Raw genomic sequence first — 57671 nt, forward strand, 5'->3', positions numbered from 1 at the left:
ATGCATCACTAACAATATATAATTCATTATTTTAATATCGATAAAGCGAGCTATTGAAGTATTCCATTAATTTATCTTATAAACATTCTAATTTTTTAATTCTATAAAGAATCATTATTTATTTTCTCTTATGTATTATTATGAAATAATACACCAAAATTATGCTAATCATTCTTGCACCAATCGTTTGACGGAATCAAAGTACATAACTATACTTATTAAGTCTTAAAAAAAGTACGGGAATCATGCTTAATAATAGAAGAAGGTGACATTCATGGATTTTGCGATTACCTATCTGTCTTTTTATTTAATCCAAGTCGAAGGAAAAGGCGATCAGGCTGATAAGCGTTTTAAACATTTCCAAACTCTTGATACTGAAGAATACGAAGAAAGTCCTCTAAAGGATTTTTTGGATGGGGAATTGATGAAGATTTCCAAACGGAAAGTAGACCGTCATCCAAAAACTGAACAAATACCGACGAAAATCGGTTCTTTTATTGTCGAAGAAGGACATGCACTTGATTCCAACCCTAATTACAATGTATTTAACCGTGTTCGATATGCAAAAACAAAACAAGAATTCCAAGAGGAAAATGAACAATTCACGCGGTCTTATATTGATACAAGTGCCGTCCGTGGCGGTGTCTTCATAATCGCTTCGGCAAAATTAACGAAATATCTTGATGAACCATTCGTTTTCTTATTAAAATGTGATTTCGAGCCGAAAGTTGCGTCCATTTCTGATGAACGGACCTTGATTAGGCATGTTGAAATGGCAATCACCACTAAAAATATGAAATCCATTCAATACCCCTACATGCCCGAAGAAGGAATGGTCGAAGAAGCCGAACTAAAAATCCACCAGGCCTCACATGCCCGCTACTTCGAGGACTTCTTGAAATTCGTCGAGTATGGCGAATCGATGCCGGAAATCATGAAAAACCAGGTCATCCACATGGTCCATGAACATGTATCCGCACAATTCGAAGAAAACAGTGACGAACTGCAGAAATTCGAACAGGATCTGGAAATCTGGGAAACAAGCGATAAACGGGAAATTCAGGAACGCCTTGAAACCCATCAGGTCGTCGAAGCCACAGCCCAGATTGTCGAGCATACACCTGAAGCCGAACTGCGGATGAAGCTTGGCAGTACATCCATCAAAGGACTGTTAGCCGATTTCGGCGACAGTATCCATTTAGGAAAGATTAATGGAAAGTATGTATTGATGATAGAATCCGATACGATAGAGTTCGATAAAGGCGTTTCGCCGATTGAATTTCATAGGCCGGATGATTTGCAAATTCTAATTGAAAAAATAATAAATAAAAGTTAAGAAATAGTCCGAGTTTTGTGAGCAAAAATGTGAGCAGTATGTAATCAATTTTAGACCTTAAAATACTATTAATATTCTTAAATCTAACTACTAACTTTTGTTAGTAGTTTCTCCAGTTTGTTTATTTTTCTAAAATTAGTTCAAACTGAAGAAAACCACCAATAGCAATTACTGGTGGTCTTTTGTATAAACAGGAAATTTATTGTAGAAGATATTATTATCACTAGCTTTTCTTTCTTTATTATTCCCCTTAACTGAGCTGAGGTATATTCCTTAGCTTTTTTCATTCCTCTTCAAGCAAAGGTTTATCGTTAAGTTTACCCTTTTTTAATAGTTCATAATATAGGTGAGTGAATGCTTTAGCCATTAATTCCATATTAGGCTCATTAGCATAAGTAATTTTACAAGGCGGTCTATCTTCTTTTTTAATTCTAAGCAACCTAATTGACGCATTTTCTTTATAATTTCTGATCTATCCTTATCAGGAAATAGAGCTACTAATTCCTCGATTGTAGATAATATTGTTTTTTCTTCAAGTAATTTTTCTTAATCTTTGTAAAGGTCTATGGAAGTTAAATATTTTCAAACTTTAACGAACATAAATACTGGCTGTTGTGAGGTAAATAGAAAGTTTCCTTATTATTTAAGTGATTTTTTACAATATTCGGCATAATATAAGTACTATTTGATTTATACAAAAAGCTCGGTTAGTCAAAAAGCCGAGCTTTTGTTATCTATTTTTTTCATTTTTTAAAGCATTCATAATAACATTCGTAAATATTTTTCGAAGTTAACTCCTTCTACTTTAGGAATTTGCTCCAAGGAGGAATCATTGATAGCCTCTGTCAGGAATGCAACTGCTAGCTGTACGGATTTTTCTAGGTTCTCTCCACGCATCATGCTTCCCATAATCACAGATGCAAATAAATCACCAGTACCTGAATAGCTTTCACCGTTATACTGCGTCGCACTATAAAAGGTTCTATTTCCGTCCAAATACATATTTCCGATAAACTGCTCCTCTGAAACTGCTGACGGTGGATTCATTCCAGTGATGATAACCTGAGCTCCCGTTTCTTGCTGCAACATATTCCCTGCTTCTTCTATCGCTTTAATATAGTCCTCTTCGTTTGAATAGCTATGCAGCTTTTCATAAGACAATCCGGTTAATAAACAGCACTCTGTAACATTTGGTGTAATGACATCTGCACGCTTCACCAGTTCTCTCATAAGTACCAGTAATTCATCGGTAAAAAGTTTATAGACTTCTCCTATATCCCCCATTACTGGATCAACAAGTAAAATGGTTTCTTTTGTATAAAATTTATCTAAAAAATGGAAAATATTATTAATTTGCTCTTCACCAGTAACGAAGCCGGTATAGATTCCATCAAAGGTTACATTAAGCTTGCTCCATTCTTCTATGAAGTATTTCATTTTGGATGTAAAATCTTCACAAAAAAAACTTGGATATCCGGTTTGCGCAGTCAATATGGCCGTTGGTAAAGGGCATGCCTGCACGCCCATGACCGAAAGAACCGGAATTGCAGCTGTTAATGAACATTTTCCAAAAGATGATAAATCCTGTAGTACAGCAACTTTTTTCATAATAACCTCCATATGGCCTATCCACTATAAACTTTATTTATCTTATCATAAATCAGCTAAAAACAGTCCTCTCTCTTTTCAATACGTATAATATCTGTATTTTTTATCAACTGACCTCATAGTTTTTTAATAAATTGACACTTTTATAGACACCAGTCTTTTGCTAAAATTATAGGAAAATTCTAGTTAGGAAGGTTTACAGATATGCAAAATACACAAAGTTATTCAAGGTCAAGTCAAAAAACTATGGATTTAATTATTACCGCAATGTTGATTGCACTTGTGTTCGTATCTACTTTCTTTTTGAATATTAAACTGCCCATTGCCGCAAATGGAGGGTTAGTTCATCTAGGAACAGCTATGCTTTTTATTGCATCTATTTTATTTGGTCCTAAAAAAGCAGCTCTTGCTGGTGCGATAGGAATGGGGTTATTTGATATAGTTGGAGGGTGGACATTGTGGGCACCTATCACCATTGTGGCGCGTGGTTTGCAAGGATATATAGTTGGTAAAATCGCTTGGTCAAAGGGTCGCAACGGTACTAGCACTGCTTTCAATGTAATAGCAACAATCGTCTCCATTCCATTTATGATAGCTGTTTATTATATTGGTGAAGGGATTCTATACGGTAATTGGATTGCACCTTTAGCTTCGATACCTGGAGATCTCGTTCAAAATATATTAGGAATTATCGTTGCCGTTCCAGTTTGTGTGGCTTTGAAAAAGGTTCCCTATTTTAAGTAAATTCGCTATAAAGGTAAACGTCAAGTAGCCCCCAAATACTACATGGATGGTGTATTTTGGGGCTATGTTTTGTTTGCTTCCCTTTTTATCGGTACTCTGCATGCAGAGGGTAAACTAGATGACCACGACAAGACTTTATCTATTTCTTTTTTTCATTCTTAAGTCTTTTAACGTGAGCTCTCATTTTATCTAATTCCTTTTGTTTCCCTTCTTCATCATTTGCCAATGCAGAAAATAAAGCTATCGTGCCTAATTATCTAATTCCTTTTGTTTCCCTTCTTCATCAATAGCCTATAAAGCTATTGTGCCTAATTTGTCGAATTCTACATCTCCAGATCCACCTTTAGTAAAACTAAAGTATAGTTCCGTAAACGCCTAAGCCATTAATTCGTAGTTAGGTTCATTTACAAAATAGCCATTTCCTCGCAGTTCTTTTCTTGGTTTACTCTTTTTCACATTAGAATAGTCCTTTCAATTAAACTATTTATTCTTTTCCTTATACAAAAACAGCCTACTTTCTTCTTTGGCTATACACTCGAAAAGCTTCCTTCTAAAATATTCATTAATATCGATATTATCCGCTGAAATAACTTCTACATCGGTCATATCGACATCATTAAGATTAATTTTCTTTGACTTTTTATCCAATCAATATCACTCTCCTGTCCTACATAATAATCTCCAAACAAAATATCTTTATTCACATTTCACTAAATTATCTATGAAAATAGTAACGAGTAAAATTATAGTAAATAAAAAATCACCAATCGTATAGACTGGTGATTTCTATTCATTTTGTATATTTAGCTAAGATTACATTCACTTCTTTTTTCAAGTATTCATCTACTGTAAATTCATTTAGGAATCTTCTACTCTTAATCCACAGTTTTCTTTTTGGTTTTGCTTTAGTCATTTTTTCACTCCATTACTTCTACCGCTACAAGATCTTCAAACTTCACCTTAATAATATATCCCTTCTCATTTTCCAGCTCCAAATGTATCATGTTTGTAAACTGATCTAGTCTATGTATCATCCCAACGTGCTGGCAGGTAATTCAGGTATAAATCATCGTGATGGAGCGGTAAAAAACAGAACCCAATTCAAAGCTCCAAATGGTAACTATGTTAAACGAGATGCATCTACAGGACGTTTTATGGATCAAAAGACTTCTGGTTGGAAATTTAAAGGAGTTCGTACAGAAAAGTAGGGAATTATTTTATCTCATTCTCACAAATTAAAAAAGCACTTTCCCTATTGGTTAAGTGCTCTTTTTGAATTTATTTATCCTTATCTTCATCTTTATCTTGCTCATCCTGATCAGTTTTCTTATTTAATTTATCATCAACTGAATCTGTATCAGAAATTGCACTTTCACCAAACCAAATCCCAATTCTTTCTTTTGCATTTAGCTTAACGTCCTCATCGATAAACATTGAAACAGTAATCAATGCTCCAAATAACCCTGAAAAATCATCAGTATATCCACCTGGGACTAGGTCAGGAATTAAATCAATCGGAAGTATGAAATATCCCAATGCACCAACAATTACTGTTTTTGCCCAAACAGGAGTAGTTGGCTTTTGAAGTGTGTAAAACAATAACAAAGCTACATAAACAACTTTAACCCCTGCTTTTTTGCCGAATTTTTTAATCTTCTTCCAAAATGAATCTTCAGAAAAATTATCTGAGTATTTAGTTGTATCTATTAAAATCTCCCCCTATTCACCATCGATATTTTACCATAATAACAGGAATATCACCCTAATTTCATCCAACCTTCTGCCATTCATTAAATCTTTACATAATTAATATATTTATTGAACTTATCTATTTTATAATAAAATTACAATTTAATAATTCATCATCATATGGAGGGTACAAACATGGAAATAAATGAAAGGCAACCATTTGAGTCTTTATTATCTCCTCGTCAACTTACTGAGCTAAAAATCTTATCTACTAAAACAAACATAGCTTTCCATGAATTATTAACAATGCCATCAATAGTCTCACTTCTAGAGAAACTGGACAACACTACCGGACTGAATGATGAGCTTAATAATAAAGAAATGATATTAAGAAATAAAGTTTTCATTAATAAGAATAAAGAAGTATTAAATAAGAATCAAAAAGCACTCGACCATTTAGGTTAAGTGCTTTTCTATGCATGAAGTACACCAAATAAAAAAACATCCGAATACTTGTCTTCTCGGTTCTTATAATGAAAGCTAGCCTTTTCTAAATAATCAATTGCATTATCGAGCTCATTTATTCTTAACACTACAAATATCACCTCATAAGTATTTTATTACCGATGAGGTATTAGGTAAATTTTATCTTGTCTTAATATCTTAAATGCTATTTTCTATGTATTAAATATGTATTCTGTCGTGGTTTTCTATGTAATATTTAATCTATGAAATTTCTTGTTATTAATTAATTAGCAGATTCAATTTCAATTGATCTAGTATAAAATGATTAACTTTTAGGATGTCATTATTTTGTTATTCTACAATCAAAAAACAATCACCTTATCATAAGGTGATTGTTTTTTGATCTTATTCATTCGATAGTTAGTCGATAGGCCTTCACAATGATACCATCATCAGCAGGTTGGAAGTCGAATTGCGGCAATCGTACAAAGCCCATACGTTCATACAATCGCATAGCAGTTTTCATAAAATCTGCAGTATGTAAGCCGATGTACTGTGAACCGTTTACTTTTGTTCGACGAATACATTCTTTGATTAATGCCTCAGCAACACCTTTGTGTCGTGCCTGTGGTGTGACTGCAAGCATTCTTATCTCAGGATAATCTAACATGTCAACAAGTCCTTTGTAGGCATCTGATTTCGCAGGAAACAAAGCAACACTTCCTACCACTTCCCCATCTAATTCAGCAACTAGAAGTTCAACATCCCTCTGTTCATCGGCATCTGACGATATAGCTTTTTTCAGAGCATCCCAATGCCCTTCAGGAATGCTTTGAGCATGTTCTTCGTAAGCCTTCAGTCTCTGTTCACGAATCATTTCTCCTTCATTAAATAAAGCCTTACGAATTTTCACCATTTAATCCACCACTCCTCTTATTCAGCTACACCTTTAGAGTATACTCTCTATGTTTATTAATCCAAAAGAATATAAATGCCATTTAGTGTAATAAGGATAAATTATAGAAACTCATATTTGTAAGATTTGCATAAAGAAAGGACCTTTTAATACTTTAACATGTTATTAAACAAGTTTTTATCCATATCGAGTTATATTACGGTAGTTAAAAACAAAGCTAAAAAAGAGAGGTAATACTCATAGAAGTATTACTTCAGGAGTATTATGTTTTATTCCATACTCAGATACAAATATAATCCTAGTTAAACCTAGCTTACCTTCATTGTTTTGCTCTTACTCTTGTTACCTGATTTGTCTTGAGCGTATACCTTTAATGACGAACCCTTCTTTTGTGCCTTAATTTTCGCTTTAAAATATCCTCGACTATCCACTATTCCTTGCCCAATCTTCTTACTTCCATTGTAAATATAAATAGATGCTCCTTTTTCGCCTTTACCAGTTACCGTTACTGTCTTACTTGTAATATTATTGACTGTTGGGACAGAAGGTGCAGTTTTGTCTATCACCTTAATAGTTTTACTTGCACTCTTATTACCAGCTGTATCTACTGCATTAACAGAGATGCTTGTATCTGCTTTTTGTTTCGTAATCTTAATCGTATATTGACCATTTTTTGCAGTTGCTTCGCCAATTTTCTTGCTTCCCACTATTGCATAAACTTTTGCACCTGATTCCGCTTTACCTCTAATAACAGTAGCATTATCATATACAGCATTAACTGTTGGAATGCTTGGTGCAGTTTTGTCTATAACTTTAACTGATTTACTTGCACTCTTATTTCCTGAAGAATCTGTAGCATAAACAGAAATGCTTGATTCTGCCTTCTGCTTGGTAATTTTAATACTATATGCACCATTTTTTGCAGTTGCTTCGCCAATTTTCTTGCTTCCCACCATTGCATAAACTTTTGCATTTGATTCAGCTTTGCCACTAATAGCAGTAGCATTATCATATACAGCATTAACTGTCGGAACGCTAGGAGCTGTTACATCTTTTACTGTAACTTCCTTCACTTCACTGATATTTCCAGCTTCATCTGTTGCTGTAACCGTTAACTTCGTTCCTGCCTTTTGTTTCTCTATCGTTACTGTATATTTGCCTTCGGTATCAACAGTCGCTGTTCCTAATACCGCTGTTCCTGCCTTAACGGTAATCGTTGAACCTGCTTCAGCCGTTCCAGAAACACTCGTTGAACTTTCCGTTACCTCATTCACACTTGGAACAGATGGAGCTGTTACATCTTTAACCGTTACTTTAGTGGATTCACTTACATTGCCAGCCTCGTCCGTCGCTTTTATGTCTAACTCCGTACCAGCCTTTTGCTTCGTTATTCGAACCTCAAAGGTCCCATTAGAATCGACTGGAGCTGAATCAATCAAAGATTCTCCTTGAAAGATTGATACTGTTGTGCCAATCTCCGCCCATCCAGTCACTCTGGTTGACTGATCGGTTACATCGTTGACTACAGGTTTTGAAGGAGGGGTAATGTCTCCTACAGTGACTTCTACTTTTTCACTCTTATTTCCATCATTATCGGAGATGGTTACATATAGTTTAGTACCCGCTATCTGTTTTGGTATCTTGATAGAGAAATAGGCGAAACCAGAATAACCAGTATCTGAACCTATCTCGTCTCCACTTTGGTTACTCACAGTTACTTTCGCATTTTCTATCTCAAAGGGAATATATCCCCCCACGCTGTCGGAAGTGTCGTAAACACTAAAGACATTAGGAACAGGGATGTCCTTAATTTTTAACGCTTTTTTTGCATTGACACGTCCAAACCCGAAATTGAAATCTTTACCATCATTGCCAATGTCATCGGCTGTTTCATATAGCCTACTGGCAACCTGATCATTAGTAAGGGATGGTTCGTTGGCCAACAAAAGCGCTGCGACTCCCGCCACGACAGGAGAAGCCATCGAAGTTCCGCTCATCGATCCATATGAATCATTTGGGACAGTTGAATAAATGCTACTGCCAGGTGCTGTAAGGTCTATATCTGAACCATAGTTTGAAAAATAAGATCGTGTATCAGATGAAGTCGTAGAACCTACTGATATAACATTGGTGAAGGATGATGGATAGTGTGGACTAGTTGTAGCATCATTCCCTGCTGCAGCCACTATAACAACACCATTTTGATAAGCATATTGAACGGCATTATCGAAAGAGGAAGAGTAATAGTAGCTTCCTAGACTCATATTAATGATATCCGTTCCTGCCGCTACAGCTTGATAGATGCCTTGAATTACATCAGATGTATAAGCATATTCACCAGCAAATACATCGATCGGCATTATGCTCGTACTAGGGGCTACTCCCGCTCCGCCCAAATAATTATTAATCGAGCTTCCAATTATTCCAGCTACATGGGTTCCATGCTCTCCTTCAGACAAATTATTGTAAGTACGAGAAACCGCATCATAGGGAGAAACAAGTTGATTGACAAGGTCCGGATGATTAAGATCGATTCCATTATCCAACACAGCTACAACGACATTGGGAGTTCCTCGCGTCTTATCCCATGCTCTTTCTGTTTCTATGTTTTTATGATGGTATTGAAAATATCTAAAATATGGATCGTTTGGTGTATATTCCAGTTTCAGTAACCTATCAGGTTCGACGCTTTCAACATCTTTCCTTTTCTCCAATTCATCAATAAACGTATCCACGTTTTTATCTTTTGGTACCTTCATGGTTATAAGTGGGTCAAGCTCACCAGGTTGATTTTTTAACGTTTTAATTCCCTTCAAATTACTTTCCACATCTTCTTTAAGCGTCACTATGACTTGATCGATTTCATTTGTTTTTTCAGTAGAAAGCTTATTTTCCTTTGCATATGTATGAACACCAATTATAAAGAACGTCGATAGACCTACTAGCAGAGCAAACAGGGACAGGGTGACTTTTTTCATTTTTGAATCCTCCTCTTTAATAGTGTTTGATTTGCAAACAATTTTAGTAGTTCTTTAGTTCCACAGAAGTATTTGCAACAGACGATAGCTCTATTATTATACGTTTTCCTCACATCTATTTCTATCCTTTTTTAGAAAATTATTCATAATAAGTAATTATAAAGATTCATGCAAAAAGAACTAGCTAAATCAAACATCCTAGTGCTTCTATTCATAATTTTGATTTTATGTATTGATTTTAAATAAACTTAAATTGCACCGTTATAAATCAGCTGAAAATTGTCTCCCTTATATATACAAAAAGCCGAGGACTTAACCCTCGACTCTTACATTGTGTTTAGTGTTTTACAACCTTAGTAGTTGCCTTTGAACTGGTATTCCCTGCCTTATCCTTTGCAGTTATAGAAAGTGTAGTCCCTTTTTTCTGTGCTTTAATCTTGACTGAGTAGCTGCCCTTAGACGTTGCTTTTGCTGAACCGAGGGATTTACTTCCTGCCTTAACAGTTACAGTTGAGTTTGCTTCTGCATTTCCTTTTACTACTTTATCGTTATCATCGACTTTATATACTGTTGGCTTCTTTGGTGCGACAACGTCCACAACAGTTACCGATGCACTTGAAATCACATTCCCTGCACTATCTTTAGCTGTGATCGTCAATTTAGTTCCTGCTTTTTGAACAGCTATTTTAATAGAGAATGTTCCTTTAGTTGTTGCCTTTGCAGAACCTAACACTTTGCTTCCATTTTTAACAGTAACCGTAGAACTAGCCTCTGCTTTTCCAGTTAATACTTTGTCATTATTGTCAACATTATTAACTGTTGGCTTTGATGGTTTTACATTGGAAATTTCACTAACGCATCCAATTGTATCGGTCGACATGTTATTGCATATTGGATGCAATATGACCCAATTTTCACCATCCGTTATCAATATTAATTGTAAACAAGCCTCCTTATTTATTGCGGGAGGCTTGTTTACGTATTAAAGAAGAATAACCACCACATTTATACGGTCTAATTCTTTTTATCAGAATTGGATCCAATAGAACCCTAAATAAAATATTGATTTTAAAATAAAAAATAAGCCTACTCGATAGGCTCGTTTTTTTACTGCTTATTCAAAGTTTAATTTAACAAATTGAGCTTCTTCTTCAGGAGTAAGAACTCCGGTTGCTTTACCTACATTTCCATTTTGTTCTCCCCAAAGGTAATTGTGTTCTTCCACAATATCGTCGAAGTTTCCTTCTTTCCATTTTCCTACGATTCTCAGCAATTCACTTTTATAGTCGATAATTTCACTATCATCAATGAAATTATAGAGTGCATTGATGTTTTCAGAATTCATTTCAAGGTTGTACCATTTTTCTTCAGAAACTACTTTTTGATGAGTCATACTATGCATTGTTTTCATAACGTCTTCTCTTATTGAAGCTGGTCCAAGTCCTAGTTCATATAGAACTTCTTCATTTTCTAAAGCTGGTTCTTCCGTATATTCTTCGTCAGTTGTCTCAAAATCCACCTCTTCGTCCGTTGTTTCCAAAACAGGAGATGTATCTTCTTGCGTTTCTTCATAATTTTTAGCATTCTGATGGATTGTTATTATTACTGAGATAGCTGCGGCAGCTACTATAAGTCCAAACATTGACCATCTAAATTTATTCATGATAAGTTCCTCCGAGTCATCGATTATCACTCATTTCAGTTACATCCTTTTATGGATAAGCTAACCATTATTATATTAACATAAACTTTTAACAAATAATCTTATACTATTAAGTAACCATATAGATAGATATTAAATTTTTATCTTATAATAAAAAATTGAGCATAAGTTAAGTTATTAATCCTCAAAATCATCTAAATCTAAATGGATTAGATGGGATTAATAATCTCTCTGTATTGGCCATTAAACTACTCCCTATATAATTCTATATAAAATTTATTGGAAACCAATACAGAGCATCATGAGACTTCTAAGGATTATATAAATCTTACCAGTTAATCAATAGAACATTGGAACCTTTTAATCTTTCTTCAAATATCTCATAAGGATCAATTTGTCCATCTCCCTTTCAAATTTTAATTGGGAAAAAACACAAATTAAATAGTGTTTATGTATTTTTATCATTAAAAGTAAAAAAATGATAATTTTATATAAAAAATCACCAATCATATTGACTGGTGATTTCTAACTCTGTCATTCTAATCCTTTATAGTTTTGAGTTTCCTCCAGTAGATTGATAAATTTCTTCGATTGTCTGTCCCTTCGCCCGTGCCAGGATTTCAATTCTTACCATTAACTGTTTTTCTGAGAATTTCTCAATATCAGAATGGTATTCCTTTTTTTTTTGCCCGTCTCCAATAACGCCCTCTGCATTGAAGGAGATAGTAAGTGGTGCCAATTCCTCAAGCTTCTTAACCACCCTGTCAAAAAGATGAGGATGTTCACAAATAAAGCGCTGAAGAAGAAATGTTCCATATGCAATATGCCTTGATTCATCTTTCTTTAAGTGGTCAATGCCGTCTATTAGTCCGGGCATTTTACCGATCGTTTTCAGTTCATCGTAAAATGATTTATATCCAGTTTCCGCCAATACTCCTTCTGCAAACATATTGTATACTGTAGCTGCGTCAGCTATTACCTCAGGGGTTTGTTCATGCCATAGCCGTTCCATTGTTTCGGGGAGAATTTCAAAAAATTACTTGCGATAGGATTCAGAATGCAAATGAGAAAGTGAGTTTTGTAACTAGTATACCGTTTAATAGGATATACCTTGAATAAAGTTTAAATTAGGAACTTCCTCAATCGGGCGATAAAAATATAGCAAAAAGCTCGTCAACAAAAAAACAATCCCCAGGATCATCTAAAGACCTTATATTATGCCTGAAGTTCACACAATTAATGGCTGAATTCTTTGTGATCTTGATTGGATGAGTCCGTTAAAAATCTCTTCAGAAACCTATCTGAAGAGATTTAACGTTTATTTAATCCCTGCCGATCTATTCTACTAACAGAATACCGTCGGCAATTGGGCGTTCACCTGCTGCATCTGATGGTCTTGTGACTCGGTCATCTCCAACTGTCATGGTCGTCGATCCGCCGCCGTCGAGATTGATGGCATCTACGGCTCCTAATGACTTCATGACTTTCGCGCTTTCTTTAAAATTAGCTCCCACACTCCATCCGGGTGCGCGTCCATCGATGGTGACAAATAATAGATGGCCATTCTCTTTGATTCCTGCAAGCGTTCTAGGATTACGACGTTCCCCAAAACGATAATAAAACCCAGGATCTTCTTCCCAGTGAAAGCCTTCCTCTACGGCATGAATGGAAATTTCTCCGTTTTCCAATAATCGAGGACCCCCATTTATCATGCTGGTGGTTCGGTTCAATTTTAATAGCTTTCCATCTCCGGTGATTTCACTCTTCACCTGAACCTTCATCCCTAGTCGGGCATGGTCACGAAGCCACTCTGCCGCCTCCCCAGTTCCCGCAAGAACAAAACCATTCCCCGGAATGACTCCTCCACGTTGGTTACGAACTTCCGCCACTTCTCCGGCATGATTTACGACCACTTCCATACCGTCACCCAATTCTGTACTTTCTCCAAATACGGACGTATATTGGATAAGCTCACTTTCATCTTTACAAGTAAAATCATGTTTCGCCCGTTCTGTTGTCGTATCTCCTCCAACACCGCCACAATTGCGAATTAATCCTGGCTTCCGATTTAATCCATCCACTTCCCTGACCGCACCATCAGATGACGTAGCCTGAATTGACGTGGAAACGGACGCAATGTTTGCCTTCTCTTCAACAGAAGATAAAATCAGGGCAGAGCGGCCATTTATCGCCTCACTGACAAGTTGACCTTTGCTGGCGAATATACCAGCAAGATCGCCTGGTGTTCCATCCTTCTCTCCTACAACAAAGTATCCTGCATTAACTCCGGCAATGGCATCATTTCTGTCAGCAATTTGGGTCAATGTTTCTTTCCCTGTCACTGCATCATTTGCCAATTCAGGCTCCACATGCCCTTGAAATCGATCCTGATCCACTTCAAGGACATTCACTACCCATGGGCCTGTTGTTTTCTCTCCGTCTTCACCCGTATAAACAGTCCGTAGACCCGAATATCCCTTTTCCGATAACTTGTTTCTCATTTCAGCTGTATCCGCTTCCCGCTGATATTGGCCGATGCGGACAATGTATCCTAGTGGACCTTTTCCCCCATCATCCATGGCCCGATCCGGTTCTCTTATGATACGAGCATGTTTGAAACCATCTCTCTTTAAATTTCCCAACAATATCTTTGCCTGCTTCTTTGTTTTTACAAATGCCACATCCACTGTAAAATAGTCTTTCGGAGATGCTTCACCACGATGGATTTTGGTATACGTCACTCCTGGTGCTGGATTCATGGAAGTTCTTTGCTCAATCAAATTAGATGCTCCTAACGGAAGCACATGATTCTTCACTTGTAATGGAGCATTCAATTCTGCTTGAACTGGAGTTTCTGGAATGGCATTTACAATCATCACAGATGCTAGACTAATAGTGGCGATAGGCAAAATCGGCTTTTTCCATAATTTTTTCATTTTTTACCTCCAATAAAGTTATGTCCTGCTTTAACTTTATTGGAGGAATATGATGGGAAATTAAAAAGACTATTATATTTCAGTCAATTTTAAGTGAACAAAAATGAGCATAAATACTCGATTAATATTACAATTCATATTTGTGAAAGGACAACTTTTAGAATATCCTCCCTTTAATAACGTAAATAAAAATGTTTCCTTTGAAGAAAAATGCAATAGATGTCCAAACTGGATTTATTTTTGGTACGATAAGGGTCTTTCGGTTTATTCCATTTTGGTAGTGATGTCTATAGTGAGTTACATGTATTCCTGTCAAAAAATATTTATACAATTCTATGGTTTTAAAAGAAAGTTGCCCCGTTTATATAAAAAATAACGAGAACAACTCATAGTTTTGATTATTTTTTGAGATACATCCATTCATCTACTTCTTGCCTCCTTAGCGAAAGATTCGATCGAGTAATGTTTTCTTATTCTCTGGAGGTACAGGAAGAAAGAAACGATTCTTACTTGTTACATTAAGATAAGGCGTTAATAAGTCAGTCTTCTCCTCTACAGAAGTTGCGGTATTAAGCTGTTCTTCAATTTCCGCAAAATGGTTCGCCATCGAGCCTTTTGGTGTATAGACAAAACGTCCATCCGGGAAATTTTGTGATTCAGCTGTTTCTTTTTCAGTATATGCATGTACAGATGGTCGTGCCCAAAAAACATTTTTCCGCACCACACGTGCAGGACTTCCTGCAGCTGCTACATTTGATGGGATAGATTTTGCCACGAGTGACTTTGCCCCTAAAATTGAACCTGTCCCTACTTCTACTCCTTTTAGAATCAGGACGTCCTGCCCAATCCAAATGTGGTCACCTAAGTACACACTCTTTGTTGGATTTATCCGTTTTTGAGTTGTTATATCGTAGATCAAATGTGGATCTGCCAAACGAACGACTACACCACTTGAAAACATATTATCATCACCGATGAATAGATTCTTTTGCTCAGAGAGAATAAATTTCGCTAAACCATTAAATGAATAGTTGCGACCAAGGAAAAATGCATTATCATTCCAAACACTGACGCTCATTGTTGCACCGCGTTTTGATTTCCCAATGATTATGAGCGAGTTGTTGCCATTAAAATTTAGTGTTGCATTTTTAAATTTGGCTCCGTGTTCAATAATTAACCGATTTCCTTTACCCCAAAATTTGATTTTACTATTCACAAACGAAATCTCATCTTCGGTATTTCCTATAAAGTGTATTTCATTATTTGTTTCCGGTTTATGCAAGATGTTAGAAATGATTTCCATGCTGTCTATACCCGCTTTCAAAGTGTTAAAAACGCTTTCATTTTACATCATTTTTAGGTCACTACAAAGACCGCATAAGAAAACCTGAGGATATGTAAAGTGAAGCCTTCGAATTTCCTAAAATGGGTAAATGAATTAAAGTCTGTAAATCCAAAGGAACAATTGCTCATAGATAGTCGTGAAGTTGCAGAAATGGTTGGGAAACGACATGACTACTTAATTTGAGATATTAAAGGATACGTAAAGGTTTTTTTAGAGGTGTCCGTCAGCAACTAACCTTTTTCGCTTCCGCTAAGTTTTCACAGCTGCTTTTGTTTCCTCACCTTAATATCTATCATCAGCTTGATTTTAAACGAGATTGGGGTATTCACTTTTAATTACAGCTATTATACAAAAAAAGCCCTCATTTTAAGGACTTTTTTGCTAAGCTAATTGCATGTAAGCATTATACTCCATTACATTTTATATATTTCATCCAAATAATTTTGCGAAGGTATTTTCACCGGCAATCCCGTCTGCAGATAATCCATTGGCCCTTTGAAATGCCTTCACCGCTATTTCCGTTCCGCTTCCAAAGATACCATCTATGCCATGTGGATCATGTCCTTCCAAATAAAGTGCAGCTTGAAGGATATAAGTGATATTCCCTTCCGCCCCTTTCCTGACATTGGGTGAAGCCGCTTTTGTTTGGGGTCCCCATATTCCATCAACCTTAATCTTTGCACCATATTGTTTATTCAATTCTGTTTGAAAACCCTTGATCAGCGCTTTTTTAGTATTGGGACCATAATAACCATCAACATCTATTTTTGCATTATACTTGCTATTTAATGTCCTTTGAATGGACTTGATAGTTTGATTGCCGCTGTCCTTTGCAGGCGTATCTTTTACAATGACTTCCGATCCGACTTGTGTTGCTGGTGGAGTGGTTCCATTCACTTTTGATATCAGTCTAGGCTTTGTTCCCGCTTTTAACTGAGAATAAGTTAGTCCGCCCGTCATATAAAAGTGCGGATAATCTTTAAAGCTTGACCAATCCCCGCCCCATGCAAAGCCCAAGGATTTACCAATAGCCGCTACTCGTTTCCATTTTGCATCAACAGTCCATATGGCATTCTTTCCATCATCGCTGACTATGAAGTAATCAATGGCTAGTCCATAGTTATGGTAAGATTGACCTGGCATTGCGTTGGTCACTCTTGGTTTCGATAAATCACTATAGTTTTTTCCATTGTAGATATAACCTAGGCGACCTTGACCATATAGCTTCGCTTGTTCTTCCATAGACCGATAACCTGCGCTGATTTGGACAAAAATCCCTTCTTTGTATGCCCGTTTAACCATTTCCAATGCTGATTCTTTTACGACTGGATGAATGCCGCTGCCCATATTCTTTTCCGAACGATCCAATAAAGTTTCTAATTTAACTGTCAATTTAATCACCTCCTAATATGTTATGGTGCTAATTAGGAAATGCTTGTACACCTACCTTGACGTTACAAATCGTTCTTAAATAAAAAAAAGCACAACCCTAAATGGGGCTGTGCTTTTGATCGATTATAAAGGCATATTTTGATCTTCTTTTTCTTTCCCGATTACCCTTATCAACTCATCCAGCTTTTCATTTCTTTCTTGATCTAATCTTGTCTTTGCATTGATGAATTTTATAATCTTAATTATGAAATAAACACTTAATACAAGAAGTCCCAAATAAAACAAAATCGGTATGATTGCAAAAAGCCCTATTAAACTACTGGCTTGGTCCATAAATAATTCCTCCCAAATGTAAAATATAGTATTATTATACAGAAAAAACAAAGAAGGCGTCCGATTTTGATTTATTATTTACATAATTATTTTGCTTAAAAAAACTGAAGCTAGCCACATTTTAATGATCTCCATTTTCCGAAGGCTAATGATAAAGGAACGTTGTCGGCCTTTTCCGGTTATAAGAAGTTCGTGTGAAACTCCACGAAGTGTATCCCATTCAAGTTCATTTTAAAACGAGTGCTTTTGATTATTCATTTTTATTAACAAATCTTACATGATGGTTTGAGGAGATAATGTGGTTCCTCGTACTCACCGACGAGAAAATCTAAGACTATGAAAACCGATCATTACTTACCAGGGTAAAAAGTTGACAGAACTTAAAGGTAAATTGATGCTAAGACAATTTTCAGTTCCAGTAAATCTTGGTGATGTTAAAGATAAGTTCCACCGATTTTGTGCTAAAGTGTAATTCTTTAATTCGAATAAGGTTAGTGTTAACATATAGTGTGTATCTTCTAATGAAGGAGCTAATCATGAATCCCAATATTTTATTGCGCAATAATGTAAAGTTTAAAGGAAGTGGTACACGACCAATGATATTTGCCCCAGGTTTTGGTTGTGATCAAAATGTCTGGCAATCAGTTGCAAAAGACTTCGAAGATGAATACCAAATTATCCTATTTGACTATGTTGGGTCAGGTAATTCAGATATACAGGCATATAACGTGGAAAGATACAGTACTCTTGAAGGGTATGCACAAGATGTACTTGATGTTTGTTCCGCATTAGACCTAAAGGATGCTATATTTGTTGGACACTCTGTTGGGTGTGTGATTGGCATGCTGGCATCAATTAAACATCCTGAATATTTTTCTAAACTTGTTCTGGTTGGTCCTTCTCCTTGCTACCTGAATCTGCCTAATGATTATTACGGGGGATTCGAAGAAGAACAACTTTTAGGATTGATTGATATGATGGACAAAAATTATATAGGCTGGGCAACCGCCTTTGCTGGAACGGTAATGAATAATCCAGATCGACCAGAGCTTAAACGGGACCTAGAGAATCGTTTTTGTTCTACTGATCCTATTATCGCTCGACAATTTGCGGAGGTCACCTTTTTTGCTGATAACCGTAAAGACTTACCAAAAGTAAAAGTACCATCACTCATTTTGCAATGTTCAGAAGATGTTATTGCTCCCTCAGCAGTAGGTGATTATATCCATAAGCATCTTCCTGATAGTACATTGAAATTGATTAAAGCAACAGGACACTGTCCACATTTGAGTCATCCTGAAGAAACGATATACCTAATTCGCCAGTATTTGGATGAATTTCCGACAAACGATTTATAGAAAGAGATGGGTGTGAATTTTTGTGAATGAACAACTAAATGAGGCACCCTGCGGATATTTAACTTTATCAGAAGAAGATACTATTTTATCCGTTAACCAAACCTTACTTAAACTATTGGGGTATAATATCGATGAATTGAAGGGACATCCCATTAATTTTATCCTTTCGGCTTCTGCTATACTCTTTCATCAGCTTTATCTGGTTCCTCTAATTAAGATAGAAAATCACATTGAGGAAATATATATATCCTTAAAGTCTGAAGACGGTGAAGAATTACCTGTGTTACTAAATGCTGTTCAAAGAGAGCGAGATGGAAGAACTATTATTGAGTGTGTAGTGATTCCAATGCGAAAAAGAAACGAATTAGAAAATGAGCTTCTTAAAGCGAAAAAAGAGGCAGTGACAGCTCTAAATGCTAGGAATAAGGCTTATTGCGATTTAGAGACTGCTCATGAAACGATGAAAATGCAAAAGGATGAACTTATCCAATTAAACGAAAAAAACGAAAAATACAAAGTAGATACAGAAAGAGAATTGAACCTTGCTAAAAAAATCCAGGAGACGCTATTAACGGTTCCTATTAGTAATGAACATCTTGAAATTCAAGCGTATTATAAAGGCTCCAATCAATTATCAGGTGATCTATATGGATTCTACCAAATTGACGCCCAACGGTATGGGCTTATCCTACTTGATGTGATGGGTCACGGGCTTTCTTCAGCTCTCATAACCATGTCACTACATTCCATATTTCAGAGATTAATTTTAAAAGGTTCTGAAGTGAAAACGGTGATGAAAGAATTAGATGATCACCTACATTCTTTATTCAAAAACACAAGTGAAACTTGGCATTACTGCACAGCCGTCTACCTTTTAATCGATACTGATAAGAGAGAAATTCATTATATTAATGCAGGCCATCCTTCTGTTCTTTTACAGGATAAAAACGGAAAACAATATCCGTTGCGTTCTAATCGGCCTCCACTCGGTATGTTTGAAGAAATTATTTTTAAAACAAACTCCCTTACATACAATAAGGACAGTAAGCTCTGCCTTTATACAGATGGAGTTGAAGAACCTCTAGGTTCAGACCGTTTATGCTCCTTATTAAAGACCTATTCGGCTGCCCCTTTATCTACACTAAAAGAGGAAATTATACAATCGCTTAGAAATGAAGAGGACACTGACCAACGTAAAGATGACCAAAGTCTTATTTTGGTTAATCTAAAATAAGACTTTGGGGTTGGGGCTGCGCTATCCGTTACAAAAACTAATACAGGTTGCAGTTCAATTTCTTGGGAGTTCCTGTAGTAGATACTAATTTAGTTAGTTCGAAAACCTCATTGTGTGGATACGCCTTTTTATTTAGGGATTAACTTTAGTTCAATAAACTTTTATCATTCTATATCCCTTGCAAAATTTCACATCACTATAGAGATCCTTAATGGATCAGTTTAGTAATGGGCATAAAACAAATGAGGAGCTATCTATTTTAGGGTAGCCCCTATTTTTTATGCAAAATAATTATCAAAAACCAATCCAAAAATCAACCAGCTACCAGCACACGCTTCTCCAACCGATTTAACCAGCTATTTTCATTCATTTGTTCCATCCACTTCCAATCTTATCCATTATATAATGAAGCGATTAAAGAGGAAGGGGGCATGGCAAATGAACGAAGGTAGAGATCTATTCGTTTCTTCACTCGCTTCTCCATTTATACTTGCGGCTCACTGACTAATAAAAATAATGAAGTCATTCAGCAAAGCAGGCAAATCCTTAAGAAAGACTAGCTTAAAAACACTCAGCCATCACGGTTGAGTGTTTTTAAGCTTTTATATTTCAGAGCATTACTCACCATCAATTCCATGTCCAAATAAAAAAGGCGGTCACTAGGACCGCCCCTGTTTAACAACTGTTTTACAGCTGCTTCATTCTTTTGTAATTAATAAAAACGATGCTTGTTTTTTTTGCACTTCTTACATTTACAACGCTTTCCAGGAAACCATACTGTACTCGGGTTGTTATTCTCATAACATTTCTCTTCAAAACAACAATATATCTGCATCCTAACACCCTCCTTACTATTGTATATGCCTGTACTGATTATAGGTGTGGACAAGTTAATTAAAGTTTAGAGTGAATCCGAAAACAATTTTTTCATTGATTCTAGCCAATTTCCAATGTATGTGGAAGCAAAACCGAAATCTCCCCAAGTTTTATGACTAGGAATAACAATTTTTGAATCTTTGTATACATACATTAAATTCATCATCGTTATTGGCCAAGCTTTCATGATAGCTTCATCAGTTATCCCCGAATTCTTTTGTTTCATATTTCCAACATTTAAAGTTGATGCCATCGAATCCAGTGAAGGATCAGGCATAGGATAATTGAATTCTTTTGCCAATCATGATGTAAAACCCTTTTTTAACTTTTTCATTACTGCTTTCTTTCAATACTATATTTATAGAATGATATATACCTCCAAATTTCAGTTCAAATAAGTATGATTTTACAACGATTAGACCATAATATAGTTATGTAAACAAGGATTAATCAAATAAAATAGATTAATAAAAATTTAAGGAAGTCTTCAACAAGGATTTAACGACGCAGGCAGAAAATGATGACTGGGAACACAGCAATTTTTTAGTACACTGTTTTAGTCATCTGGCGAAAGTTATTGACAATGATTATCATTACTATTAATATATTGATGTAGCAATTGAAAATGAATATCATTATTAATTAGATATTTTTTTGATATGTTTTTAATCTACTCTATTATTAATAAGGAGAAAAATCAGAATGAACAAGCTATTCATCCCCTTCCTACTCTTGTTCGTACTTATTCTTAGTGCTTGCGGGAACAAAGAGACAGCGAACGAAAATCATGCATCCAAGGCTAAAAAAGAAACAGTTACATATCAATCAGAAACTGGCCCTATTGAGATTCCTAAAAACCCAAAAAGAATAATAGCTCTCTCTAATGGACCTAATGTATTGGCTTTAGAAGGCAATGTCGTTGGGATAGACCAATGGACTAATATGAATCCACTTTTTAAAGAAAGACTAAAGGGTGTGGAAGTCGTATCAGAAGATAACCTCGAGAAAATCATTGAACTGGAACCGGACTTAATCATTGCGGGATCCGAGATGAAAAATATTGGAAAGCTAAATGAAATTGCTCCAACTGTAGTATTCACTTGGGGAAAATTAGATTATTTATCACAGCAAATAGAAATCGGAAAACTCTTAAACAAAGAAAAGGAAGCAAAAGAATGGGTTAATGATTTCGAAACGCGTGCAGAATCAGCAGGAAAAGCGATACGTGCAAAAATTGGTGAAGATGCAACCGTTTCTGTGATTGAAAATGATGCTAAAGAGTTTTATGTATTTGGAAATAATTATGCACGCGGAACAGAAATATTGTATCAAGCAATGGATTTGAAAATGCCTGAAAAAGTAAAAGAAAAGGCACTTAAATCCGGCATTTATGTCCTCTCATCTGAAGTGCTTCCTGAATATACTGGAGATTATATTATCTTTAGTAAAAACCCGGACGTAGTTAATTCATTTGTGGAGACCGAAACGTGGAAAAATATACCTGCAGTTAAAAACGATCGTATATTTGAAATAAATAGTAAAGCATCCACCTACAGTGATCCAATCACTCTAGAACATCTTCTGGAATTTTTCGAAAAATCATTTCTTAACAAATAGTATGTAACGAAAGGAATTCTTTAAATGAGGATTCCTTTCTTTAATGTGTTTTACACTTGAATTTCTTCTTTAAAAAAACAAAAAGCAGCTGTTGCATAAAAGGCAAACAGTGTTAAATCTAAATCTAGCTGATATTCATATCAACAATGAAAAGACCTTAACTTTTACGTTGAGGTCTTTCGAACAGGCTTTTCTTGCCCTACATCATTCTTTCTTAAGGTATTCTTCTAAAATACTCTTATCATAATCAGATTCAGGTAAAAGGCCCAAACGTGTATATTCCCAAATAACCCTTCTTTCGTGATCATCTGCATCTGATAGATCTTCATAATCATAGTCAACTTTAAATTTCCCTGTACTTTCTAAAGTGAAAGTTAAATTGGTCCATTGTTCTTGATTATTATTTTTAAATTCATCTGATAATAGTTTTAATTCATCTAATAATTGATACCATAATTTATCGTATTCTTCTTCATTAAAACTATATATTTCAGGTATATCATGACTATAAATAGGCACTTCACTTTTAGGAGTATAATAAAAAAAGAATGCAGTACCGGTACCTTCAGCAATTTCACCGTACATTAATACCTTTGACCATTCCTCTGGTATAGTTTCATTAATAGTTTGAGCTATTTTCTGATAATAATCATTTAGTTTTGATTCGTTCAATTTTTTATCCCCCTACTCTATTTTCAAATGTTCTTAACTTTCTCAGGTTCACCTAATAAGATTGTTAAGTAAAAAACCTTCTCCCTTAGGAAGAAGGTCTATTTTATGTTTTTAGAAAAATGGTAAGCTATCCCTTTTTATATAATTATAGTTTTCAATATTATCGTTTAATGAGTAGTTTTCCAATAAGTATTTTTTTACATTATTTAGACTTTCAATCTTAAAATAACTAGATTCAATCGCATTTTCACCTAATATTCTTAACGTTTTATCATCAATCACTTCAATCACTTGAGGAACAAAGTCTCTTTTTTCCTTTTTATATGCTTGATAAGTTGTAAAAGAAACTGCATCTAAAACTGAATACCATGCATATTGTTTTTGTACATCCTTTTCTTTATTTGCAAACTCAGCTACATCTACATAATCTTCGCTATCTATGTAGTTACACAAATCATCCGCATTGATTTTTTCACCTTCTAGCCATTTCCAACAGGAATCTAGAGCTTCTCTACCAGTTTTATATCCGAGTTCATTCTTACTAATTATATTATACATATTTTCAGCTATTACCAATCCTACTGCAACCTTAGCCACTGCATTGAGATTATTGATAAAATCCATAACTATCATTCCCTACTTATTTTCTTTTTTTAACCACATTTTCTGGCAACCCATTTATTACCTCAAAGGATAATGTATCTCTTGAATATGGTAAACTTGGATTTATTTCAGTCGATACTTTAATTTTTAAATTAGGATACATATCAGTCATTTGCTTAAATATTCCTCTTTCATCATTTGGAACAGGATCAAACAAACCTTTTGTACATTTATTACAAATTCCGTTTGGATTAGACTGATGGATATATAGTGTTCCCTTCATATCTTCTGGTTTAAGTCGTGCTTTTTTAACAGCATCCTCAAATTCAGCTATTATACCTTCTTCTGCATGATCCATGAACTGGGCATGTCCTCTTATTGCTCTATTATAAGGAGTTTTAATTTCACGACCAGGATATAGTTCATCCAAACTTGGTAAACCTGCTTCTTTTCAACTTTGGGAGAGCCACCCTCAAATACTATACCTTCTAAACCTTTTATATCTGTTTTTCCAATAGCAATTGTTTGAGTTTCAGGAACACCTAGTTTTTTTCCAATACTTTCCAAATCCTCTTTCCCAACGTTAATACCCGATTTACTTCCAGTTCTATTTACACCGTAACCACCATCACTCTTTACCGCAAACTTCTGTACGATATCCTTAATAGTCGTTTTATCAAAAGTGACATGCTTGTAGTTGTTTCCATACGCCGTGGCTAACTCTTCGACCTTGATACGAAGAGGTACTTCCACATTGCCGATTTGCCGGCCGAATGCTTTTGCGTACTGAACCTGCTTTTGCACAAATTCCTTGCTGTAAGGGACGAACTTTGTACCACTCGCTACTTTTTCCTAAGCAACCTCGCCTTGAAGTAAATCTGTATGATTTTAAGTCCTTACGGCCTATTATCGGAGGAGCCCGATATGGCGTAAGATAATACATTTTCATATTTCAACAATGAAAAGACAAAAGACCTTAACTTTTGAGTTAAGGTCATACAAAAGAACAAGCTCTTCTTGTCCTCCAATATTCATTCTTAAGGTATTCTTCTAAAATATTCTTATCATATTCAGATGCAGGTAAAAGACCCAAGCAGGTATATTCCCAAATACCCCTTCTTTCGTAATTATCTCCATCTGAAAGATTTTCATAACCATAGTCAACCATAAATTAGATTTTTATTAACAGGTATGTTTATTTAGTAGTATTCTTAGTTTTTTTATATTCTTCAATTATCGTGAAATCCCGTTTTCTATTCGCGTTTGGCATTATGCCTAATTTTTCATATTCCCAAATTACTTGTTGCTCATAGCTATCATCATTTTCTAAATTTCTATAATTATAATCAATATTAAATTTTCCATTTGATGTCAATTCTAATGTTAAATTAGTCCACTGTTCTTGTTTTTGATTTTTAAATTCATCCCATAATTCTCTTAGATATTCATATAATTGGTGTAATTGTCTATTAACTTCGTCCTCATTAACATTATCCATATCTTCAATATCTAAACTATAAATAGGTATTTCTTTATTATGAGGAAAATAGTAGAAATAGGTTCGATTACTCCACTCTGTTACTTCAGAATATAATAATACTTTATCCCAAGATTCAGGAATTATAAAATTTAATTGTCGTCCTACATTTTGATATAGTTGCTCCATTTTTTCTTTATTCATTTATTTACCTCCATATATGTTTTCCAAGACTTCCACAGCTTTTTTACCATCAATTTTATACTTTATTTCAAATCTACTTGGTCGTAAAGACTGCCCTTCATATATTGGTTTTATATCTACCGAAACTTGTTGACCTTCTCTTAAAGCTTTTGCCCAAGCATATTCAAGTTTTTTATAAGCACTTACATTAACATTACCATTCATCGCAACTATATTATCGATAAGAGGAGAACCGTTAAATTGAGTACCGATTAAATGTCCTCCATGATCCCCTTTAGTACTAGGAGCTATAATTCTCTCATCCCCTCCAGCAGCTAACTGGTGTTTGGTATCACGAACACCCATTTCCAACGTTAACTCTCCTGAAGCCTTCTCAATTCTTCCTAAATCGTCTGTTTGATATCTATATCCATTTGTTTCATATTTAACATTTGGCTTTAATTTAAACTCATCTAAAAAATGACTACCGTCTTTAATTATATCACCAACACTCTTACTACCTTTACCCGTACCCTTAGGAATACTCTCCCCTGAAACAGCCTCTACTTTGCTATCCTTCACCATAAATTTCTGATAGGCTTCCTTAATTGTCTGCTTTTCCATCATAACTTGGCGAATGGTTGGTCCTCCTGTGAGGGATACTTGATCCATACTTATCCGTTTAGGGATTTCTTTTTTACCGATTGCTTTACCTATATTTTTTAACGTGGTTTTTCCTGATCTCGCTATGTCTGTTATTGTAGCTTGAGCCTTCTTAACCTGCCTTTGCGCAAATTCCTTGCTGTAAGGGACGAACTTTGTACCACTCGCCACTTTATCAACGACCTTAGCCGCACCTGCCACACCGCCGATTCCAAGTGCCATCAACAGCCCGTTCTGGCGCTGTTCCTCGGTCAGTTGATGGCCGAACATGTCTTTGCCTGTGACTGCTTCGCCAAGGCCGTTGGCTGCGAGGAGTCCGTATATCCCGTATTCGGTTTTCTGGAGGAGGCTAAAGCCTTTTGTCGTTTTATAGGCATCGAGCGCGTGGTTCGCTGCGTTGAGTCCTTTGGCCGTTTTGTAGATGGCGCTGCCGCCCTTGATGGCCCGGCCGGCCCAGCCGACGACGGGGATGAATCCAGCGGCTGCCATGGCGCCGGCGGCGATTCGTTCGGCATCGGACAGCTTGCGGCCCGTTACTGGATCGACTCCTGTTGAGGCCCTGATTGAATCATAATATCCCGTGAATTCCCCTGTAAAGGTTTTTGTCGTATCCCAGGCTTTTTCGTACCATGGGCGGTTTTCGAGTTCTTCCATTTCTTGTTCGATTTTCAGGGCTTCGGCTTGCTGCTTTTTGAAGGTTTGATAGTCTTTCATCTGACCGGCGACTTCATCCTTCACTTGATAGACGTCACTATTTTTGAATGCCGTTTGGTTGAAGGTCATCGGCGAAACGTTGCCGTCCTGTTTGGTGGCATCAAGCAAGGCACGGAAAAGGCCAACGGCCACGTTCTCCTGCCCGATGGACACATCATATTCTTCGACCAATTGCCGGTCGACATTCTCGACCTTTGTCACGGTGTCATCCAGCCTGTGCCCGGCCAGCGTGATTTTTTCATTAAAGTCTTTTTGGTCGAACCTATCAAGAGGCAGAATATCGTCAATGCTGTCGAGGACCCTTTGGAGATCGTTTGCTTGTTGATCGACAAGCGACTTCGCTTGGTTGATGCCGTTCGAGACTTCGCCATCTAAAAAGGGAACCGCGACTACCGTATTTCCGGAGAGGTCCGCCTCTTCCAGGGTGGCCGGTATGCCTTCCAAAAAACTGATTTGGGTCGTGAATAGTTCCATCCAGGCATCCGCCACCTCGATTTGTGCTTCATAGAAGCTTTTGATGGCGGCAGCACCGGCTCCTTGAAACTCGTTATCCAGACCGACGATGCCCTGAAATTCTTTCTTCAGGGCTGTGACTTCCTTCTTTAGTTCTTCATATTGCTTAGCGCGCGACTTGGTTACGGCCGTCAATGTCTCGGCTTCATATATTTTCATCGCGTAGGATACCCATGTGAAGACGCTTGGGCGATGGCTTCATCCTGTTCTTTTAATAAGTCAATGTTGGCACGGGTATCTTCCACATTTTTCTGTACGATTTTGATATATTGCTCGAAGACCTTCTCCAGGTTCGTTTCCCGGTCGATCCATTTCGAGGTGAATTCCAATTTATTGTTACCTAACTCGCCTGCCGGCAAATTTCCAAGCGTGACTGTACCAAGTGCCGTCTTCACCTGATCGACTTGCTTCGTTACGGCAGGATGATTCAGTTTGATTGTCGTCATTAAAACAACCGCCTTTTTAAATCTGAAATTTTACTTTCCAGCTGCTCAAATGCCTCTTCGCCTTTGCTCAAAAGGGAATCGGCTTCATGGGCTATATTCCCCGCTATGCTCAGAAGCGTATTCTCGGCATTCAGCTTTGTAATCATTGCCTCGATTTTCCATTGGTAATCATCATAATCGTCATGAATGATACTGAACATCACATTATAGGCATCATGACGGGCATCCTGAAAATGATCCGAACGGTTCCCTGTCCAGCTGTCACCAAGCTCAGGGTCTTTTATTTTCCTAATCTCGTTCAGACACATGCTCTGTTCTTTTATAATATCGTTTTTCGCATTTTCTAATCGTTCAATTTTCACTTGTAAATCAGCTTTTTTACTGGAGATAGCAGAGTGTATATTACTCAGAATATCTGCATATACCATGAAACTCACCTCAGAAACAGTATAATTCTACACAAAATGTCATATTTTCCTATTTAATATTATAAGGATTATAGTCCAAGAGTTAAATAGGGAGAAATATGCTATTTTGTCAGTTGAAAGAGAAGATTGGCATAAAAAAGTTCCTACATACCATATTCTTTATACCCGTCATTTTACCAATTTTAAACAAGTTAACAGAATGTCATCTTATTAGATTCTCTATAAAAATTTCAATACTTTATTCAAATTGCCCTTGATTGTATCTGCGCAGCAAGCCATCCCGAACAAATTCCCTGCAAGAGGAAGATAAATGTGAACGCTCGGGATGTATCAAATCACCAAAAGGCAAATCACCGACAAATTTAACTTCCCCTTCAAAATCCTGTCCGGATTCAGCATCAAAACCGAGGACCTTCACAAAGCAAGTTTTGTGTCCGGTTTTCATAAAATCAATTACGGTTAACTCATGATTATGTATATCATTCATCCTTTTTTCCTCCAAACAGAAATCATGAAGTAAAGATATTTTTTACTAGCATTAAATAAAGGAACCGATTAAAACAATCATTGCTTAGATAGCTAAGGTGTTAAAACATTGGAAATAGGCATCCTACTTTCCATGATTCGCTTATACTTCATTTTTCTATGTACTTTGTTCAATCTACCCTTATTTAGCTGACGTGCATGTAATGACTTCTTCATTCATTTATGTTTTTTTCGTTTCCCAGCATGTTTATGATTTCACATTACTTCCATCGAAGGTCAGTCTGGCACCCCCCCACTTCTATATAGATTTATAACCTGCTATAATCTAAGGAATGGAGGTGTGAAAAATGAAAGAAATCATCCAGATATTAGCTGAAATCGTCAATAATCTTCACGATTTCATCCTATTCTTTGTGAGTGACACATTAAATTCAAATGCAACGGACAAAGATTTGCATTTTTGGATAATGGGAATCATCGGTATCATCATATTTTTGTTCGTGTTATTTTTATCTAATTTAATTTCCCGGATGCGTTTTGGGATAACGATACTCTCTTTCCTTTATACCTTTACAGTCATGGTTGTTTTAGTATTCGCCATTGAAATACAGCAAGCCCTTACCAGCAGGGGGAATATGGAGTTTCAAGATGCGGCGATAGGACTTTGGGGGTTCATCGTATTTTTCATGGTTTTTGCAGTACTATCATCCATTTTCCTTTTGGTGAAGAATTTTTTCAAGCAATCAAAATAAAGGTAACGATAGGTCACCTTGCTTAAAACATTCCAAATGGCCTTTAATAACTTGAAATTCGGATTTTTGTATTGGCGGGAATGATAAAATCTCTGTAGCATCAACTTAAACCGGAAGGAAGGTTACAGAGAAGAAAATTTGATTCGGGGTAAATAAGCATATTATCAATTACTTCGGATCACTTTCATTGAATAAATCAATGCTAAACAGATTGAAAGAATCGTCGTCATTAATACGTTGCTGGTCATTTCCAGATATATCAGGACTATTTTCCCTGCGACGGCGATTTACATCCCTTAATTCCGCTTCCAGAAATTCTGCTTGTTCGTGGGAAAGCTTGATCGTAATTTCATTATTTTGATCATCTGCCGCTTTCAAGAGGACATAACTATCCGCCGCATTACGTAAAGTCACATTGCTTACTGTTAAGTTCATGTTCGCGAGTTCATATCTTGCCTTCATAAAGTAAAAGGAACCTCCATCGGAAAATACCGGTTAAAATAATGTTTATTAAATATACTTTACTTCAAGATATCTAAATATACAAATTCTTTGTTTGAAAAAGCTTTGATACCTAATACGCCGCGTCTTGATACAGATACAGTTGAAGTATCTTCACCATTCAGAAGTTATGGAAACAATGGAGCAATTGGATGCGAATTCGTCCCTTTCTTAAATCTAAAACAGGTTCTCCATGAATGAATTCACATTGACTATAAACAAAGGGAACCCTTCACAAGCAGAAAGGTTCCCTTTGTTTATAGTTCTTTTTCAATCGCGCAAGTAATATGGTATGGACCCGTGCTTTCATTTGAAGTAATGACGGTTCTCAATCGATTTGCCGGATATACCGCAGAATTGAAACTTACACCCGGATCATATCCCATAAGATGATATTTGAAAATCCTGTCATTTTTTTTACGGATCCATATACCATACCCATAGTATTCCCCTTCTTCTCCAGTAGCAATATGGGCTTCCAATAAGAGAGTGGTATATGCTTGATTCAGTAACTGATTGGAAAATACCCCCTCCCAAAACCTGAACATATCTGATGCGGTAATATACGCCCCTCCATCCGCACCGCCTTTGATCGGAAGGGAATAAACATTTGTTCTCCATGCTCCATTTTCTTCGTCAATGTACCCTATTGCAGTATTTTTAGGAAGCCGGTCCATGGAAAAATAACCGGAATTTTTCATTTCACAAGGAAGAAAGATGTTCTTGTCGATATATTCGGAAAATTCAAGTCCAGTAAGTTCCTCAACAATCAATCCTAATAAAATATAGCCTGCATTATTGTAATGAAATCTTTCCCCGGGTTCAAACATCATCATATCGTCCTGAAACAATGGCAGGAAATCTTTTAATCTTTTTATATGGTACATCGGATTTTTCTGCCATAGCTCTTCAAAATCCTCCATCACATCTTCATCAAAGTAATCAGGAATGCCCGAAGTGTGTGTTAAGAGGTGATGAATGGTTACATTTTGATTAAAATTTGGAAACACAATCGGAAGACAGTCTTTAAGCTTAGAATCGAACCTAAGAGTCCCTTTTTGCATGATCTGGCAAATGGCTATCGCCGTAAACAGTTTACACCCGGAAGCAATTCCGAACTTTGTTTCGGTCGTATTCATGATTTCATCCGCTCGATTGGAATAGCCCTGTGCAGAGCTATGGACCAGGTCATCTCCCGCTTTCACACCGATTACACCCGAGAATTCAATTCCCTTGCATGTTTCTTCAATGATCCTGGATAAATCCATATGTTGAGTCGACATTTAGTTTTCCCCTTTGCCGGTAAAATTTCAATACTGATGTGTTGGCCAAGGTGCTCGTTATGTTCTTGCAAAAAAACCCGCATCTTATGTGATGCGGGAAAACTTATCAGCTTCTTTTATTTCCACCAAGTATCATAAACATTAATGGCTTCATTGCGTTTATGTTCGGTTTTAGTATACCAACCTTCGATGATTTCAGCAGCTTCCGTTCTTATTTCCTTGCCTTCAAGGTAATCATCAATTTCATCGTAGCTAACGCCTAAAGCCGCTTCATCAGGAAGTAACGGTTTGTCATCTTCCAAATCGGCCGTTGGTATTTTCGTATAAAGACGCTCAGGTGCACCGACGAATTTCAGGATTTCTTTTCCTTGCCTTTTATTTAATCGGTATAATGGAAGGATATCCGCTGCGCCGTCACCATGTTTCGTAAAGAATCCTGTGATCGCTTCTGCTGCATGGTCCGTACCAAGCACGACGCCCTTATAAAGTCCGGCTAAATCATATTGTACCTTCATTCGCTCACGTGCTTTAACATTTCCCCTTAAGAAATTCGATAGCTTTTCAGAAACTGCTTCTTCCACAGCTTTTACTGATGCATCCACCGCTTCCTTGATGTTGACTGTAACCGTTTGGCTTGGCTTGATGAATGTTAAAGCAAGCTGCCTGTCATCCTCATCAGCCTGTACTCCATATGGCAAGCTTACAGCAACAAACTTATAGTCGCTGCCATTCGTTTCTTCATTCAATTCATTTACAGCGGTTTGGGCAATATACCCCGCCAGTGTTGAATCTTGCCCTCCAGATATTCCAAGTACAAAGCTTTTCAGAAACGTATTTTTCTTCATATACCCTTTTAATAAATCAACACTTTTCCTAAATTCGACTTCAGGATCAATCGTTGGTTGGACAAGTAGTTTTTTTACGATTTCTTTTTGTAATGGACGCATTGGCAAAGCCCCGCTTTCTAATAAAATAGGATTGTCATTTCGTTAGCATTCTTTCTACATTGGCTTTAACTTCATCTATATTCCTCATTTTATTATCCCAACAATCCTGACTTAGATCTACCGGGTATTCTTCAGGATTAAGTGCACGCAGGTACTCCGGCCATAATACTTGGAGATTTTTTTGCGTGAATGACTTGATTTCATCTATGGTTGGCAATTCATAAATCAAACTTCCATCCTTGAAAATATCCACATGCAGATCAACCGCATCGAAATCCGTGACGAATTTACTTAGGAAGGTATGGACAGGATGAAACATTTTTAATTTCTCCTGTTCCTGCGGCTTCTCATATTCCATCGCCAAATAATCACCTTCAGCATGATGGTTCACTTTATTGATGATGCGATATACTCGTTTTAAGCCAGGTGTCGTAACCTTTTCAGGGTTAGAAGAAATTTTGATGGTATCTCTCATATTCCCATCTTCGCCCTCTATTGAAACCATTTTATAAACAGCACCGAGCGCTGGCTGGTCATAAGCCGTAATCAATTTGGTTCCGATGCCCCAAATGTCAATTCTTGCTCCTTGTTGTTTCAGGTTGATGATCGTATATTCATCCAAGTCATTCGAAGCGACAATCTTCGCATCATGGAACCCTGCAGCATCAAGCATACGCCGTGCTTCTTTTGATAAGTAAGCTAAATCACCGCTGTCAAGACGGACGCCAATGAAGTTGATTTTATCGCCCAGTTCCTTGGCAACACGGATTGCATTCGGGACGCCAGAACGCAATGTATCATAAGTATCAACCAAGAATACACAGTCTTTATGGGAAACAGCATATTTATGAAAAGCGGTATATTCATCTTTATAAGCTTGGATCATGGAATGTGCATGCGTCCCTGAAACCGGAATGCCGAACAGCTTTCCAGCACGTACATTACTAGTGGAATCAAAGCCAGCAATATAGGCCGCTCTCGCTCCCCAAATTGCAGCATCCATTTCTTGCGCCCGCCTTGAACCGAATTCAAGGGCTGATTCTTCACCGATTACCTGTTTGATGCGTGAAGCTTTTGTTGCCACGAGTGTGTGATAGTTCACAATGTTAAGCAGCGCAGTTTCTATGAGTTGAGCCTCACCAAGCGGTGCCTCCACGCGTAATATCGGTTCATTGCCGAAGACGAGCTCTCCCTCTTTCATGCAGCGAATCGCTCCCGTGAAACGAATGTTCTTCAAATAATTCAAAAATTCTTCATCATAGTGCAAATCATTTTTTAAATAGTCGATATCACTTTCCGAGAAGGAAAAGTTTTGAAGGTAATGGACAATTTTTTCAAGTCCCGCAAAAATCGCATATCCGCTATTAAATGGAAGCTTTCTGAAAAATATCTCGAAAACTGCCTTTCGGTTATGTGTTTTGTCCTGCCAATAAGTTTGTGCCATATTGATTTGGTAAAGGTCAGTGTGTAATGCGTAACTGTCGTCGTTGTACTTTTTTTCCATGGATAGTTCCTCCCAAAAGAGAAGCATTCGCTTCCCTTCTATTCTGTTGCTTGAATGGATATTAAAGAATGGTTGCTCCAAGAGATCCTTTAAAATGTCCAAGCGTCCAATGGTGACCGGCATCATTGAACGAGGCCACTGCATTTTCATATACAAAGAAATTATAGCCAGATTATAAGCGCCGATTGCCGTATGCAAAATGCATCAATATGAATAGATAGTATATCCAAAACCCGCTTTGTACCTGTCAGGGCAAGGTTTTTCTAAGCTCATTATACAATTTTACTTCATAAGTACAAAATGGTATACAAAAATGACCGCCTTTCGATGGTCAATAAGCTATATTTTTTCAACTCTTTCATGTCTCTTCACTACTTGTTTCATCATTTTTTCGCCTATTCCGCACACTTCGTATGGTAAGCCATTAACACTTCTTTTAGGTCAAAAACTTCTTCGATTAGTTGTTCTACAGTTAGGTTTTTAAGCTCTTTTACAGAAGTAAGGTTCTTTTTAACCCTTAAACCCTCATGAATTTCATTAATTTCTATAAGCAGAGTTTGATACCATTTCTCTAAGTATAACTTTCTGTCGCCAGTATACGAGCTCCTCGGTATCAATTGTAAAGTCGAGGCTATCCTCTGTAAAACTTCTTCCTTGCTAAGCTTTTTAGTGAGATATATCCCCTTCTGGGCTCTCCTAATAAACGTTCTTTTTGCACTGGCAGTATTTCGAGTTAAATCCGCATGGGATATTTGTTTCTTAGCCACTGATAACACCGCTCTTCACAAACTCATCCATTTGCTTTGCTGTTGGACTCGGTAACTTCCTATAATGCTTTTTTATGTATTTTTGCGCAGGTTTATATACCTCTTTTTCAACAGCTTTAGCTTCTTTTTCTGAAAGATGCTTAAACTTTCGGAATAGCTCATTAAACGTCTCTGGTTTTAAGTCTTTCTTAATATCGTCTATCCTTACGGGAAGCGTTCTTTTCTCTACTCTATCTTTGGTCTTCTTTAATAAAGTTTCTTGGTGATGAACAAAAACAACCCATCTAACAAGCTCCGCTTTATGTTCCAGTAACATGTCTTCATCAGGACTATACTTCTTACACTTGTAACACTTTAATGTGTGGTGAAAACAAGTTACCCTCTCATGAGCGTTGCAATTATGAGTTCTCATAGGGAATCCCTTTGGTTGCAATTGTTCTTCCTGAAGATCAACATCATTTATTTCCTGTAACAATTTGTCTATAAAGATTTTAGCGTTTTCTTCATCTTCCACCGCATCAATAACCATAGTAGCATTGTTGAAAAAACTCTCTTCGCTTAGCACCTATACGTCTTTTGTAAAAGAAGCAATGTCAATTACCAATTGTCTTTCCTTGATATGCTCAAGTAATAAGTTTGTGAGTTCCTGCTGCGAGAAGAAGTTAGGAATTAGTCGTCGTCTGACAGTTTTATTTTGAGATTGAAAATTGGTAACCTCTCTTTTTACTACATCACAAACGCATGCTTTTAGAGTGTTATCATACGATAAATCACCATGTATCTCGCTCTTTAACCATTCCTGTGCTTTGTTAAAATCCCAAAGGTAAAAGTCCTTAGGTACGTTTTCAGAGACAAAAAGAAGGTTTCGAGCCTCAGACCTTCTAAGTCCGAAGGACTTCAAGATGTAAAACAAAAATCTTGTTTGGATATCGCCTGAAGGAGTCAATGACATGAAATTGTTTATAACTTCTTCAGTCATCACTTCTTCCAATAAAGGCTGAATGTGGCCTGCTGAAGTATTTGGAATTTTAAAACCAGCTTCACTCAGTATGGCGTGTACATTGGTTACTATTACATACGTTTTTCTCCCTGTTGTACCTGTAGTGGTAGTCGTGAATGCTCTTTGCTTTACCGGAATAGACGTAAGGTCTATAGATTCGAATTCATGGGTTTCTTTTTTTAAAAAACCTAAATACTTACATGCTGTTTCTACAAAGCCCTTATAGTATTATGGGAAAAGGCTTCAAATCTGTCTTGAATCATTATTCCCTCGAAATTCAAACTTATAGAGGATACTTTACCGAAATGTTTTGCTCTTTCATGCAAAGGCCCCTGTTTCAGTAATGACCATTCAATTGCCCGGTTGGGTGTGGCACTTAAACTTTTTAATAAACGCAAGTACTAACAAAGGATTCAACAACTGTAAAGATATCTTCTTCTCACAAATCAATATTCCAAAACTCAAGGAAATCCAAAAACCTTCTCAGTTGATGTACTTGTCTTGAAACAGTATTTATAGGAGCGTCAGTGTACTTTTGTTTTAATAAGAAACAAGTGCTATTATAATGCAATTTATGAGAAGGATTGTAAATTTGTATAAATCTGGATGACGACTCTTAATCTGTCAGTACTATCCAATGTATTATCAACATTTCTCAAGTGATCGTAGTCACACTTACCACTCATAGCCATATACATCTCTCAAATTATCTATACCATACCATTATCTGTGAACTTAATTTCTTTGATATTATTCGCAATACTTTCCTATCCAATAAATAACCCATATCCGTTTTTAAAAGGTGAATTTCTAATGAACAGTTCAAATAACGCCTGTTTGTAGTGCATATTACCTTGCCAATATGTCTCAACCATTTTACTCGGCAAGCATCGGTGTACGAAGCTAAGCTATTATCTTAATAAGTTTTCCTCAATATTATTCAACCTCCTACGTTTATAAAAATGTATGTATCTGAAGAGAGACCCCTCCCTATTCAGGTATCAATTAAAATTTTAGTTCTTTAATTGCAGTTAGTATAATTGGGTATTTTGAAGCTAATTTTTTGTATTCATCATCTGTGACTTCTTCAAAACCTGTGATGGAAGATGTACAATCTTCTAACACATAAATTAAGTAATCCTTGTGATTTTTCATTTCAAACTCTTCCACAATCTGTTTGATAGTCTCAAGTACACAGTGAGACTTAGCCTCTCCGCCAATAACTATTGTTTTATAATTTTGCAATTGACTTAAAAGATTTTTGTCTGTTAAATCCGTTCTTGAATACTCAGGTTTTATTATTCCATACATTTCAGAAATAGGATTTAACCCTTTTGTCACGTAATGTACATCCTTCTCTTTATACAAAGAATAAGCAAATAACAAGTTAGATAATTGCGTTTCTATTGCTGCACCAAATGTACCTTGTAGGCAATGGTAACTCCAAATTATCAAGGATTTCTTTTCAGTTGCCTCTAGTCCACGAAGATACTCTAAACTTTCTTGTTCTTGGAAAATAGGTGCCCACTTACCTTCCAATACATCTTGATAAGTAATAACTGTAAATGGCTCAGGATACTGTCCTTTATCATTTACCCACCAAACAGGATGAAAGATTTGTTTCGGCTGATGTATATCCAAACTCATAAAAATATCATCTATAGCATCAACATTTTCATAAATGAACTTAGCAAAGTTTCTTACATCTTGATAAGAATTAGCAACAGCCAGATTTCCTTCTTCCAAGAAGTCATTTTGAAAGTCAATACCAATTACAGCCACTTCTTTATTACTTGTTGGATTAGAATTTAAGTTTTTTAAATTAGGCTTTTTTGTAGTCGCTTTCCCGACTAGATCAACATCAAATAATTCTTCAAATAAAATATTCATAATGGTCACTCTCTTCCTATAAATGCTTCATGTGTTCCTGTTCTTCCCGGCGTTTTCTTTGTAGACGATCAATGTCAATGCACTGGCTGTTCACTACAATCTTGACAGGGTTCCAACGAACAGACTGTAAACACCTGTTAAAACCTTTTTGTAATTCAATACTACTCTTTCTGGCTGACTTCCAGTAAGTCTGTGGCAGGAATCCGAAGCTATGCCAGAGAGTGGAGTGATCTATCCACTAATACATCACCGATTATAGGTCCATTCTGGGGAGAGTTGTGCTTTTGTCTTTTATCGATTTAACTTTTCAGGTTAAAATGCAATTTAAATTTCTGGCTGCCTACATCAGAAGTACTTCCAAACTTCTCTGAATGCCCACGTTAGATAACAATGCAACCATGTCTTCTGTAGGTGAGGATAATGTTACTGCTTGAAATGCAAGTGTAACTAGGTCTCCGTTGTGCTGATTATTTTCTTGATGGATAACATTGGTAGATGGCAATGAAGGAGATTGGGGGGGTACTTGTTTGAAACTCATGTAAGTTAAGTCATTTTCAGGGATACGCCATCCCTGTACATCGCTGTTCTTAAAAGCGTTAGGGAATGTTTACCAGACCTGAGCCAACGTTTAATGGTTTCCCCGCTTTTGCCAAGTCTAGAAGCGACTTGTGATACTGTTAATGTCTGATTATTTGTTTTTGGTTGTTCATTAATCGATCGTTTTGATAATTGGATATCCGCCGCTGGTATTTTCCATCCTTCTTTATCAGAATTGTTATGGGCATTTGGAAAAACATCGCCTTTACGCAACCACCTCCGAACAGTTTCTTCGCTCTTATTTATTAAAATGGCAACCTCCTTGACTGAATAATGTTTCAAAAATGCTCTTTTCGTAAAGATTGTTTTTTTAAAACGAAACGATTTAAGGTTGATTGGAGCGGAAGTGCGAGACTCCTGCGGGAGCAGCGGGACAGGTGAGACCCCGCAGGCGTTCATGCCGAGGAGGCTCACCGCCCGCCCCGCGGAAAGCGAGCATTGGAGGGGAAATCAACCACACCGCATTACTTGGTGAATAGCAACAAAGTATGCGAAAACAGCCTTCAAAAAACACCCTCCAAGAATAATTTGACTCATTTCCTCATTCCATTAGTTTTCAATACCTTCTGGAACCACCGTCTAAAACATTGAATCATAAATTTAATTATGGTGCAATTAAATTTCATAAAATTTCAGAGTATTTCAAAATATTCATCCCTTTTGATTTTTTCATATCAAAATAAAGTTTCCTTATTTATTTTTTGCTATTTTTATATAAAAAACAATATTAGATAGAAGTCTTTTATATCCTTTATTAAAAATCCTTGTACTTGTAACCTTTCTATATAATTACCAGTATAAAAAACAGTTTAATAATTTTGTTTTTAATTTTATGTGAATCGGTATGTCTCTGGTGTAGAATTTGATGAATTAACTAAATATACATCTGATTAATTGTACTTCTTTTTGTCGTGTCGCATTTTAATGTGACATTAATGAGTAAATTTTCTTATTGAACTCCCTCAGTATAATAGCCATATCTCTCGAATACTGCCTTATTCCCAGGATTTCATAACCCTTGAAAATACATTAAAGGTTAAAAGCAATGAGCTTAGATTATTATGAGTTCGTGGAGACATAGTTAAATTAAAGAGTAATTGATAACTCCATATTTATCATATAAAACACGAATCTACGCTCGACGAAAAATCGAGGCTGAGAGTGTTTTTGGTCACATCAAGGGCAATAGGTCGTTCCGTCGATTTTCGCTTCGGGGCTTAGGGAAAGTCCAAACGGAGTTTGGCATCGTAGGCCATGGTTCATAATCTACAGTAAGTAGCTGGCTTTCGCCAGCTACTTACTGTAATTATAAAACTAGAAAAACAGGTGAAGAAAAACGATTCGTTTTTCTTCACCTGTTTTATTTTAGGGACTTATTAGACAGCCCCTTTTCTCAATATTAGTATTCTCATTCATAAAAGCACAATTTATAGAAAGCTCGGGTAGAATATTGCAATCAAGGTTTAACTAATAAAACAGTAAAATGAGTAGGTGAAAAAAGTACGGATGTTAAATCTATCCATTTTTTGTATGATATCCAAAATCTATTTGTCAGTTATAGTCTTGATATTTCCCTCGTTTTGTATAGTAGCATGAATGGTAAGCTTCATTTCTAGATTGGGATAATACTTCTTTCGCCAGTCCTTCAATTCCTCATAAGGAATTTTATTTCTATAGTATTGTCCCAAACCGAAGACATCTGTTTCTTGCTTTTGAAATCGTTCCAGCATTTCATCAAAACGATTTGCCATTACCTTTTCCAGCTCTTTTTTAATTATTGCATTGGAAACTTTTCCTCTTCTCTCTTGAATAACTACATTTAAACGAATCGTTGAGAACATATATGGAATATGATTTCTTAGTTCACCTTTATGAAAACCTGTATTTCCAACAATCATGATGGTTGCATGTTCCATTACTTCTACCCTTCCCTTCATACTGTTCCCATGAAAGGCATTAAAAAGGAGGGTTTCTTTAGGATCCATTTTAGAAACTATTTTTCCTCTTTTCATCACTGCAGTACCTGTATAAGTAACTGCAGTGTTTTCCCCTGATTTGACCATAGGAATTGCTACATTTTGAGTGTAGGAATTAAGGGCTCGATAAACATGCCATAGACGTGTTAAAGATATTTGTGGGGTCCAACCTGCATATTTCTCAAAAAAGTCATAAAGATTTATCCCTTTTTCTAGATTCTTTTTGAGTGCTAAAAAAAAAGTATCTATATTTTCATCACATATTGCGATTAATGTTTTTGAAGATATTTCACGAATTCTCATAAACGTGTTAATCGGTTCTTCCATCCCGCCTTCTTCTACTAATTTTCGATCAAATATGACTATCCTTATGTGCAATAAGTCTACACTGCTTTCCATATTAGTTCTAATATCCTCTACAGCTTTTAAAATGGTTAACCCTGTTCCTTTGACAATTGTCTGTTTTTGAACACCCTCTGAAGAAATAGGAATTTGAAGTAAGACTTTGAATTTTTCTCCCTCTTTTGTAATTCCCATTGCAATAGGAAAGGCTCGATGGTTAATGTCTTTAATATCCCAGCAACCACTTAATGGCATCAATATACATAGACTAAGTACTAGTTTAAAACAAATCATAATTCTTCTCATGATAGTCTTTTTCTCCTTACACCGATCAGAAATATAATTAAAGGGAGTACGATTAAAATATAAAATCGGAAAGAAGTATTCCACCATAGCAACTTCTCAGTCTCATGCCAACTAGGAATACATAAGCTAATGATAAGAACGCTAACAGATAAGGCTACAATATGATATTTTTGCTTTAATCCCGGGAAATATTGACTCATTATTATAGAGGACTGCCATAAAAGTAAGGAAGTAAGCAACATGATAAAGGTAACTAGGCTTAACGCAAAAAACAAGGTTGCCCTGTCAAACACAAGCCATTGAAGCTGAACTGTATCCAATGTGGTTATAAAGGGAAAAAGCAGCGTACTAGCCGTTTCATTTCCAAAGGTTAAAAGAGGTAAATAAACGGATAAGAAAAAAAATGGGATAAGCAAAAAGACGGCAAACATGATTTTTTTAGAGTTATACGATATTTTTTCAGGAATAAAACCTAAAAATGAAAAAACAATGGCGAAAGAAAAAAAACTTGTATAAAAGGGAGGTTCTCGAAAAAAATTAAAGTCGGTATCCATAATCGGAAAGGCATTATGCAAATCAACGTCTTGAAAGCAAATCAAAAGCATAAGTAAGATTAACGGGAAAAAGATACAGAATATTAATAAGGCTGTACGTAAGATGGTTTCGATTCCTTTTACGGCGATATAAGTTGAAATAAGAATCATTAATGTAATAATTGCCCATGTAGGAGTATTCGCTAAAAAGATAATGTTGGTCACTTCTGCATAGGCGCTAACAAGTTCAATAGTAGTTATGACTAAGTAAAGAAGAACAGGAAAAAGTAATGTGAAAGAAAAAGCTTTACCTAAGGTCTTTAAAATACCGATAATATCCTGTTTTGGAAAATAAGATAGACCCTTTAGGTAAAGCCATAAAAATAGAATAAATATGAGACATTGAATTAAAATCGGTTCCCAGTGACCTTTTTGTGTGCTGGCAATTATTCTTTCCGGATAAATGAAAAAAATAAGACCAAAATGAGACATTAACCCCATGCATATAACCTGAAGGCTTTTATCCAAGTCCCCCCCTCCCCTTAGTTAAACTAGTGTATGGAATTCCAAATATCTCTCGACTTGCAAAGTAAGCGCTTATGAATACCAGAGCGGATAATATGCCCAACACGCCAAAGATTGAAGCAAAAATAATAACGACATATTTAAGTAAGCGCAGGATTAACGCATTTTGAAACCCTACAACGCTTGAATTCGCAATCGAGGTTGCTGCTACAATGATAATTAAAAGGTTGCTAACCAGCTTTGCGTCTACTACTGCTTGTCCAATGACAATTCCCCCTACCATTGTTATCGTTGGACCGATAATGAGAGGGAGCCTTATACTCGCTTCAATAATTAACTCTAAAATAAGGAGCATAATTGTAATTTCAACAAAAGGGGGATAGGGTATTCCCTCTCTGCTCTGAGCAATCGATAAAGCCAGTTCAATTTTTAATATCTCAGGATTTACAGCAACAAGGGCCACATAGAGAGCTGGAAATATAAGGGTAATCAAAGCGCCAAGAACACGTAAAAATCGCATGGCGCTCATGATTGGGTAAGCATAGTTACGGTCATTCGCCTGGGCGAACATATCCCATAATAAATGTGGCAAGATAAGCGCAAAGGGAAAACCGTCAACGAATATAATGACCCTTCCTTTGTTTAAACCATCTACTGCTTCCAATGGCATTTCTGTGTTATTAAACTGAGGGATAACCTCCCATTTCCGCACACCCATAAAACGACAAAGATGCTGAAGATAGAGAATATTTGTGTGTTGATTCATTTCAATATGTGAAATGATCTTTTTGATCATGCTTTTATCTGCTCGGTCATTCAAATAAACTATTGATAAACTCTTTTTTTGATCACTTCCTACCGTATAGGTTTTAACTGAGAGCTGAGCAGAGGAAACTTTTTTTCTAACTATTCCTATATTTGTTGACATATCTTCAATAAAAGAATCTAAAGGACCTTGTAATACGTTTTCATTAGAAGGCGGTTCAATTGACCGAGTCAATTCTTTGGGAAGTGGTTCAAATTGCAACATTATATTTTTTTCTTTTGAATAAACAATGAGTTTACCCTGAAGAATAGACTCTATTGCTTCATCACTATTTATTTCAACACCTTTTCTGTTGAAAAGAGTTCTTTTTACTTTTAGTGAATGAATCACTTCACTGTTATTCATATCTTTTTTTAATATTTCTTTTGTTTTTATAACGTTAACTATTGAATGTAAACCAAGTAAAAGGACTGCTTCACCATCCAAAATAAACGGTTCTATAAAAAAGTCTTCTGCATCTTTAAAAGCCTCATTTATTTCTACTATTATTGAGTTCGTGATTTCTCATCCCCTTTCAAATTTTATTATTCCTTATTTCATTTTCTCCCGTTGCTTGTGATTTATACAAATACCAAACTAGGTAAAATATGACGTCTGAGATATGTTTTTTATGCCACAACCACATATTCGCATATGCACATTGCATTAGAAATATTTCATTCCGAAAAGATGTGGTATCGCTTCGGGGCATTTTTTTAGTTAAGCTTTGGAACGAGAAATCATCACCTTCAATTCCTCCGACAATCTGGTCAAGGAAATTGTTGCATTTGGAACCTCCTCAATTGAGGCCAATTGATGCTTATTAGAAGATGCAGGTCACTTAATTGTGATTTGTAATCATAAAGGAGAATTATTATATCTAGATGGAAATGCCTCTCTCAAAAAGAAAGCCGAAAATACAAAACTTTTCCAGCAGGGACTTCATGGTCAGAGTGCTATGTAGGGACAAATGCACGGGCATTTCTTTGGCTACAGGAGTCCCCATGCAAGTCTTCGGGGGAGAACATTTTTGCCAACCTGTTCACAATTGGGTATGCTCAGCCTCGCTGATTAAAGATCCTGCAACACAAAAAGTTCTTGGAGCGGTCAACTTAACGGGTATTTGGGACGTGGTACATCTCCCCTCTCTTTCCGCTGTTGTTTCTATCACTCAAACAATCGAAGAAAAGTTCCAAAGCCAGCTCAAATTTGAGCACTTTTTGCTACTTGAACATTATATTGAAACAACTCGTAAAAACCACATTAAAATAGTAGTTGTGCTCGATTTTGGACATCAAGTCATTAAAGCATCCACCCAATGGTATGACAAAGGTTGGATTTATTACAATAACCGATTAATAAATTCATTATCAGATTGCAGTGGCTCAGAAGGCACGAAAGACGGCTTGATTTTTGAGTCAGTCCCTTTCTATCATCAAGGATTCCCTATTGGTTTTATGATACATGCGATTTCAAAAGTCAAACCTTTAAATAAAACGGGGTTTAGTACAAAGTACTCCTTCACAAATATGATTGGGAAATCTTCGGAATTCCAATCTGTTATCAATGAGGCGCATACAATGGCCAATCTGATTTACCCGTTTTAATTGAGGGTGAGAGCGCGGTACTGGCAAAGAGTGATTCGCCCAATCCATACACGCTTTTAGCCATCGATCTGAAGCTGCTTTTGTAGATGTTAATTGCGGGGAAATTCCACCCTCAGAGTAGACACTCCTTCATTAAGCTAACCGTACACCAATGGGGAATTGCAACAATGCCGGATGCATGCGAAAAAGCCAAGGTCAGCGACTATACAAAAATCGCTAACCTTGGCTTTTAATAACTGATTAATATATGTTTTGGCTTTTCTCTACCTTCCGCTTACACAACTTTTGATGAAAGATTTAAAGGACACCTGATCTTTTCAGTCTTTTTTTTATTAAAAATGACCATACTGAGGATAAAAACATAGAGGATGTTATAAAATGCTGACACAGGAACAAGTGATGCAAGTTTTAAGTGATGTGCAGGATCCAGAACTTCATAGAAGCCTAGTTGAGTTAAAAATGGTTAGAAACGTAAAAATAGAAGAATCAGATATTAGTGTTGAGGTTGCATTAACCATTAAGGGCTGTCCCTTAAAAGCAAAGATAAAAGAAGATGTTCAAAGTGCTCTTCAAGGCATTGGTGCTTTAAATGTATATGTAAGCTTTGTGGTCATGAGTCCTGAAGAAAGAGATTCATTAATTCAAGTATTAAAGAAGAATTCAACAACGGAAAGCGGGATGCCGTCGTTGCTGCGCCATGATTCGGGGGTACGCTTTATCGCGATAACCAGCGGCAAAGGCGGCGTAGGGAAATCGACCGTTACCATCAACCTTGCTGCTGCTCTAGCCCGAATGGGGAAAAAGGTAGGAATTTTGGACGCGGATATCTATGGATTCAGCATCCCGTCCTTGATGCAGATTAATGAAAAGCCGACTATGATCGGCAAAACTGCAATACCAATTCTCAGTCATGATGTGAAGGTAATGAGCATGGGTTTTTTTGCTGAGGATAATAACCCGGTTATGTGGCGGGGGCCGATGCTGAATAAATGGATTCAAAACTTCCTTGCCAATACCTATTGGGGCGAACTGGATTATCTGCTTCTCGACCTGCCTCCAGGTACAGGAGATGTGGCAATTGATGTGGCTGCCATGATCCCGCAGGCAAAGGAAGTGATCGTGACTACTCCTCATAATGTAGCGTCGCATGTTGCCTCAAGAGCTGGGGTCATGGCGCGTCATACGAAACATGACATATTAGGCGTAATTGAAAATATGGCCTATTATGAAGAAAGCGATGGCACACGGAATTACCTTTTTGGAAGAGGCGGCGGAGAACGCCTGGCTGAAAGGCTTCAAACAGATGTAATCGCACAAGTCCCCTTTGTTACTCCTGTACAAGCAGCAGGCTCTTCTGTATATGACGAAGACTCACTGGTAGGTGAGCTATTCCGATCGCTGGCAGAAGATGTGTTATATAAGGATGCTCAATAAAAATGGAAGGCGATATAGATTTTTATATCGCTTTTTTTATGAAGGTTCTGGTTTCTTGGGGTATGGAATGGAACGTAAAGTTAAACCCGGTAAGTCTAAGCTTAACAGTAGCCATACTGCAATTTTAGGTGGCTACTACACCTCTTAATATCGCAATCCGCGTTGGTTTATGCTGACTGTCACAGCTTCAAGTACTCTTGCTCATATGCGGATGACTGGCTATTTGATTTACCTCACAGCTTTATACAGCCAAACAGGCAGCTGCACTTACTGCCTTGCGATAAAAAAAGGGAATTCCATAATCGGATTCCCTTTTCTCACGTCTTCTTTTAATTATCAAAATAGTTGAACGCTCGGTCGTTCTGACAGTTTTCACAGACATAAAGAATTCTGGTTCGTTCTGATTCGGTTTCTTCTGTTTCCATTTCCTGCTCACTGCCGCATAATTCACAAATCTGCATAATTTTCCTCCTCTTAATGAGGTGAATTTTGGTTTTCCGTTTTTATATCGTAGCCTGAGTCTCTGATGGCCTGTTGAAAATCCTGGAATGAAGCGGCATTTTTATCAAAGTCAATACTTGCTTCTCCGCTTTCTTTATTTACATCTGCCCGGAGAATGCCCCATACACCGTTTAATGACCGAATGATTTCGTCGGAATCTTTTTCCGATAGCGGTCCATGAATCTTGATAACAACTTGTTCTTCCATTACCCTTGTCCTCCTTCTGGATGAAGTTCCTGTGAAGGATGCTGTGTAAATGATTCACCCATGCCATGCAGGAATTCAACCATGGTTGTCATCGCCGCTTTGATTTCTGGGTCTCTCAAGCTTTTACCTAATTTCCATAAGCTATGTTTTTCATGGTTTTTGATGCTTTCGCCCATATGGTCAAGACCTTTTGTAACACCGCCCAGCATAGATTGTAACTGGTCAGGCTTTAAGGTGCCCATGAAATTGAAAAGATAAATGGCATTTTTGATGGTGTTATGCATACCAGGCTGGTTAACTTGCTGCATGGCTATAACGCCGACGTCTGTACGATTTTCCAAAATGGCATGAAGCGCATCGAGAATCCCAATTTCCTGTAGATTCTTTAATATGGCGAGTGCAGAAAGAATCCCTTCTTTGTTATCATTAAGAGCTTTTAATATTTCTCCGATTGACTGAGCTTGTTCTTCCATCGGATTTGGAACCTGTTTATTAATTTGCCTGATCGCTTTCGCCATATGCTTCCCCTCCATTTCCAAATAACTCTTCTATCGCTTGAAAATCGTCACGCTGCCACTTTTCCTCAACCCGAACGCTGATCTGCGGATTCCTGTTACCGAACCGGTGGTTATGCTTAGGCAATGGCGGTTCACCTGTTGCTTCTAAAATCTCCATTTTAACACCGATTTCCTTATATGCAGGAGTATGTGTAACTAGATCATGATAGCTACTTGTCAGGTAATTGACAGCTTCATCGTCCTTAAAGCTGTTCATCGTGAGATAAATTTCCTTGCCTTTAACCCGGTCCGTAACAAGCGTCCTTACTTTAACCTGTCCATATGGTGAACTTAATCTAACTAATGTACCGTCACTGAGATTGCGTTCCTCCGCCAATTCGTGCGATACCTCCAGCCATGTGCCAGGTACCTTATGGATAAGTCCTTCTGTCCGGTACGTCATATTTCCTTCATGGAAGTGCTCAAGCAAACGTCCATTGTTTAAATGGAGATCATATTCTTCTCCTGCCATATATGGAGGAGTCCAATCAACAGCAAACAGCCTTGCCTTTCCATCCGCAAAGGCAAATTTGTCTTCATATAATAGAGGTGTATCCGTTCCATCTTTGTGAACCGGCCAAACTTGGCTGTTAAAGCCTTCAAGCCGGTCATAGCTCACACCTGCAAATAGGACAGCAAGACTGGCTGCTTCATCCATAATTTCACTTGGGTGCGAATAATCCCAATTGGCACCCATCCGGTTCGCTATTTCCTGGAAGATCTGCCAATCCGGTTTCGAATCGCCCAGCGGATCAAACACCTTATAGAACCTTTGAATGCGCCTTTCCGTATTTACAAATGTCCCATCTTTTTCAAGTGAAGGTGATGCCGGTAAAACAACATCGGCAAATTGTGCCGTTTTCGAGAAGAAAATATCCTGTACGACAAAGAAGTCCAATTTTTCAAATGCACTCTGAACATGGTTCGAGTTTGCATCCACAAGCCCCATTTCTTCTCCAAATAGATACAGGGATTTTAATTTTCCTTTGTGGATTGCCTCTACCATGTGGTGGTTGTCCATTCCAGGATCTTTTGGAATTTCAACGCCCCATGCTTTTTCATACTTTTCTCTAACCTCTGCATTTCCGACTGGCTCATACCCAGGAAACCATGATGGCATTGTACCGAAATCACAGGCTCCCTGTACGTTATTGTGGCCTCTTAAGGGATAGGCACCTGTACTTGGACGGCCATAATTCCCCGTAATCAGCAATAAATTTGAAATGGCAGTGCTTGCGTCTGTTGCGCCGGAATGCTGGGTAATTCCCATGGCCCAAAGGATACAGACTGAATTAACTTCATGAATCATTGTAGCTGCCTTGATTATTTCTTCCTGCGAAAGTCCGGTCATCTCTTCTGCATAGCTTAAGGTGAATTTATCCAGTGTTTTAATATATCCTTCTACGCCTGATACACGATTTTTCAGAAATTCTTTATCATGCCAACCTTGATCAATAATGTACTTCGTTACGGCAGAAATCCAGATTAAATCAGAACTAGGCTTAGGATGCAAGAGGAAATCCGCACGTTGTGCTAGCTCATGCTCTCTTATATCAGCTACTAATAATTTTTGTCCATATAGCTTATGAGCCCGTTTTATACGTGTAGCGAGGACAGGGTGAGATTCTGCTGGATTTGCACCAATTACAATAACCAAGTCTGTAGTTTCAATATCCTGGATAGTTCCAGAATCGCCCCCCAATCCTACTGTCCTTAAGAGTCCTGCAGTAGCCGGAGATTGGCAGTATCTAGAGCAGTTGTCGATATTGTTTGTCCCGATAACTGCACGTGCAAATTTTTGCGCCACGAAGTTTTCTTCATTGGAGCACTTGGAAGAAGCGATCACTCCAATGGATTCCGGGCCATACTCTTCCTTTATTTCCGTAAGCTTACTTGAAATCAGATCTAACGCTTCATCCCAGGTCGCTTCTTCAAACTCTCCGTTTTTACGAATCAAAGGCTTGGTTAAGCGCTGGTCACTGTTAACAAAATCCCAGCCCCATTTTCCTTTTACACAGGTGGAAATACCGTTAACGGGAGCTTCATGGGTAGGCTGAATTTTTAAAATCTGCCTGTCCTTTGTCCATACTTCAAAGCTGCAGCCTACACCGCAGTATGTACAAACCGTCTTAGTCCTCTTAATCCGTGCTTTCCTCATGGCGGCTTCTACTTCTGATATCGCAAATATTTCTTTATATCCAGGCTCCACTTCTTTAATTAAATCAACCATAGGCTCTAAAATTGGAGCCGGCAGGTTTGTTAAGAATCCTGCTTCACCGAGCATGGATGTCTCCATTAAAGCATTACATGGACACACATTCACACAGTGTCCACAAGATACACAAGAAGACTCATCAATTGGAACATCATTATCCCAGATAACCCTTGGTCTTTCTCTTCCCCAATCAATCGTTAAGGTTTCATTGACCTGTAAATCCTGACAGGCCTCAACACACCGGCCGCACAAAATACACTGATCTGGTTCATACCTATAGAAAGGATGGGAATTATCCGGAGGGTAGGGTTTTTCTCTAAATTCATATTTCTGATGCTCAATCTCTAAGTATTCAGCAGTATTATGGACAGTACAATTGCCGTTATTATTATCACAAACAGTACAATACAGTTCATGATTTTCTAGGATCCGTGACATCGCTTCATACTGGGCATCCTTAACAGACTTTGACATTGTATCAACCGTCAAACCTGGAACAGCCTTTGTCGAGCAAGCACGGACTAATTCCCCGCTCACCTGCACAAAACATGTATCACAGGTCTGGATTGTCCCCAGATCGGGATGATAACAAATGCTTGGAATGTACAATTCATGACTTTGGGCGACTTGCAATATCGTTTGTCCTGGCTGTGCTGTTAATTCCTTTTCGTTGATTCGGATGGTAAAAGAATGGTCAGACATTTGATTCCTCCTATCTTGCTGCCGTTAAGCTGAATTATTTTATAAATTAAGCCATACACCAGCAAATGCTGTTGATTCATCCTAGTATTCCCAAAAAGGATATGAATAAAATAAAATATGTTTTTACAGCCCTTAAAAATTATTCTAAAGCCTCTGTGTATTAATCCTTTCTTTTTTGGCAAATTTATAGGAGATGATTTGTTGAAAGCGAATCGAGTCTACATATATAAAGAAATTTAACTGAAGGCAGGCGAACCGAAGCTATGGAAAAAGAAATTCTTTTGCAACTAGTTCAATCAATGATCATGTCCTCATCAAAGAAACCAAAATACATGAGCATCTCTACGGTGAAAGTTGCAGACCTCCTAGAAACCTCCATCTCCCATATCGAAAAAGGATTGCAGGAACTTGTACAAGAAGGACGCCTCCGACAATCAAAACTGGAACAGCCGCCGCACAGCACTATTTACATGCTGCCTTAATAGTGGACCGTCCCCACTTCCCGAATTATTTCCCAGAGTAAAGTTTTTTTCAGTAAAAGGACCTATCTTGATGGGGTCCTTCTTGTATCTTTAACAATAACCGGATTACCTTAAGCTAGTCCGTTAACTTTCAAGTCGTCTGTCAGAAAACCTAAACCAATCTACAAATTGAAGGTAATGAGGATTTTGAAAGAGTTAAGAATAAGCAAAGAAGCAAAGAGTTTGAGGAGTTTGTAAGAAGTTTTACTGATACTCTTAATTATTTGATGTTAGATGCATATACATTGGAAGTAGAAAACTATTCATCATCAGCTCTTTAACTGAAAGTGAACGCCAAAAAGCTTTAGACCGTGACGCCACTTTTTATGATCTGTTTTTTTCTAATACTTGGGGATGGGAGTGGTTAAGTGAACCGTCATATAAAAGATTCATTGGACAGACCACTAAGGGATTTAAGGATTTCCGTCATTGATCGGTGTAACTTTCGCTGCCAGTATTGTATGCCTGCTGAAATTTTTCATGATAATTTTCAATTTTTGCCTAAAAGTGAGCTCTTGTCATTTAAGGAAATCTTAAGGCTTTCTAAAATATTTGCAAGCTTGGGAGTTATAAAACTAAGATTGACAGGCGGGGAACCTTTACTGCGGAAAGACCTTACAACTCTTATTTCAAAGCTCGTCAAAATTGAAGGTATAGAAGATATCGGTTTGACTACAAATGGTGTTTTTCTGAAAAAACAAGCCAGGAATTTGAAATCAGCGGGATTAAAGAGGGTGAATATCAGTTTAGATAGCCTTGATGATGAACTTTTTAAGCAGATGAACGGCAGGGGTATCGGGATAAAGCCTGTCATGGAAGGTATAGCTGCTGCTAAAGAAGCAGGCCTTGGAATTAAAGTGAATATGGTAGTGAAAAAAGAAACCAATCAATCCCAAATCCTTCCGATGGCACGGTTTTGTAAAGAAGAGGGCATTCAATTACGCTATATAGAATTCATGGATGTCGGACATACAAATGGCTGGCAGATGAAGAATGTACTTACAAAAAAAGAGTTACTCGAGATTCTCCAAGCAAAATTCGATCTTGAACCTGTTGAAGAAGATTATTTTGGAGAAGTGGCAAAACGCTTCCGGTATAAGGGAACTACAACCGAATTGGGGTTTATAACATCCATGTCTGAGTCTTTTTGTTCCAGTTGCACTCGTGCCCGTCTTTCTGCTAACGGAAGTTTGTATACATGCCTTTTTAATGGAAAGGGGCATGACTTAAAGACATTGCTCCGTTCCAAGATTTCAGATGAAGAATTGACTTGCTTCATCATTTCACTTTGGAACCAGAGGGACGACCGCTATTCGGATGATCGGTCAGCGGGAACAGTGAAAAAACAGGAAAAAATTGAAATGTCATTCATAGGCGGGTGACAAACAGAAAGTTCTCATCAATCATAAAGGGGGATGGCAACATTTCCATCCCTAATCAAAATACGATTATAGAGGGCTTATTTGTTTTCATACATAAAAGAGCGGCTAGTCAACTCCTGGTATTGAAGTAAAGAATCGTTACTTTAAGTGCAATTTATCATGATATGATCTTCTAATTCCTTTTTATTATTAGACTAATCCAGTTAAGCTATAGACTAGAATAATTACAAATGTTGCTAGTGTCTTAAAAATTGTAATCACAAAAATATCTCCATGAATCCATACGTCCTGAAGCCATCGCTATAAAAAGCCACCATTAATTGGCAGCTTAATCTATAATGTATCCCTTTTGGGAATAAAGTATGGATATTAAATGTAGAACGTATTCAGTATGTTTTAATAGATTTAGAGTCCGGATAATTATTGTGGACATAATATGTTAGGGGTTCACTAACAAATTTTGGAGATAGCATCCGTCATTTTCCATGCTTAAAGGGTGAGCAAGAACAATATAATGTGACGTTCCCGCAGGTCAATGAACCCCCGTCCGCCACGAAGTCATACGTATAATCTATAGTGATCAATGCCTTTTTCCCCATATCACCCATTCCCCCTCAATAGTAAATAGAGTCCATGACAACCTCTGCATTAAATCGGTAAAGCTGTGAAGGCCGATACGAATTCCGTTTCGTTTTCTTCTGCATTCCCTTTTCATCCAACACTTTCTCCAAAAACGGGAGCTTCGGGGCTTTTGCATAAAAGAGTGAGTCTGCACTGATTTTTGCATCATCTCTGGCTGTCAGCAAAACCCGTTGCAGCTCAGAAAGCGTAAATTCATCCGGCAGGAATTTTTGGGCTATCGTCGTTTGCACCATTTCTTTTTTCATTAAATTCATCGCATCGTTAATAATTGTATAATGATCGAATGCAAGATCTAATTGTAAGGCTTCCTGAATCGTGAACAATTCAACCTCGGCTGCGTCGTCATTCGCTTTTCTTTGATGAAGAAACTCTTGCTGGACAATGGCATAAAAAGCATTGGAAATGATCCAGCCCCTGGGATCGCGTCCTGGCCGGTCATAAACCCCAAAATGCTTGACATGGAATCCAGCTACGCCCGTTTCTTCTTTCAATTCCCGTTTGGCTGCTTCATAGGCAGTCTCTCCAGCATTGACAAAGCCTCCGGGCAATGCCCATTTATCTCCTTCAACATTGGGGCTTCCTTCCTTATCTTTTGTGGCACGTTTGATTAATAATAGCTTCAAAAACATTTCAGGCGGGGCTTTCTCTGCCGTTTTCTTCGTAGTAATCGTAAAGATCGCAATATCTGCTGTGTATCCATCTGGTGTAATATATTTCTTTTTTTCCTGCTGAGCCATGGGCAACTCTCACTTTCTTTCACTAAGTATGGAATTCAAGTAATTAGTAAATCATTAATTACTAATTATAGTACTCTTCCTTATGTGATTTAGCAACTCTAAATCAGAAAAATTTTCTAATTATTTAAATAATCATTTATTTTATCACATGAAAACAAGCCCAGTCATGATGACCGGGCTTGTTTATTGAATTCTTTAAACGGGATAGACCCCATGTTTACGATCGGTAAAAGTCAATTGCTTACTGCTATACGCTTCAAAGCGGGCGCTCAATTCATCACGCAGGTCATTTGGCTGGATGATGCCATCAACAATCATCTCGGAAGCTAAGCGGTAAATATCGATGTCTTCATTATACTCATTGCGCTTCTGTTCGATGAATTTAGGGCGCTCTTCTGGTTCCATTGCATTGATTTTATTGGCATAGACGGCATTGACCGCAGCTTCTGCCCCCATGACCGCTATCAATGCCGTCGGTAAGGCAAGAACGCAGTCCGGTTCAAAAGCTGGACCGGCCATCGCGTATAGTCCAGCACCATAAGCCTTACGGACAATGACAGAAATCTTGGGAACCGTGGCTTCACTCATGGCCGAAATCATTTTCGCACCATGGCGAATGATTCCTGCCCGTTCGACCTTCGTCCCAATCATGAATCCTGGAATATCCACCAGGAACAACAACGGTATATGGAAAGCATCACATAAATTGATGAACTTGGCTGCCTTATCAGCTGAATCATGGAACAGGACGCCGCCTTTGACACGCGGCTGATTGGCTATGATCCCTATCGTTTGTCCATTTAGCCTTGCAAGCCCAGTGATTAATTCAGGGGCAAATAGCTTCTTTATTTCACAGAACGATTGCCTGTCTATAATCCTATCGATCAGGTCATACATATTGAAGGCTGCATTCTGATTTTTAGGAATCAGGTCTTCCAACGTTTTTTCGAAATCTGCAGGCAGCTCAGGTTTTACGCTTTTCGGCCTTTCTTGATAATTTCCTGGAAAATAGCTTAAGTACCTGCGCGCAAACGCGATCGATTCTTCTTCTGACTTGACAAGCACATCCCCGCATCCTGAAACGGAACAATGCATTTTCGCCCCGCCCATTTCCTCTTCACTCACCTTTTCTCCAATAACCATTTCTGCCATTCTCGGTGAACCTAAATACATGGATGCATTGCCATCAACCATTACGACGATATCACAAAAAGCTGGGATATATGCCCCGCCCGCGGCAGACGGACCGAACAATAGACAAATTTGCGGGACTTTTCCTGATAACTTTACTTGGTTGTAAAAGATGCGTCCCGCTCCGCGGCGTCCCGGAAACATTTCTACTTGATCTGTAATTCGTGCCCCGGCAGAATCGACTAAATAAAGAAGGGGCAGCTGTAACTTCTCAGCTGTTTCCTGAATGCGAATGATTTTCTCGACGGTTCTTGCTCCCCAGGAACCAGCTTTAACAGTCGAATCATTGGCCATGACACAGACCCTCTGACCATTGATTTTCCCGATGCCTGTAACCACACCGTCGGCAGGCAGACCATCACTGGCACAATTAGCAAAGAAAGCGTCCTCTATTTCAACCCCTTCATCGAAAAGCAGCTCGAGCCGTTCACGTACGAAAAGCTTTCCTTTTTCAGCGTTTTTTTGATGATATTTTTCTAAACCGCCTTTTTTAATCGTCTCAACCGTTTCGGTTAGTTTATCCGTCGTTACCATCCCTTTTCCTCCTTCAATTGAAATCATTGCCCCTTAAATACCGGTTTGCGCTTTTCCTTGAATGCTGACAGACCCTCCAGTCGGTCACGGGTTTTTAACGTGGTCTGATAGCAGTCTTTTTCAATTTGCAATCCTGATTTCAGGTCAGTCTCAGCCCCTTGATTGATTGCCGCTTTTGCAGCCCTGAGTGCCAATGGGGCATTGACCGCAATTTCCTTAGCCAATTTTTTCGCTTCCTCAAGTAAATGTTGGGGTGAATATACATGACTGATGATTTTCAAGGCATATGCCGTTTTTGCATCCAGTCTCCTAGCCGTATAAATCAGTTCTTTCGCAGTCGGCATTCCGACTATCCGCGGCAGTCGCTGTGTACCGCCGGCGCCTGGGATGATGCCTAACGATGTTTCTGTCAGTCCCACCTTCGCCGTTTCCGATGCGATGCGTATGTCACAAGCTAGTGCCAACTCAAGCCCTCCGCCAAAAGCCGAACCGTTAATCGCGGCGATGACCGGAACTGGAAGGTTTTCTACAGCCGTAATCGTATCTCCAATCAACTTGACTGTCTCCCTGACTTTATCCTCATTCATACCTGCCCGTTCCTTAAGATCCGCACCTGCACAAAACGCCTTTTCACCTGCTCCCGTTATAATGACTGTTCGTAAAGTGGAATCACTTTTCAATTCCTCCAGCCCTTCAACCAAGCAATGAAGCAATTCCGTGGATAAGGCATTAGCAGCATCAGGACGATTCAACGTCACGAGGGCAATTCCCTTTTCCTCCGTACTTATTTCAACTAATGAAGTCATAAATTCACCTCGATTTCTCTTATTGTGCGTTATAAACAGCCATCTGATGGCTAGGCAGTGGTTTTTCCAAAAACCCTTGCATCAATGCCGCAGCCTTCATTAGTTTTTCTGGATCGATACCCGTGTGAATCCCCATTTTATGTAGCATATGAACCAGGTCATCCGTAGCCACGTTTCCGCTCGCACCTGGTGCATACGGGCATCCTCCTAAACCTCCGAGCGAAGAGTCGAAAGTGTCCACACCATAATTAAGTGATTCAAGAACATTTGCGAGTGCCATTCCCCTTGTATCATGAAAATGGAGGGCCATCCGGCTTATATCATATCTTTTTACAGCCTGTTCAAGGAATAGTGCAACCTGTCTTGGAGAAGCGACCCCAATGGTATCACCCAATGAGACTTCATTGATTCCATATTCAAAAAGTTGATCACAAACACGGAAAACCTGTTCGGTCGAAACCTCCCCTTCATAAGGACAGCCGAAAACGGTTGAAATATAGCCCCTAACCGTTTTCCCGCTGTTAGCTGCTGTCCCGATGACATCCTTCATTATTGGTAAGGTATCGGAAATCGACTTATTGATATTTTTAAGATTATGCGTTTCACTGGATGACATGAACACGGAAATTTCATCGATATCGGCTTCAAGAGCCGACTCCAGTCCCCTTTGATTAGGTACAAGGGCCGCATAAGTAATACCGGGATTGCGCTTTATTCCCTTAGCGACCAGGGCGGCATCACTCAATTGGGGAATCCACTTTGGATGGACGAAAGAAGTAACTTCTATATAAGATAATCCTGAATCAGAGAGCTGATCGATCCAATCCATTTTGTTTTTTGCAGGTATCATGACCTTTTCATTTTGCAACCCGTCGCGCGGACCCACTTCCTTAATTGTCACATTTTCAGGCCAATTCATCTTACCCCTCCGTCCCCTTATTCAATGACGGCCAAAACGTCGCCCTCATTTACGAAATCCCCTTCATTCACTTTAAGTTCTTTAATTGTGCCAGCTTCCTCGGCTGCAATGGGGATTTCCATTTTCATCGATTCCAAGATTATGATATCCTGTCCGTCGGTTACACTTTGCCCCTCGTTCGCCACGATTTTCCAAACGCTTCCTGCCATGCTTGCCTTTAATTCTGCCATCTTTCATTCCTCCTGATCATTATGTTTTAAAATATGCGTTATACAGTCAATTTTTTTATATATTTTGCAATGAAATCCGTAGTCGTATCTCCTTGGGAAAAAGCTTCATGAGAAATGATTTCCATCAGCAAAGGAAGGTTTGTTTTGATTCCTTCTATTTTATAGCTTGCGAGCGCTTCTCTTAATCTCTCGATCGCATTATCCCTTGAATCGCCGCTCACCACCAATTTGGCGATCATCGGATCATAAAAGTGGGATACGACCGAAGTTCCATGAACAGCCAATTCATGACGGATCCCTTCACCTTCCGGTAGTTCCATGCTTGTGATTTTCCCCGGTGCTGGATAAAAGGTTTTCGGATCTTCAGCATATATGCGCACTTCAATGGAGTGTCCATCCTGTTTAATCTCACTTTGCGTAAATTCCAATTTGTCTCCAGATGCAATTTTAATTTGCTGTTCAACCAAATCCAACCCAGTAATTTCTTCGGTGACAGGATGCTCCACCTGAAGGCGCGTATTCATTTCCAGGAAATAAAAATTTTTGTTTGCATCAACTAAAAATTCGAGGGTGCCCGCATTACTATAACCGATGGATTTTACCGCTTTCACTGCAGCCGTCCCCATCCTGTTTCTTGTTTCTTCGTCAAGGAAAGATGAGGGAGCCTCTTCCACGACCTTCTGGTGGCGCCTTTGAACGGAGCATTCCCTTTCCCATAAGTAAACAGCATTCCCAAAGGAATCCGCCAATACCTGAATTTCGATATGACGAGGCTTCTCAATCAATTTTTCTATGAACATATCTCCATTGCCAAAAAACAATTGGGCACGTTTTTGATTCCCCTCGAAGGCCTTGGTCAGTTCATCTTCATTAGCAACCGCCTGCATGCCGATTCCCCCGCCGCCTGCTGCTGCTTTTAACATGACTGGGTAGCCAATTTTGTCAGCAACGGCTGCCGCTTCTGCACTATCAATTAACGGACGTGAAAATCCAGGCACCAACGGAAGTCCCGCTTGCTCCATCTTTTTCCTCGCCTCGACTTTATTGCCCATCTGCTGGATGATCTCTGGTTTGGGACCAATG

The 57671-nt window shown here is 37.8% G+C and carries 58 protein-coding genes and 2 pseudogenes (1 of these 60 only partly in view); 13 read left to right on the forward strand and 47 right to left on the reverse strand.

Going from position 1 to position 57671, the window contains the following annotated elements; genetic code table 11:
- The first annotated feature begins 274 nt into the window (after positions 1-274).
- Positions 275-1336 carry a DUF3900 domain-containing protein gene (locus ACFVS1_RS09685; protein WP_387546797.1) on the forward strand — a complete coding sequence of 354 codons (1062 nt, stop codon included), beginning with the start codon at positions 275-277 and terminating at the stop codon, positions 1334-1336.
- Positions 1337-2095: 759 nt separating this feature from the next.
- On the opposite strand, the gene ACFVS1_RS09690 is transcribed toward ACFVS1_RS09685, so the two are convergent.
- Positions 2096-2944 (reverse strand): pyridoxamine kinase, encoded by an 849-nt coding sequence (locus ACFVS1_RS09690; RefSeq protein WP_387546800.1) that lies wholly within the window; start codon positions 2942-2944, stop codon positions 2096-2098.
- Positions 2945-3148: 204 nt separating this feature from the next.
- On the opposite strand from ACFVS1_RS09690, the gene ACFVS1_RS09695 reads away from it, so the two are divergent.
- Positions 3149-3688: an ECF transporter S component gene (locus ACFVS1_RS09695; protein WP_387546803.1), complete on the forward strand. Its 540-nt coding sequence runs from the start codon at positions 3149-3151 to the stop codon at positions 3686-3688.
- A 480-nt stretch (positions 3689-4168) separates the two neighbouring features.
- Here the strand turns inward: ACFVS1_RS09695 and ACFVS1_RS09700 are convergent, their stop codons facing one another.
- The 3 genes from ACFVS1_RS09700 to ACFVS1_RS09715 form a co-directional block, all read right to left on the reverse strand.
- On the reverse strand, positions 4169-4336 hold the full coding sequence (locus tag ACFVS1_RS09700; RefSeq protein WP_153246107.1) for a hypothetical protein: 168 nt from the start codon (positions 4334-4336) through the stop codon (positions 4169-4171).
- A 142-nt stretch (positions 4337-4478) separates the two neighbouring features.
- Positions 4479-4601 (reverse strand): hypothetical protein, encoded by a 123-nt coding sequence (locus tag ACFVS1_RS09705; protein WP_387546806.1) that lies wholly within the window; start codon positions 4599-4601, stop codon positions 4479-4481.
- Between the two features lie 365 nt (positions 4602-4966).
- Complete coding sequence (locus ACFVS1_RS09715; RefSeq protein WP_387549275.1) at positions 4967-5401, reverse strand: YkvA family protein; 435 nt, start codon at positions 5399-5401, stop codon at positions 4967-4969.
- A 171-nt stretch (positions 5402-5572) separates the two neighbouring features.
- Between ACFVS1_RS09715 and ACFVS1_RS09720 the strand changes: the two genes are divergently transcribed.
- Positions 5573-5842 carry a hypothetical protein gene (locus tag ACFVS1_RS09720; RefSeq protein WP_352923694.1) on the forward strand — a complete coding sequence of 90 codons (270 nt, stop codon included), beginning with the start codon at positions 5573-5575 and terminating at the stop codon, positions 5840-5842.
- A 409-nt stretch (positions 5843-6251) separates the two neighbouring features.
- Here ACFVS1_RS09720 and ACFVS1_RS09725 read toward each other — a convergent pair whose 3' ends face one another.
- The 9 genes from ACFVS1_RS09725 to ACFVS1_RS09765 all read right to left on the reverse strand — a co-directional run bounded on the left by ACFVS1_RS09725 (position 6252) and on the right by ACFVS1_RS09765 (position 17405).
- A complete protein-coding gene (locus ACFVS1_RS09725; RefSeq protein WP_387546813.1) occupies positions 6252-6758 on the reverse strand; it encodes a GNAT family N-acetyltransferase in 507 nt (168 codons plus the stop codon).
- Between the two features lie 308 nt (positions 6759-7066).
- On the reverse strand, positions 7067-9736 hold the full coding sequence (locus tag ACFVS1_RS09730; protein WP_387546816.1) for an Ig-like domain-containing protein: 2670 nt from the start codon (positions 9734-9736) through the stop codon (positions 7067-7069).
- Positions 9737-10073: 337 nt separating this feature from the next.
- Complete coding sequence (locus ACFVS1_RS09735) at positions 10074-10616, reverse strand: Ig-like domain-containing protein (RefSeq protein WP_352927900.1); 543 nt, start codon at positions 10614-10616, stop codon at positions 10074-10076.
- Between the two features lie 234 nt (positions 10617-10850).
- Positions 10851-11399 (reverse strand): DUF6241 domain-containing protein, encoded by a 549-nt coding sequence (locus tag ACFVS1_RS09740; protein WP_387546819.1) that lies wholly within the window; start codon positions 11397-11399, stop codon positions 10851-10853.
- Positions 11400-11946: 547 nt separating this feature from the next.
- The gene (locus tag ACFVS1_RS09745) at positions 11947-12411 is read right to left on the reverse strand and encodes a ferritin family protein (protein WP_387546822.1); all 465 of its coding nucleotides are present in this window, start codon (positions 12409-12411) and stop codon (positions 11947-11949) included.
- 325 nt (positions 12412-12736) lie between these two features.
- Positions 12737-14335, reverse strand: coding sequence for a phosphodiester glycosidase family protein (locus tag ACFVS1_RS09750; protein WP_387546825.1), 1599 nt, complete (start codon positions 14333-14335; stop codon positions 12737-12739).
- Between the two features lie 439 nt (positions 14336-14774).
- Positions 14775-15638 (reverse strand): acyltransferase, encoded by an 864-nt coding sequence (locus ACFVS1_RS09755; protein WP_387546828.1) that lies wholly within the window; start codon positions 15636-15638, stop codon positions 14775-14777.
- 471 nt (positions 15639-16109) lie between these two features.
- A complete protein-coding gene (locus tag ACFVS1_RS09760) occupies positions 16110-17081 on the reverse strand; it encodes a peptidoglycan-binding protein (RefSeq protein WP_483878250.1) in 972 nt (323 codons plus the stop codon).
- A 114-nt stretch (positions 17082-17195) separates the two neighbouring features.
- Entirely contained in the window at positions 17196-17405 is a 210-nt protein-coding gene (locus tag ACFVS1_RS09765) for a hypothetical protein (RefSeq protein WP_352927882.1), read from the reverse strand.
- Positions 17406-17941: 536 nt separating this feature from the next.
- Here ACFVS1_RS09765 and ACFVS1_RS09770 point away from each other — a divergent pair.
- Together ACFVS1_RS09770 and ACFVS1_RS09775 are read left to right on the forward strand one after the other, a co-directional pair.
- Entirely contained in the window at positions 17942-18763 is an 822-nt protein-coding gene (locus ACFVS1_RS09770) for an alpha/beta fold hydrolase (protein WP_352927879.1), read from the forward strand.
- A gap of 22 nt (positions 18764-18785) precedes the next feature.
- Complete coding sequence (locus ACFVS1_RS09775; protein ID WP_387546836.1) at positions 18786-19997, forward strand: SpoIIE family protein phosphatase; 1212 nt, start codon at positions 18786-18788, stop codon at positions 19995-19997.
- A gap of 901 nt (positions 19998-20898) precedes the next feature.
- Here ACFVS1_RS09775 and ACFVS1_RS09780 read toward each other — a convergent pair.
- Positions 20899-21174, reverse strand: coding sequence for an MBL fold metallo-hydrolase (locus tag ACFVS1_RS09780; protein WP_387546839.1), 276 nt, complete (start codon positions 21172-21174; stop codon positions 20899-20901).
- A 401-nt stretch (positions 21175-21575) separates the two neighbouring features.
- Between ACFVS1_RS09780 and ACFVS1_RS09785 the strand changes: the two genes are divergently transcribed.
- Positions 21576-22490, forward strand: coding sequence for an iron-hydroxamate ABC transporter substrate-binding protein (locus ACFVS1_RS09785; RefSeq protein WP_387546842.1), 915 nt, complete (start codon positions 21576-21578; stop codon positions 22488-22490).
- 204 nt (positions 22491-22694) lie between these two features.
- Here the strand turns inward: ACFVS1_RS09785 and ACFVS1_RS09790 are convergent, their stop codons facing one another.
- From ACFVS1_RS09790 to ACFVS1_RS09835, 10 genes are all read right to left on the reverse strand, one after another.
- Complete coding sequence (locus ACFVS1_RS09790) at positions 22695-23162, reverse strand: antitoxin YezG family protein (RefSeq protein ID WP_352927864.1); 468 nt, start codon at positions 23160-23162, stop codon at positions 22695-22697.
- Positions 23163-23273: 111 nt separating this feature from the next.
- Positions 23274-23786 carry an Imm6 family immunity protein gene (locus ACFVS1_RS09795; RefSeq protein ID WP_387546845.1) on the reverse strand — a complete coding sequence of 171 codons (513 nt, stop codon included), beginning with the start codon at positions 23784-23786 and terminating at the stop codon, positions 23274-23276.
- A gap of 16 nt (positions 23787-23802) precedes the next feature.
- Positions 23803-24195, reverse strand: a complete 393-nt coding sequence (locus ACFVS1_RS09800; protein WP_387546848.1) for a hypothetical protein — start codon at positions 24193-24195, stop codon at positions 23803-23805.
- Positions 24141-24569 (reverse strand): hypothetical protein, encoded by a 429-nt coding sequence (locus tag ACFVS1_RS09805; RefSeq protein ID WP_387546851.1) that lies wholly within the window; start codon positions 24567-24569, stop codon positions 24141-24143. The genes ACFVS1_RS09800 and ACFVS1_RS09805 overlap by 55 nt, the downstream gene beginning before the upstream one ends.
- A gap of 190 nt (positions 24570-24759) precedes the next feature.
- Positions 24760-24933, reverse strand: a complete 174-nt coding sequence (locus tag ACFVS1_RS09810; RefSeq protein ID WP_352927855.1) for an immunity protein YezG family protein — start codon at positions 24931-24933, stop codon at positions 24760-24762.
- Between the two features lie 27 nt (positions 24934-24960).
- Positions 24961-25446: an immunity protein YezG family protein gene (locus ACFVS1_RS09815; RefSeq protein WP_352927852.1), complete on the reverse strand. Its 486-nt coding sequence runs from the start codon at positions 25444-25446 to the stop codon at positions 24961-24963.
- Positions 25447-27474, reverse strand: coding sequence for a T7SS effector LXG polymorphic toxin (locus ACFVS1_RS09820; protein ID WP_387546855.1), 2028 nt, complete (start codon positions 27472-27474; stop codon positions 25447-25449).
- On the reverse strand, positions 27471-27761 hold the full coding sequence (locus ACFVS1_RS09825) for a YwqI/YxiC family protein (protein WP_352924892.1): 291 nt from the start codon (positions 27759-27761) through the stop codon (positions 27471-27473). Before ACFVS1_RS09825 ends, ACFVS1_RS09820 begins: the two co-directional genes overlap by 4 nt.
- Positions 27761-28189, reverse strand: a complete 429-nt coding sequence (locus ACFVS1_RS09830; protein ID WP_387546859.1) for a YwqH-like family protein — start codon at positions 28187-28189, stop codon at positions 27761-27763. Before ACFVS1_RS09830 ends, ACFVS1_RS09825 begins: the two co-directional genes overlap by 1 nt.
- A 238-nt stretch (positions 28190-28427) precedes the next feature.
- A complete protein-coding gene (locus tag ACFVS1_RS09835; RefSeq protein WP_352924890.1) occupies positions 28428-28676 on the reverse strand; it encodes a hypothetical protein in 249 nt (82 codons plus the stop codon).
- A gap of 346 nt (positions 28677-29022) precedes the next feature.
- Between ACFVS1_RS09835 and ACFVS1_RS09840 the strand changes: the two genes are divergently transcribed.
- Positions 29023-29427: a hypothetical protein gene (locus ACFVS1_RS09840; protein ID WP_352924889.1), complete on the forward strand. Its 405-nt coding sequence runs from the start codon at positions 29023-29025 to the stop codon at positions 29425-29427.
- 168 nt (positions 29428-29595) lie between these two features.
- Here the strand turns inward: ACFVS1_RS09840 and ACFVS1_RS09845 are convergent, their stop codons facing one another.
- The 10 genes and pseudogenes from ACFVS1_RS09845 to ACFVS1_RS09890 all read right to left on the reverse strand — a co-directional run bounded on the left by ACFVS1_RS09845 (position 29596) and on the right by ACFVS1_RS09890 (position 38315).
- A complete protein-coding gene (locus ACFVS1_RS09845; RefSeq protein WP_352924888.1) occupies positions 29596-29889 on the reverse strand; it encodes a hypothetical protein in 294 nt (97 codons plus the stop codon).
- Between the two features lie 296 nt (positions 29890-30185).
- Positions 30186-31211, reverse strand: a complete 1026-nt coding sequence (locus tag ACFVS1_RS09850) for a serine hydrolase domain-containing protein (RefSeq protein ID WP_387546864.1) — start codon at positions 31209-31211, stop codon at positions 30186-30188.
- A gap of 116 nt (positions 31212-31327) precedes the next feature.
- The gene (gene nadE / locus ACFVS1_RS09855) at positions 31328-32158 is read right to left on the reverse strand and encodes an ammonia-dependent NAD(+) synthetase (protein ID WP_352924886.1); all 831 of its coding nucleotides are present in this window, start codon (positions 32156-32158) and stop codon (positions 31328-31330) included.
- A gap of 34 nt (positions 32159-32192) precedes the next feature.
- Positions 32193-33662, reverse strand: coding sequence for a nicotinate phosphoribosyltransferase (locus ACFVS1_RS09860; protein WP_352924885.1), 1470 nt, complete (start codon positions 33660-33662; stop codon positions 32193-32195).
- A gap of 61 nt (positions 33663-33723) precedes the next feature.
- Positions 33724-33866: pseudogene (locus ACFVS1_RS09865) on the reverse strand (isochorismatase family protein); the annotation flags it as partial.
- Between the two features lie 191 nt (positions 33867-34057).
- Positions 34058-34429, reverse strand: coding sequence for a hypothetical protein (locus ACFVS1_RS09870; RefSeq protein WP_387546866.1), 372 nt, complete (start codon positions 34427-34429; stop codon positions 34058-34060).
- Positions 34422-34994 carry a hypothetical protein gene (locus ACFVS1_RS09875; RefSeq protein ID WP_387546868.1) on the reverse strand — a complete coding sequence of 191 codons (573 nt, stop codon included), beginning with the start codon at positions 34992-34994 and terminating at the stop codon, positions 34422-34424. The genes ACFVS1_RS09870 and ACFVS1_RS09875 overlap by 8 nt, the downstream gene beginning before the upstream one ends.
- Complete coding sequence (locus ACFVS1_RS09880; protein ID WP_387546871.1) at positions 34995-35408, reverse strand: hypothetical protein; 414 nt, start codon at positions 35406-35408, stop codon at positions 34995-34997.
- 1026 nt (positions 35409-36434) lie between these two features.
- Positions 36435-37319, reverse strand: a complete 885-nt coding sequence (locus tag ACFVS1_RS09885; RefSeq protein WP_387546873.1) for a cysteine hydrolase family protein — start codon at positions 37317-37319, stop codon at positions 36435-36437.
- A 543-nt stretch (positions 37320-37862) separates the two neighbouring features.
- Entirely contained in the window at positions 37863-38315 is a 453-nt protein-coding gene (locus tag ACFVS1_RS09890) for an antibiotic biosynthesis monooxygenase family protein (protein WP_387546876.1), read from the reverse strand.
- A gap of 734 nt (positions 38316-39049) precedes the next feature.
- On the opposite strand from ACFVS1_RS09890, the pseudogene ACFVS1_RS09895 reads away from it, so the two are divergent.
- Positions 39050-39163, forward strand: a pseudogene (locus tag ACFVS1_RS09895) (transposase); the annotation flags it as partial.
- Positions 39164-39460: 297 nt separating this feature from the next.
- Here the strand turns inward: ACFVS1_RS09895 and ACFVS1_RS09900 are convergent.
- The 3 genes from ACFVS1_RS09900 to ACFVS1_RS09910 are packed head-to-tail and all read right to left on the reverse strand — an operon-like array spanning position 39461 to position 42925.
- Entirely contained in the window at positions 39461-40540 is a 1080-nt protein-coding gene (locus ACFVS1_RS09900; RefSeq protein ID WP_387546881.1) for a Ger(x)C family spore germination protein, read from the reverse strand.
- Positions 40537-41601, reverse strand: a complete 1065-nt coding sequence (locus ACFVS1_RS09905) for a GerAB/ArcD/ProY family transporter (protein WP_387546884.1) — start codon at positions 41599-41601, stop codon at positions 40537-40539. Before ACFVS1_RS09905 ends, ACFVS1_RS09900 begins: the two co-directional genes overlap by 4 nt.
- Positions 41594-42925 (reverse strand): spore germination protein, encoded by a 1332-nt coding sequence (locus ACFVS1_RS09910; protein WP_387549277.1) that lies wholly within the window; start codon positions 42923-42925, stop codon positions 41594-41596. Before ACFVS1_RS09910 ends, ACFVS1_RS09905 begins: the two co-directional genes overlap by 8 nt.
- A 482-nt stretch (positions 42926-43407) precedes the next feature.
- Between ACFVS1_RS09910 and ACFVS1_RS09915 the strand changes: the two genes are divergently transcribed.
- From ACFVS1_RS09915 to ACFVS1_RS09925, 3 genes are all read left to right on the forward strand, one after another.
- Complete coding sequence (locus ACFVS1_RS09915) at positions 43408-44010, forward strand: hypothetical protein (RefSeq protein ID WP_387546887.1); 603 nt, start codon at positions 43408-43410, stop codon at positions 44008-44010.
- A 46-nt stretch (positions 44011-44056) separates the two neighbouring features.
- The gene (locus ACFVS1_RS09920; protein WP_387549279.1) at positions 44057-44131 is read left to right on the forward strand and encodes a hypothetical protein; all 75 of its coding nucleotides are present in this window, start codon (positions 44057-44059) and stop codon (positions 44129-44131) included.
- Positions 44132-44388: 257 nt separating this feature from the next.
- Entirely contained in the window at positions 44389-45444 is a 1056-nt protein-coding gene (locus tag ACFVS1_RS09925; RefSeq protein WP_387546890.1) for a P-loop NTPase, read from the forward strand.
- Positions 45445-45773: 329 nt separating this feature from the next.
- On the opposite strand, the gene ACFVS1_RS09930 is transcribed toward ACFVS1_RS09925, so the two are convergent.
- The 4 genes from ACFVS1_RS09930 to fdhF are packed head-to-tail and all read right to left on the reverse strand — an operon-like array spanning position 45774 to position 49626.
- Positions 45774-45905: a hypothetical protein gene (locus ACFVS1_RS09930; protein WP_290370087.1), complete on the reverse strand. Its 132-nt coding sequence runs from the start codon at positions 45903-45905 to the stop codon at positions 45774-45776.
- A gap of 13 nt (positions 45906-45918) precedes the next feature.
- Positions 45919-46152 (reverse strand): heavy-metal-associated domain-containing protein, encoded by a 234-nt coding sequence (locus tag ACFVS1_RS09935; protein ID WP_352924876.1) that lies wholly within the window; start codon positions 46150-46152, stop codon positions 45919-45921.
- Entirely contained in the window at positions 46152-46670 is a 519-nt protein-coding gene (locus ACFVS1_RS09940; protein ID WP_352924875.1) for a helical membrane plugin domain-containing protein, read from the reverse strand. Before ACFVS1_RS09940 ends, ACFVS1_RS09935 begins: the two co-directional genes overlap by 1 nt.
- Positions 46645-49626: a formate dehydrogenase subunit alpha gene (gene fdhF / locus ACFVS1_RS09945; protein WP_387546894.1), complete on the reverse strand. Its 2982-nt coding sequence runs from the start codon at positions 49624-49626 to the stop codon at positions 46645-46647. Before fdhF ends, ACFVS1_RS09940 begins: the two co-directional genes overlap by 26 nt.
- A gap of 263 nt (positions 49627-49889) precedes the next feature.
- Between fdhF and ACFVS1_RS09950 the strand changes: the two genes are divergently transcribed.
- Both ACFVS1_RS09950 and moaA read left to right on the forward strand, forming a co-directional pair.
- Positions 49890-50108 carry a hypothetical protein gene (locus ACFVS1_RS09950; RefSeq protein WP_352924873.1) on the forward strand — a complete coding sequence of 73 codons (219 nt, stop codon included), beginning with the start codon at positions 49890-49892 and terminating at the stop codon, positions 50106-50108.
- 407 nt (positions 50109-50515) lie between these two features.
- Positions 50516-51529, forward strand: coding sequence for a GTP 3',8-cyclase MoaA (gene moaA, locus ACFVS1_RS09955; RefSeq protein WP_387546897.1), 1014 nt, complete (start codon positions 50516-50518; stop codon positions 51527-51529).
- 614 nt (positions 51530-52143) lie between these two features.
- Here the strand turns inward: moaA and ACFVS1_RS09960 are convergent.
- The 6 genes from ACFVS1_RS09960 to ACFVS1_RS09985 all read right to left on the reverse strand — a co-directional run.
- Positions 52144-52908 (reverse strand): NUDIX domain-containing protein, encoded by a 765-nt coding sequence (locus ACFVS1_RS09960; RefSeq protein WP_387546900.1) that lies wholly within the window; start codon positions 52906-52908, stop codon positions 52144-52146.
- A gap of 195 nt (positions 52909-53103) precedes the next feature.
- Positions 53104-54633 carry an acyl-CoA carboxylase subunit beta gene (locus ACFVS1_RS09965; protein WP_387546903.1) on the reverse strand — a complete coding sequence of 510 codons (1530 nt, stop codon included), beginning with the start codon at positions 54631-54633 and terminating at the stop codon, positions 53104-53106.
- A gap of 23 nt (positions 54634-54656) precedes the next feature.
- A complete protein-coding gene (locus ACFVS1_RS09970) occupies positions 54657-55439 on the reverse strand; it encodes an enoyl-CoA hydratase (protein WP_387546905.1) in 783 nt (260 codons plus the stop codon).
- 19 nt (positions 55440-55458) lie between these two features.
- Positions 55459-56358, reverse strand: coding sequence for a hydroxymethylglutaryl-CoA lyase (locus ACFVS1_RS09975; RefSeq protein WP_387546907.1), 900 nt, complete (start codon positions 56356-56358; stop codon positions 55459-55461).
- A 17-nt stretch (positions 56359-56375) separates the two neighbouring features.
- Positions 56376-56588 (reverse strand): acetyl-CoA carboxylase biotin carboxyl carrier protein subunit, encoded by a 213-nt coding sequence (locus tag ACFVS1_RS09980; RefSeq protein ID WP_034312225.1) that lies wholly within the window; start codon positions 56586-56588, stop codon positions 56376-56378.
- 38 nt (positions 56589-56626) lie between these two features.
- On the reverse strand, positions 56627-57671 hold the 3' portion of the coding sequence (locus ACFVS1_RS09985; protein WP_387546911.1) for an acetyl-CoA carboxylase biotin carboxylase subunit. It continues 305 nt past the right edge of the window; 1045 of the gene's 1350 nt are visible here — the last part of the coding sequence; its start codon lies off the right edge, out of view; the stop codon is at positions 56627-56629.

It is taken from the genome of Peribacillus sp. NPDC058075, assembly GCF_042885195.1.
Taxonomy (GTDB): domain Bacteria; phylum Bacillota; class Bacilli; order Bacillales; family DSM-1321; genus Peribacillus.

Coding starts and splice junctions, on each gene's coding strand:
- ACFVS1_RS09685 (WP_387546797.1), top strand. CDS start 275: ATGGATTTTGCGATTACCTATCTGTCTTTTTATTTAATCCAAGTCGAA.
- ACFVS1_RS09690 (WP_387546800.1), bottom strand. CDS start 2,944: ATGAAAAAAGTTGCTGTACTACAGGATTTATCATCTTTTGGAAAATGT.
- ACFVS1_RS09695 (WP_387546803.1), top strand. CDS start 3,149: ATGCAAAATACACAAAGTTATTCAAGGTCAAGTCAAAAAACTATGGAT.
- ACFVS1_RS09705 (WP_387546806.1), bottom strand. CDS start 4,601: ATGACTAAAGCAAAACCAAAAAGAAAACTGTGGATTAAGAGTAGAAGA.
- ACFVS1_RS09720 (WP_352923694.1), top strand. CDS start 5,573: ATGGAAATAAATGAAAGGCAACCATTTGAGTCTTTATTATCTCCTCGT.
- ACFVS1_RS09725 (WP_387546813.1), bottom strand. CDS start 6,758: ATGGTGAAAATTCGTAAGGCTTTATTTAATGAAGGAGAAATGATTCGT.
- ACFVS1_RS09730 (WP_387546816.1), bottom strand. CDS start 9,736: ATGAAAAAAGTCACCCTGTCCCTGTTTGCTCTGCTAGTAGGTCTATCG.
- ACFVS1_RS09735 (WP_352927900.1), bottom strand. CDS start 10,616: ATGTCGACCGATACAATTGGATGCGTTAGTGAAATTTCCAATGTAAAA.
- ACFVS1_RS09740 (WP_387546819.1), bottom strand. CDS start 11,399: ATGAATAAATTTAGATGGTCAATGTTTGGACTTATAGTAGCTGCCGCA.
- ACFVS1_RS09745 (WP_387546822.1), bottom strand. CDS start 12,411: ATGGAACGGCTATGGCATGAACAAACCCCTGAGGTAATAGCTGACGCA.
- ACFVS1_RS09750 (WP_387546825.1), bottom strand. CDS start 14,335: ATGAAAAAATTATGGAAAAAGCCGATTTTGCCTATCGCCACTATTAGT.
- ACFVS1_RS09755 (WP_387546828.1), bottom strand. CDS start 15,638: ATGGAAATCATTTCTAACATCTTGCATAAACCGGAAACAAATAATGAA.
- ACFVS1_RS09765 (WP_352927882.1), bottom strand. CDS start 17,405: ATGGACCAAGCCAGTAGTTTAATAGGGCTTTTTGCAATCATACCGATT.
- ACFVS1_RS09770 (WP_352927879.1), top strand. CDS start 17,942: ATGAATCCCAATATTTTATTGCGCAATAATGTAAAGTTTAAAGGAAGT.
- ACFVS1_RS09785 (WP_387546842.1), top strand. CDS start 21,576: ATGAACAAGCTATTCATCCCCTTCCTACTCTTGTTCGTACTTATTCTT.
- ACFVS1_RS09795 (WP_387546845.1), bottom strand. CDS start 23,786: ATGGATTTTATCAATAATCTCAATGCAGTGGCTAAGGTTGCAGTAGGA.
- ACFVS1_RS09810 (WP_352927855.1), bottom strand. CDS start 24,933: ATGGTTGACTATGGTTATGAAAATCTTTCAGATGGAGATAATTACGAA.
- ACFVS1_RS09815 (WP_352927852.1), bottom strand. CDS start 25,446: ATGAATAAAGAAAAAATGGAGCAACTATATCAAAATGTAGGACGACAA.
- ACFVS1_RS09820 (WP_387546855.1), bottom strand. CDS start 27,474: ATGAAAATATATGAAGCCGAGACATTGACGGCCGTAACCAAGTCGCGC.
- ACFVS1_RS09825 (WP_352924892.1), bottom strand. CDS start 27,761: ATGACGACAATCAAACTGAATCATCCTGCCGTAACGAAGCAAGTCGAT.
- ACFVS1_RS09830 (WP_387546859.1), bottom strand. CDS start 28,189: ATGGTATATGCAGATATTCTGAGTAATATACACTCTGCTATCTCCAGT.
- ACFVS1_RS09835 (WP_352924890.1), bottom strand. CDS start 28,676: ATGAATGATATACATAATCATGAGTTAACCGTAATTGATTTTATGAAA.
- ACFVS1_RS09840 (WP_352924889.1), top strand. CDS start 29,023: ATGAAAGAAATCATCCAGATATTAGCTGAAATCGTCAATAATCTTCAC.
- ACFVS1_RS09845 (WP_352924888.1), bottom strand. CDS start 29,889: ATGAAGGCAAGATATGAACTCGCGAACATGAACTTAACAGTAAGCAAT.
- ACFVS1_RS09850 (WP_387546864.1), bottom strand. CDS start 31,211: ATGTCGACTCAACATATGGATTTATCCAGGATCATTGAAGAAACATGC.
- nadE (WP_352924886.1), bottom strand. CDS start 32,158: ATGCGTCCATTACAAAAAGAAATCGTAAAAAAACTACTTGTCCAACCA.
- ACFVS1_RS09860 (WP_352924885.1), bottom strand. CDS start 33,662: ATGGAAAAAAAGTACAACGACGACAGTTACGCATTACACACTGACCTT.
- ACFVS1_RS09880 (WP_387546871.1), bottom strand. CDS start 35,408: ATGACTGAAGAAGTTATAAACAATTTCATGTCATTGACTCCTTCAGGC.
- ACFVS1_RS09885 (WP_387546873.1), bottom strand. CDS start 37,319: ATGAATATTTTATTTGAAGAATTATTTGATGTTGATCTAGTCGGGAAA.
- ACFVS1_RS09890 (WP_387546876.1), bottom strand. CDS start 38,315: ATGAACGCCTGCGGGGTCTCACCTGTCCCGCTGCTCCCGCAGGAGTCT.
- ACFVS1_RS09900 (WP_387546881.1), bottom strand. CDS start 40,540: ATGAGAAGAATTATGATTTGTTTTAAACTAGTACTTAGTCTATGTATA.
- ACFVS1_RS09915 (WP_387546887.1), top strand. CDS start 43,408: ATGCAAGTCTTCGGGGGAGAACATTTTTGCCAACCTGTTCACAATTGG.
- ACFVS1_RS09925 (WP_387546890.1), top strand. CDS start 44,389: ATGCTGACACAGGAACAAGTGATGCAAGTTTTAAGTGATGTGCAGGAT.
- ACFVS1_RS09930 (WP_290370087.1), bottom strand. CDS start 45,905: ATGCAGATTTGTGAATTATGCGGCAGTGAGCAGGAAATGGAAACAGAA.
- ACFVS1_RS09935 (WP_352924876.1), bottom strand. CDS start 46,152: ATGGAAGAACAAGTTGTTATCAAGATTCATGGACCGCTATCGGAAAAA.
- ACFVS1_RS09940 (WP_352924875.1), bottom strand. CDS start 46,670: ATGGCGAAAGCGATCAGGCAAATTAATAAACAGGTTCCAAATCCGATG.
- fdhF (WP_387546894.1), bottom strand. CDS start 49,626: ATGTCTGACCATTCTTTTACCATCCGAATCAACGAAAAGGAATTAACA.
- ACFVS1_RS09950 (WP_352924873.1), top strand. CDS start 49,890: ATGGAAAAAGAAATTCTTTTGCAACTAGTTCAATCAATGATCATGTCC.
- ACFVS1_RS09960 (WP_387546900.1), bottom strand. CDS start 52,908: ATGGCTCAGCAGGAAAAAAAGAAATATATTACACCAGATGGATACACA.
- ACFVS1_RS09965 (WP_387546903.1), bottom strand. CDS start 54,633: ATGGTAACGACGGATAAACTAACCGAAACGGTTGAGACGATTAAAAAA.
- ACFVS1_RS09970 (WP_387546905.1), bottom strand. CDS start 55,439: ATGACTTCATTAGTTGAAATAAGTACGGAGGAAAAGGGAATTGCCCTC.
- ACFVS1_RS09975 (WP_387546907.1), bottom strand. CDS start 56,358: ATGAATTGGCCTGAAAATGTGACAATTAAGGAAGTGGGTCCGCGCGAC.
- ACFVS1_RS09980 (WP_034312225.1), bottom strand. CDS start 56,588: ATGGCAGAATTAAAGGCAAGCATGGCAGGAAGCGTTTGGAAAATCGTG.